Genomic DNA, 52,125 nt, shown 5'->3' on the forward strand with positions numbered 1-52,125 from the left:
GGCCATCGCAACGCGACGCGACGCAGGAGCGCCCTTGAGGGACCGGCACGACCCGGAAAACCATCGGACAGACGGAAAAACCCCCAGAACGGCTCAGATACCGCCCGAGTGGGTCCTGCCCACCCGAAGTCACCGCCCCGCCTTCCGCCCCGGTCCCGCCGGCTGCCGCCCCACACCATCCCGCGCCTCCCGACCCCCGGCCCCCGACCCGCCGAAGCCCCGCCCCGCCCCGCGCAGCGGTCGGTTCAGGACTTTTCCGGGGACGTCAGGTCGATCAGGCGGCAGACCGTTTCGATGTCGATCTTGACCTGGGCGATCGAGGCGCGGCCCGAGAGCCAGGTGATCAGTGCGGAGTGCCAGGTGTGCTCGATGACGCGGACCGCCGAGAGCTGTTCCGCCGTGGGCGGGTGCTCCAGGCCCATCGCGTCCAGGATGATCGCCGTGGTCAGGCGGGACACGGTGTCGACCTCGGGGCTCACGCTGCGGTCCGCGAAGGTCAGTGCCCGCACCATCGCGTCGGCCAGCTGCGGTTCCCGCTGGAGGGCGCGGAAGGCGCGCATCAGGGTCTCCGCGACCCGGGCCGCCGGCTCGTCGCCGCCGGGCGGGCGCTTGCGCAGCGTGGTGTGCATGTGCTGGAGCTGGTCCTGCATGGTGGCGACCAGCAGGTGCACCTTGGACGGGAAGTAGCGGTAGAGCGTCCCCAGGGCCACGCCGGCGGCCTCGGCGACCTCGCGCATCTGGACGGCGTCGAAGCCGCCCCGGCTGGCCAGCTGGGCACTCGCGTGCAGGATCCGGCGGCGGCGTGCCTCCTGGCGTTCCGTCAGGGGAGGCGACGCCGGTGTGGTGACGGCCTTCACTTCCGCACTCATGTGTCCCGTTCCGTGTCGTTGCGCGGGCTGTCTCCGGTGCTGATCCGCAGCCAGCATCGCAGGCGCCGCGTCGTGGCGCGAATCACCTGCTCCACCTCTTACGGTGTGGTTTCCGGCCGGTAGATTCAATGCTCTTAGACGGATCAAGTCTGAAACTTGTTCTACATTATCCGAGCGGTTACGCTCCGGCGAAAGTGCAGTGAGAAGGGGGCCGAGAGTGACCGCTGAGGCCGTGGCGACGAGCCCTTTCGCGGGTCCCGCCGACGACGGCGAGCGTCCGCTGCGCATCGCCCTCCTCACCTATAAAGGGAACCCGTTCTGCGGCGGCCAGGGCGTCTACGTCCGGCACCTCTCGCGGGAGCTGGTCCGTCTCGGGCACTCCGTCGAAGTCATCGGCGCGCAGCCCTACCCGGTGCTCGACACGGGTGCCACGCTCACCGAACTCCCGAGCCTGGACCTGTACCGCAGCCCCGACCCCTTCCGTACGCCGAAGCGCGACGAGTACCGGGACTGGATCGACGCCGTCGAGGTCGCGACGATGTGGACCGGCGGCTTTCCCGAGCCGCTGACGTTCTCGCTGCGCGCCCGCCGCCATCTGCGGGAGCGGGCGGGCGAGTTCGACGTCATCCACGACAACCAGACCCTCGGCTACGGTCTGCTCGGCGACCTCGGCGCGCCGCTGGTGACGACGATCCACCACCCCATCACCGTCGACCGCAAGCTCGACCTCGACGCCGCGCAGGGCCGCGTGAAGCGGGCCTCCGTGCGCCGCTGGTACGCCTTCACCCGCATGCAGGGCCGCGTGGCCCGCAAGCTGCCGTCGGTGCTGACCGTCTCCGGGTCCTCCCGGCAGGAGATCGCCGACCACCTCGGCGTGCGGGACGACCGCATCCACGTCGTGCACATCGGCGCCGACACCGACCTGTGGTCGCCCGACGCGTCGGTGGCCGAGGTGCCCGGCCGCATCGTGACCACCTCCAGCGCCGACGTGCCGCTCAAGGGCCTGGTCTTCCTCGTGGAGGCGCTCGCGAAGCTGCGCACCGAGCAGCCCGACGCCCACCTCGTCGTGGTCGGCAAGCGCGCCGAGCAGGGCCCCGTGGCCCGCGCCATCGAGACGTACGGGCTGCAGGACGCCGTCCGCTTCGTCAAGGGCATCACCGACGCCGAGCTCGTCGACCTGGTGCGCAGCGCGCAGGTGGCGTGCGTGCCGTCGCTGTACGAGGGCTTCTCGCTCCCGGCGGCCGAGGCCATGGCCACCGGTACCCCGCTCGTCGCCACCACCGGCGGTGCGATCCCCGAGGTCGCCGGCCCCGACGGCGAGACCTGCCTGGCGGTGCCGCCCGGCGACGCCGGCGCGCTGGCCGCCGCGCTGGGCCGGGTGCTGGGTGATCCGCAGCTGCGGGCCCGCCTCGGCGCGGCCGGACGCGAACGGGTCCTGACCCGTTTCACCTGGGCCGCGGCCGCGCGGGGAACCGCCGCGCACTACCGTGCCGCCATCGAGGAGTCCCGGGCCGCCCGCAGCCGCGGCGCGCGGTGACCTTCCGCCCCCTCCACACCGTCCCCACCCCCGTACACCCCCGCGACCGCGAAGGCAGGACCCCGTGCTGACCGTCGATTTCTCCCGGTTCCCGCTCGCCGCAGGCGATCGCGTACTCGACCTCGGCTGTGGCGCGGGCCGTCACGCCTTCGAGTGCTACCGGAGAGGCGCCCAGGTGGTCGCCGTCGACCGCAACGGTGAGGAGATCCGCGAGGTCGCCAAGTGGTTCGCCGCGATGAAGGAGGCCGGTGAGGCCCCGGCCGGTGCCACCGCCACCGCGATGGAGGGCGACGCCCTGGCGCTGCCCTTCCCCGACGACTCCTTCGACGTCGTCATCATCTCCGAGGTGATGGAGCACATCCACGACGACAAGGGCGTACTCGCGGAGATGGTCCGCGTGCTCAAGCCGGGCGGGCGCATCGCCATAACCGTCCCGCGCTACGGCCCGGAGAAGATCTGCTGGGCGCTGTCCGACGCCTACCACGAGGTCGAGGGCGGCCACATCCGCATCTACAAGGCGGACGAGCTGCTCGGCAAGATGCGGGCCGCGGGCCTGAAGCCGTACGGCACGCACCACGCGCACGGCCTGCACTCGCCGTACTGGTGGCTCAAGTGCGCCTTCGGCGTGGACAACGACAAGGCGCTGCCGGTCAAGGCGTACCACAAGCTCCTGGTCTGGGACATCATGAAGAAGCCGCTCGCGACACGGCTCGCGGAGCAGGCCCTCAACCCGCTCATCGGCAAGAGCTTCGTCGCGTACGCGACCAAGCCGCACCTCCCCGTCGGCGCGGCCCAGTGAGCTCGCCGGGGCGTACCGAACACCTCGTCCTGGACGGCGTACTGACCGCGGAGCAGGCCGCCGAGACGGTGGCGGGCATCCTCGCGGTGCAGCGCGCCGACGGCGCCATCCCGTGGTTCCGGGGCCACCACCTCGACCCGTGGGACCACACCGAGGCGGCGATGGCGCTGGACGCGGCCGGGGAGCACGAGGCCGCCGAGCGGGCGTACGCGTGGCTGGCCCGGCACCAGAACCAGGACGGTTCCTGGTACGCGGCCTACGCCGACCGGCCGGACGGTGTCGACACCGCCGAGCCGCAGGACGCGAGCCGCGAGAGCAACTTCACCGCCTACATAGCCGTCGGCGTGTGGCACCACTACCTGTCGACCGGCGACGACGCCTTCCTCGACCGCATGTGGCCGTCGGTGTACTCGGCGGTGGAGTGCGTGCTGTCGCTCCAGCAGCCGGGCGGCGAGATCGGCTGGAAGCGGGAGGCGGACGGTACGCCGGTCACGGACGCGCTGCTGACCGGGTCGTCCTCCATCCACCAGGCGCTGCGCTGCGCGCTGGCGATCGCCGAGCACCGCGAGGAGCCGCAGCCGGACTGGGAGCTCGCGGCGGGCGCGCTGCGGCACGCGATCCGCCGTCACCCCGAGCGGTTCCTGGACAAGGACCACTACTCGATGGACTGGTACTACCCGGTCCTCGGGGGCGCCCTCGCGGGCGAGGAGGCGCGGGCGCGGATCGCCGCGCGCTGGGACGAGTTCGTGGTCCCGGACCTGGGGGTGCGGTGCGTCCTGCCGAACCCGTGGGTGACGGGCGGCGAGTCCTGCGAGCTGGCGATCGCGCTGTGGGCGACGGGGGAGTCGGACCGGGCGCTGGAGGTCCTGCGGTCGATCGGTCACCTGCGCGCGGACAACGGCATGTACTGGACGGGGTACGTCTTCCAGGACGACGCGGTGTGGCCGGTGGAGCAGACGACGTGGACGGCCGGGTCGCTGCTGCTGGCCGTCGCGGCGCTGGGCGGGGACGAGGCCACCACCGAGGTGTTCGGCGGGGGTTCGCTGCCGGCCGGGCTGGAGCCGGACTGCTGCGGCTGAGCCGGAGCCGACGTACGGAAGGGGGCCCTTCCCGCCCGATGGCGGGGAGGGCCCCTTCCGCGTGGCGCGGGGCGCGCGGCGTCAGCGGCGGTAGAGCCAGCCGGCGACGGCGTGGCCGACCAGGACGTAGACGACGGCGGCCAGGCCGTAGCCGACGACGACCTGGACCCATTCGCGGCTGAAGGTGAACAGGTCGTAGGACCAGCCGGCCAGCCAACTTGCGGCGTCGTGGATGAAGTTGACCAGTTCGTTGCCCTGGTTGGCGTCCAGGAACCAGAGCAGGATCCACAGGACGATCACGAAGGCAAGCACGTCCGCCACCAGAGCGACGGCCCGGCCTGCCTGACTGCTTCCTCGGGTGCGTACTCGCGTGTGTGAGGTCATGCTGCGCGTGTTGCCGCCCGGGCGCGTCGCAAACCCGAACGGGTCCGCCGGGTGGCGGGCCCGCAGGGCCGGGGTGAGGCTGCGGGTGACGCCTGAGTCCCCGGAGGAAACCGTGTCCGTACCCACGACCGTCCGATTCCGTCGCGCCCTCACGGCGGTGGTCCTGTCGACCGCGCTGCTCGCCGGTGCCACCGCCTGTGGCAGCGGTGGCGGCGGCACCCAGCGGGAGGAGCTGTCCGCGGCCTCGATGGGTGAGCTGGCCGCGCTCGCCGCCGCGGAGCCGGTGGCGGTGGAGGCCGACGAGCGGGCGGCGGTGACGCCTTCGCCGAGCACGTCCGCGGAGAAGCAGAAGTTCGCGAAGACGCGGTTCGTCGCCAACGCGTCGCTCGCGGCGGGCGCCACGTACCAGTGGATCGTCAAGCCGTACCGCGAGGGCAAGTTCAAGAAGGGGGCGAAGGGCCGGACCTTCGCGCTCATCAAGGCGGGTCTGGCGGGCGCGTTCGCCTACAACCGGCTCAAGGCGGCGGCCGACAACGCCAAGGGCGACCCGCTGCTGGCGAAGGCGGTGGCCCCGCTGACGGCGGGCATCGAGTCGCTGAAGGGTCTCGGCAGCAAGCTGCGCAAGGGCCAGGCGGGTGACGCCGACATCTCCTCCTTCGACGACGTCATCAACAGCGTGAAGGAGGCCGGCAAGAGCGCGGGCGCGGAGGTGACCAACAAGGTCCCGAGCGCCTCCCAGCTCGGCGGCTAGCCCCACCCTCGGGCGGCCCCGTGGCCGGGGCGGGCGTCACCGCCCCCTCGGCCGCGGGGCCGTTCGAGCTGTTTGAATGGGCGGGTGATCGAGTACGTGTTGCTGGCCGGCGGGGTCGTCGGGGTCGGGTGGCTGGTGCGGCGCAAGCACCGGGAGCGGGCGGGCGCCGCGCCCGTGCCGGGGATTCCCGGGATGGCACGGCAGCCGGCCGGGACGGGCCGCTGGCGGCCGGGGCGGGTGTACGCCGACGGGGGCGCGGCCCGCTGGGTTCCCGAGCGCGGGGCGGCCGTGGAGCTGCCCGGGGGACGAGCGACCGGCCTGCGGGTGCCGTCGATCAAGGAGGGGATCTCCATCAATCCCGGCTCGCGGATCGTGACCTGCGCCTACGACGGCGGCGGGAGCATCGAGATCGCCGTGATGCCGCTGGACGTGCGCGAGCTGCTGGAGGCCCTGCCGCAGGCGGATTAGCCGGATTGGGGCGTCCCGTCCACCGGACGCCGGAATTCCGCGCCTGTGGGGGTGGATGTCCGGCCTTTCCTTGAGGGGGCGGGGTGCGCGGCACACGATGGTCGCCCGAGCAACGCATCCCGAGCCTGGAGGAGCACGCCCGTGCGCATCCGTACCACGGCGCTCGCCGCCGCCGCAGTCACCGCCGCCGCCGTCGGACTGGCCCCGTCGGCCGCCGCCGACACGGTGACCACCACCGAGCCCCTGCCCTGGTCGCTGAACCTGCAGACGGCGAGCGGCAGCGGGGCCAGTGCCTGGACCACCGTCACCCGGGAGGACGGCCACACCCTCTCGCAGACCCTCACCGTCGACGGCACCCTGACCAACACCGGCTCCGGCTGCTACAGCGCGGTGGTCGCGGAGTTCGTCTTCGGCTTCCCGAGCGGGATGCGCGACGCGGGGAGGATATGCGGCCCCGGAACCGTCCCCGTGCACTACCGGGGCCCGGCGATCAACGCCTCGCTCTACCTGTGCGCCGTCGCTCCGGGCGGCGGGTGCACCACGATGGCGGGGCCGGCCTCCGTGTACCGCCGCTGAGCCGTCCGGGGCGCGGGCCTCAGCCGCGCAGTTCCGCGAGGACGCGCAGGGTGTGCGGGTCGGGGGCGGTCACCAGGAGGTCCGTCACCGGGCCCTTGCGCCACAGCTCCAGTCGTTCCGCGATCCGCTCGCGCGGTCCGACCAGCGAGATCTCGTCGGCGAACGCGTCCGGGACGGCGAGGACGGCCTCTTCCTTGCGGCCCGCGAGGAAGAGCTCCTGGATGCGGCGGGCCTCCTCCTCGTAGCCCATGCGCGCCATCAGGTCGGCGTGGAAGTTGCGGGCCGCGTGTCCCATGCCGCCGATGTAGAAGCCGAGCATGGCCTTGACCGGGAGCAGTCCTTCGGTGACGTCGTCGCAGACGTGCGCCCGCGCCATCGGCGCGATCATGAAGCCTTCGGGGAGGTCGGCCAGCGAGGCCCGGTAGACGTCGGTGCGGGTCGGCGACCAGTACAGGGGCAGCCAGCCGTCCGCGATGCGGGTGGTCTGGGCGATGTTCTTCGGCCCTTCGGCGCCCAGGAGGAGCGGGAGGCCGGCGCGCAGCGGGTGGGTGATGGGCTTGAGGGGTTTGCCGATGCCGGTTGCGTCCTCGCCGCGGTAGGGGTGGCTGTGGAAGCGGCCGTCCAGGGTGACGGGGCCCTCGCGGCGCAGCACCTGGCGGATGACGTCGACGTACTCCCGGGTCGCGGTCAGCGGGCTCGCGGGGAAGGGGCGTCCGTACCAGCCCTCGACGACCTGCGGGCCGGACAGGCCCAGGCCCAGCATCATCCGGCCGCCGGAGAGGTGGTCCAGGGTGAGGGCGTGCATGGCGGTGGCGGTCGGGGTGCGGGCGGCCATCTGCGCGATGGCGGTGCCCAGGCGGATCCGTGAGGTGTGCGCGGCGATCCAGGTCAGCGGGGTGAAGGCGTCGGAGCCCCAGGCTTCGGCGGTCCACACGGAGTCGTAGCCGAGCCGCTCGGCCTCGGTGGCGAGGTCGAGGTGGGCGGGGTTGGGGCCGCGGCCCCAGTAGCCGAGTGCGAGTCCGAGGCGCATGGGGCGGGTCCCTCCAGCCGGAACTGACGATGCGTCAGGTGACTGTAGGGCAACGGCCCCCCGCCCGGAAGGGCGGGGGGCCGTCGCGCCGGACGCGGTCGGCTACGTGCCGGAGTGACCCGGGACCTCAGGGACCTCAGGGGCCTCAGGGACCTCCGGGACCTGCGGGACCTCCGGAACCTCCGGGGCCTCCGGGGCCTCCGCCTCGACGGTGACCGGGAGGCTCGTGGACACCTTGCCGTTCTGGGCGGTGGCCCGGATCTGGACCCGGTGGGTGCCCTGGCCGAGCACGGTGGCGACGCGCGTGGCGTCACCGGCGACCGTCGCGACCGGCGCGGCGTCCACCAGCAGCTCGAACGAGCTCACCAGCGATGCGGCCGTGCTGGTGGAGAAGTCGACCACCAGCGGCCCCGGGGTCGTCGCCGTGCCGCCCGGCGCGACCGCCTGTCCGTTCACGGCGCCGATCTTCAGCCGGGCCGCGGGGCCCGAGGTCCGGATCGTGTCCAGCTGCGGGTACAGCTGGTGGCCCGGGCACTCGGTGTTGAAGCCGTCGCGGTGCCCGGAGACGGTCCTGAACTGATACGGCTGCCCGGCGGTGAAGCTGGTGCCGGCGTAGTTCTTCTGCGTGGCGCCCGCGGTCAGCGTCGTCGTGCCGTTCATGTCGACGTCGTACTGGCCCAGCTTGTACGCCGCCATCTTCGCGATGCCTTCGAGCGCGGCGGGCGAGGCCCCGGCGCTGGTGTGGTCGCCGAGGACCGCGACGCTCGTCGACTCCGAGTTGAAGCCGTAGGTGTGGGCGCCCATCACCGGCCGGTCCACGCCGCCCTGGCGGCCCTCGAAGAGGGTGCCGCACTTGTCGACGAGGAAGTTGTAGCCGACGTCGCGCCAGCCGTTGGTCTTCACGTGGTAGACGTGCAGACCGCGGACGATGGCCGCGGAGTCGGTGCACTCGTACGGGGCGGAGGCCGCCGTGTGGTGCACGAACAGCGCCTTGATCTTCCCGCCGGCGAGGTAGAGCGGGCCCTCGTTGTTGAGGGACTCGTCGGCGCCCCACTGGGCGCGCGTGACGACGTCCGGTCGCGGCGCCGTCGACTCCGGACCGGGGGCCGCCGCGGCGGCGGCCGCCGCCCGGGCGCCCGGGGCGGGCGCGGACTTCGCCGCAATGGCTCGCGCGGCCCTGCCCGGTGCGGACTTCGCGGCACCGGTGCGCCCGGCCGTGCCCGGGTCCACCAGGTCCAGCTCCAGGCCTGCGGGCAGCGCGGCCGAGCCGCCGCCTACCCGCACCTCGGCGCCGTCGGCCGAGCCGACCCACACGGGCTCCGTGGCGCCGCGAGCGCCCGGGCGGACGCCGTCGAGGCCGGCCTTCAGCGGTTCCAGCTCGACCCACGGCGTCCACGCCCCGGTCTCGGCGTTGCGGCTGCGGGCCTCGATCTTCCCCTGCACCTCGGCGGAGGCGTCCTTCCAGGACACGCCCATGAGCCCGAAGCGCTCGGTGTCCTGCGCGGAGACGGCCGCCTCGGTGGCGCTCCTCGGCTCCAGCGCGAGCCTGCGGACGGTGCCCTCCACCGGGCCGCTCGTCCCGGCGGAAGCACTGCTGCCCGCCCGGTCCGGACCGGGTCCGGCGGCCACGGCCGTCCCCGGCAGGCACAGCGTCGTCACGACGCCGAGCGCGGCGGCGAGAGCCGTACCGCGCATGCGACTTGCTATCACGTTATTTCCCACCCGTTTGCAACTCATCGGATATGAGTACTGGTCACGGGCGATGCTACTGATCTCTACCGATCGGGGCGCACACGCACGTCGCCCCACCGGCCGGGCCGGTGGGGCGACATGGGGACGGAAAGCGTTGCCCGGAAGGGCGGACGCGGATCGGATCAGCCGCGCTGGATGTCCGAGGTGTGGTTCAGGATGCCGCGACGGCCGTCCTGCGTCTGGGCGATCAGGGCGTTGCCGCCGCGCTGCTCGACCGCCAGGTACCAGGTGCCCGGAGCGAGTTCGGCGATCTGCGCGGACGAGCCGTCCTCCGCGAGGAGCGGACGGGCCACCGGCACCGCGAACCAGAAGGGGCTGAAGTCCGACGCCGGAGCCGGAGTCGGGGCCGCCTGGTGGCCGGCGCCCGAGTCGTGCGGGCCGGGCGCCGGGTTCGGCGTGCCGCCGTACGGGGGGACGGGCTGCGGCGTGGAACCGTAGGGCTGCTGCCCGCCCGGGTAGCCGTACCCGGCACCCGGCTGCGGCTGGCCGCCGTACGGCTGGGGCGCGGCGGGACGGGCCTCCGGCAGCAGCGCGCCGGCGAGCGCCGGGACCTTCGCACCGAAGAGGGCCACGCCGGCCAGGGCCAGCGTGCCGAGGAAGGCGAGGACGGCGCCCGCGCCCAGGTCGAGCGTGCTCGGGCAGGTGATCAGCGCCCACAGCGCGGACCAGGCGGCCGAGACGGCGAGGACCGTGCCCCACGCCGCCAGCGGGATGCCGAGGACCTTGCGGCTCTCCGGCTGGAAGCGGCCCGCGATCAGCAGACCGGTGGCGATGAAGCCGAGCAGGAAGACGCTGGGCAGCACGAGGCGGTAGGCGTCGGTGTCCCACGCGCTCGGCAGGTCGCCACCCGTGGTGGAGTAGAAATCGAAGAACGAGGCGATGAACAGCAGCACCGCTGCTCCGATCACCACGCCGTCGCCTCGAGTGAGGGAGCGGATGTTCACGTCTTAGGTGTCCTTCTCGGTCTCGGTCGTCTCGTGGTGCCGCGGTCGCAGCGCAGATCGTGCCCGCAGCAGGGCGGGCGGCACCATGGTACGGATGTATCCCGCAACCGAGAGGATCGGGGCGGCGGGCCTCCCGGCGGGAGGCCCGAGAGGGACTACCCGCCCAGGAAGCCGACGATGCCGTCCGCGATGCCCTGGGCCGCCTTCTGCCGCCACTCCGGACTCGTCAACTGCGCCGCGTCCTTGGCGTCACGCATGTTGCCGCATTCGATGAACACCTTGGGCCGAGTTGACAGGTTCAGTCCGCCCAGATCGTCGCGGACCACCAAGCCGGTTCCGCCGCCCAGGTAGTTGGCGGGCGCCGAGCCCGTGGTGCGGGCGAAGTTCCCGGCGATGCGTTCGCCCAGCTCGCGGGAGGGGCCCACGATCTTCGCGGTGTCCGCGGCCCCGCTCTTGACCTTGGCCGGGAGGATGACGTGGAAGCCGCGGCTGCCGGCCGAGACGCCGTCGGCGTGGACGGACACCACCGCGTCGGCGTTCGCCTCGTTGCCGATCCGGGCGCGCTCGGTGATGCACGGGCCCCAGGGGCGGGCGCCCGTCTCGTGGGTGAGGACCACCTTCGCGCCCTGGGCCTCCAGCGCGGTCCGCAGGCGCTTCGACACGTCCATCGTGAACTCCGCCTCCATGTAGCCGGAGTTGGTGGTCGTGCCGGTGGTGTCGCACTCCTTGCGGTTGGTGCCGATGTCGACCTGCTGGTCGATCTCGTCGGTGTGCTTGAAGTTGCCGGTGTTGTGCCCGGGGTCGACGACCACGGTCTTGCCGGCCAGCGGGCCCTTGGCGGGGGCCGGTACGGGGGCCGCCGCGGTCGTGCTCGGGCTGCCGGTCGGGCTCGTGGTCGGGCTCGTGCTCGGGGTGGAGCCGGGCTTCGCGTCCCGCTGGCCCGGCGCCAGGGACGAGTGCGAGGCGGGCTGCGCGGCCGGGCCGGACCGGCCGGAGTCCGGCCCGGTCCCGGACAGTGCCTGGGTCAGGACCCAGCCCGCGAGGCAGGCCGGGGCGAGTGCGGCGATCCCGACCACGAGCGTGGAGCGTCGGGTGAACCAGTGCCGGTCCGGATTCGCCGAGGAGCCGGACTCGGGGGGCGGGGGGCTGTCGTCGTAGCGCACGTCCGCGATGCTAGACCGCTGCCCGCCGGCCCGGCCGGGACTGAGCCATCCGGGGGCGTGGTGCGCTTATATGAACGGCGGCCGGGTGTCAGATGCCCGGGCCGGTGCGGCGCAGGACGCGCAGGGAGTCGGTCACCGCGACCTCCTCGAAGGCGCCGGAGGCGAGCGCGCGCAGGTAGATCCGGTACGGGGCCTGGCCGCCGTCGGCCGGGTCCGGGAACACGTCGTGGATGACGAGCGTGCCGCCCTCCGCGACGTGCGGGGCCCAGCCCTCGTAGTCGCCGGTCGCGTGCTCGTCCGTGTGGCCACCGTCGATGAAGACGAAGCCCAGCTTGCCGCCCCACGCCGCCGCGACCTGCGGGGACCGGCCGACGATCGCGATCACGTGCTCCTCCAGCCCGGCCTTGTGCAGGGTGCGGCGGAAGGTCGGCAGGGTGTCCATCAGGCCGACCTCCGGGTCCACGACCGTCGGGTCGTGGTACTCCCAGCCGGGCTGCTGCTCCTCGCTGCCCCGGTGGTGGTCGACGGTGATCGCGGCCACGCCGGCCTCGCGGGCGGCGTCGGCCAGCAGGATGGTGGAGCGCCCGCAGTACGTACCGACCTCCAGCAGCGGCAGCCCGAGCGCCCCGGCCGCGGCGGCCGCCTCGTACAGGGCGAGGCCCTCCCGTACGGGCATGAACCCCTTGGCGGCCTCGAAGGCGGCGAGGGTCTCCGGCTTGGGCGTGGCCATGCTGTTCCTCCTGCTGAGCTGCGTGTGGCGGCCCATGCTGCCCTACCCGCCGGTAGTGGTCCATGGGCGGGGTCGGCTCCGACCGGCCCGCCGGCTACGGCAGGGGCCGCTGGCATCGACGTCGTGCGGGGGGTTCCGGACGAATCGGGCCACCGGGCGGTGTGCGGATGGCTACGCTCGGCCACGGAACCGGCAACTGCCTTGGGGGTGACCGTCCATGGTCGGCGTGCGCGATCTCGATCCCAGCGCCTCACCGCTGGACTACTACGGCTCCGAACTGCGCCGCCTGAGAGAGGACGCGGGCCTCAACCAGGCGCAGCTCGGCAGCATCGTCTTCTGCACGGGCTCGCTGATCGGCCAGGTGGAGACCACGCGGAGGGTCCCGACGCGGGACTTCTCGGAACGGGTGGACGCGGCGCTGGGCACGGGCGGGGTGTTCTCACGGCTGGTGGGGCTGGTGCTGCGGCACCAACTGCCGACGTGGTTCCAGCCGTATGCGGAGATGGAGGCGCGGGCGGCCTATATCTCGACCTTCCAGGCGCAGTTGGTCTACGGGCTGCTCCAGACGGAGGAGTACGCGCGGGCGGTGCTGGGCGTGCGGAGCGAGGGGGACCTCGACGCGAAGGTGGCCGCCCGGATGGAGCGGCAGCGGATCCTCGACCGTGAGAACCCGCCACTGATGTGGGTCGTGCTGAGCGAGGCCGTACTGCACCAGGAGATCGGCGGCCGGGACGTCATGCGGAACCAGCTCGGCCACTTGCTGGAGCTGCGGGGGCGGGAGTGGGTGCGGGTGCAGATCCTGCCGTTCGAGGCGGGCGCCCACGCCGGACAGATGGGTTCTTTCAACCTGTTGCGGTTCGACAGCGACCCGGACATCGCCTACACCGAGGACTTCGTGCAGGGCCATATGACGGCCAATCCGCAAGCTCTCAGGGAGGGTTCGCTCCGATACGATCATTTGCAGGCCGCCGCACTCTCCCTGGAGGACTCGGCGGCGCTGATCGCCCGCGTATTGGAGGAGCGCTATGGAGACCAGCCAGCACCTGACGGGCGCGAAGTGGCGTAAGTCCTCGTACAGCGGTGACACCGGCGGTGACTGTGTCGAGGTCGCGGTCCAGCCGTGCCTCGTCGCCGTGCGCGACTCCAAGGTCCCCGAGGGGCCCGTGTTCACCGTCCGGCCCGCCGCTTTCGAGGCGTTCGTGAGGGCCGTCTCGGTATGATCCGCTCCCGACTCGGGGAGCAGGGGGCGGGGGACATGGAGCAGGTGGGGCCGGGGGGTCCGGCGTACGTCGGGCCGTTCGAGGTCGTCGGTGTGCTCGGGCAGGGCGGGATGGGGCGGGTGCTGCTGGCGGCCGGTCCGGACGGGCGGCTCGTCGCCGTCAAGCAGGTCCTCGCGCACTTCGCGGACGACGAGGGCTTCCGGGCCCGTTTCCGCCGTGAGGTCACCGCCTCGCGCAAGGTGTCCGGTGCGTACACGGCCGCCGTGATCGACGCCGATCCGGACGCGCCGACGCCCTGGCTGGCCTCCGTCTTCGTCGCGGGGCCGTCCCTCGGGGCCGTGGTCAAGGCGGGCGGGGTGCTGCCCGAGGACGTCGTGCGCCGTCTCGCCGCGGGCCTGACGTCCGCCCTGGCGGAGATCCACCGGGCCGGGCTCGTCCACCGGGACCTCAAGCCCGACAACGTGCTCCTCGCGGAGGACGGCGTCCGCGTCATCGACCTCGGCATCGCCCGGGCCACGGAGGGCGAGGCGGAGGGCGACACCGGGCTGACGCGCACGGGGTTCGTCATCGGATCGCCCGCGTACATGTCGCCCGAGCAGGCGGAGGGGCATCCGCTCACGCCCGCCAGTGACGTCTTCTCCCTCGGGTCCGTGCTGGTCATGGCGCTGACCGGCCGCAGCCCCTTCGCCGGGACCTCCACGCTCAAGACGCTGTACGAGGTGGCGCACGGCGAACCGGACCTCGGCGGGGTCCCGGACGGGCTGCGGGGCCTCGTCGCGCGCTGCCTGGCCAAGGACCCGGAGGCCAGGCCGACCCCGGCGGAACTGCACGAGCTGATCGGTCCGGTGCCCCCGGCGGGCCGCCAGTGGCCGTCCGCCGTGTACGGGATGCTCGCCGCGCAACGGGCCCGGATCGACGGCCTGTTGGACGGCCGCCAGGCGGCCGGCGGGCACGCGCCGGAGCATGGGCCGGGGCAGGGCCCGGAGCAGGGGTCGACTCCCGCGCCCACGCACGTTCGGGAGGCCGCGCCCGCTCCGGCCGAGGCGCCCGCGCAGGGCACACCGGCGCCCGCCCCACAGGTACCCCCGCAGGAAACCCGTCCCGGAGGTCCGCGCCGGACCCGGCGCCGCCGGGTCGCGGCGCTGGTGGCGGCGGGGGTCCTCCTCGTGGCCGGTACCGGAACCGCGCTGTACGTACGGGACCGCATGAACGCCCCCATCGGCTACACGGCCGTCCCCAGTTGCAAGGTGGCGGGCAGGGAACTGCCCCTGGAGCTGGTGCCGTCGACCTCGGACAGCTGGTCCACGACCGTCGACGGCGTGCAGTCGAGCTGCAACGGGGGCGCCGATACCGCCGTCTCGCCGAAGGCGCTGGTGCGGTGGGACCTGAGCCTCGGCGGGAGCGCGGAGGTCAACGCGGTGGCGCAGAAGAGGCGTTTCCAGGCGGGGGCCGCCGGTCAGCGCGAGGCGCCCCGCCTCGGGTTCGGCACGGAGGCCTACTGGGGGTCGGCCACGGCCGACTGGACCTGCGTCCTCGCCGTGCGGGAGGGCAACCTCTCCGTCTGGGTGGGCCTCCGGGCGAAGCCGTACAGCAAGGGTGCCTGCGAGACGAAGGCGAAGGACGTCGCCCGCGCCGCCCTGAGGGCCGCGACGCGCTGACACTCGGCCCCGGGACACCCTTAGCGGGAGGGCGGGCCCAGGCGTCGGCCGTTGCTCGTGCCGCACGCCAGGCAGACCATCCAGTCGCCGAGCAGGCCGTCCTCCCGCAGGTGTGGCTCCGAGGCGACGTTCGACTGTTCCTCGCCGCAGAACATGCAGTCCCCGTCCTCGCCCTCCAGCCGCCGCATGGGGGCGGGTGGTGCGCCCGCGGGGCGCTCGCAGCCGAGCCAGCCGCACCCGGGGCACTCCCACCACGCCTCGGGGCGTGGCGCCGGTCCCGCTCCGCCCCAGCGGTTGCGGCGGAGCATGACGGCGAAGGGCGTCAGCGCGCGCCCGCAGCGCGGGCAGTCGGGGGTGGTCATGCGGACGTTCCTTTCTGGGGTGGAGGACCGCGGGAAGGAAGCGTTGGTCCAGCCGGCCCGAAGCTGTGCGGGCCGGCTTTGCATTTTCGGCCTGCGGCCAGGGTGGCGTCGAGTCAGTGAGAGGGATCGATCACGCGGTCGCGGAACTCTTGGAAGGCGTACCAGCCTGAGAGCTCCTGGGGAGCGATCAGGTCTCCTGAGGAGCAGTCCAGCACCTTGCAACCGAGGGCGTCCGCCAGGCGGAAGACGGGGGTGAGCGCGTCGTCGCCGGAGCCGCGGATGTGGAGCATGATCGAGTCCACGGGGTCCTCCTCGCCGACGTTGAGTTCCATGGACCAGGTGGGTCCGAGGAGGCTGCCCCAGGTGGGGTCCGAGAGGTCGGCTTCGGGGACGGCCCGGCTCACGGCCGCGAGGACGTCCTTCTGTGGGCCGAGTGGGGGCGGGGTGCAGCCGCCGGCCATGTCCTGCACCGAGGTGGTGCCGTCGGGCAGGCGGAGGAGGAGAACGTCCCAGCTCATGGGTACCTTCCGGAAGGGGAGCGGGCGGTTGCGCTGACGCGGGGAGTCAGCTCGGGCGGAGTTGTTCTCCCGGCGGCCGGGGCGTGAGCGTGCTGCGGAGCCGGTTGACCGTTGCCTGCCAGGGGCCATCGTCCGGTTCGGCCCAGAGCTGCAGGAGTTCGGACGGCTCGGTGAGGACGCGGTCGAGGGCCTGGCGAGCCAGGGCGCGTAGGCCGGTGAGGTCGGGGAGGGGCTCGTCCGGTCCGTAGCGGGGGTGGGCGGGCTCGCCGCCAGGGCATTGCGCGGCGACCAGGGCGGCTGCGGCGATGGCTTCATCGGCGACGTCCGCGTCGAGGTGGTCGGTGGTGCCGGCCGCTCGGGCGAGGGTGTCTCGAACCAAGCCCTGACGTGCCTCCGGGGAGGCGTCGTCGAGGTCGCCGCACCAGTCCGCCGCGGTGTCGTTGTCGAAGGGGCCGACGTCCCACGTGCCCATGTGTCTCTCCTGATCGTGACGATGTCCGGGCATCGTGGCAGCTGCCACTGACATCAGCCGGCGACTCCCCTCTTCGAGCCGAGCACCCTGGTGCAACCGCACAGGACACCGCGGACCGCCGGGCGGGGGCCGCGAAGAACACCCCCATCTGACCTTCCGTCAGATTGGAACGTGTTCTAGTCTGCCGCGCATGGGCATCGGAATCACGCAGGAGCAGCGGGAGTTGGCCGAGGCGGTGCGCGGCTGGGTGGCGCGGACCGTGCCTCCCGAAGAGGTGCGCAAGCTGCTCGACTCCCCGCCGCGGACCGGGGTGCGGCCCGGCTACTGGGACGCTCTGGCGGAGTCGGGGCTCCTGGAGCCGCACCTGGAGGGCGGGACCCTGCTCGACCTGGCCGTCGTCGTCGAGGAGGCGGCCCGGGCCGCGCTGCCGGGCGCGTACCTGCCGAGCGCGCTGGCCTCCGTACTGCTGGACCGGGCCGGGGCCGAGCCCCTCGCCGGCCGGGTCGGGGCGGTCGCGCTGGGGCCGGGGACCCTGACCGCCGTGGCCACCGAGGGCGGCGGGCACCTGCTCGACGGGCTCGCGCCGCCCGTGCTCGGCGCGGGCGAGGCCGACCTCGTGCTGCTCGCCGCGGAGGCCGCGCACGGGACCCGCTGGTTCGCGGTGGACGCCGCAGCGCTGGACATCCGTACGCACGACAGCGCCGACCCGACCCGTCCCACCGCCGAGGTGCGGGCGCGCGGCGCGGCCGTGCCCGCCGGTCGGCTGCTGGAGCTCGACGCGGCCCTGGTCCGCGACCTCGCCTGCACGCTGTTCGCCGCCGACGCCTGCGGCACCGCCGCCCGGGCCCTGCACACGGCCGCCGAGTACGCCAAGGTGCGCGAGCAGTTCGGTCGGCCCATCGGGCGGTTCCAGGGCGTCAAGCACCTGTGCGCCGACATGCTCGTCCGGCTGGAACAGGCCCGGGCCCTGGCCTGGGACGCGGCTCAAGCCATGGACGAGCCCGCCGACGTGCGCTCGCTCGTCGCGGCCCTCGCCGCCGGGACGGCCCTGGACGCCGCGTACTCCTGCGCCAAGGACTGCATCCAGATCCTCGGCGGGATCGGCTTCACCTGGGAGCACGACGCCCACATCCACCTGCGGCGGGCGATCGTCGCCCGCCAGCTCCTCGGCCCCGGCGACGGGCACCGCGTACGGGCCGTGCGCTGCGCGGCCGGCGGGGCCCGGCGCGAGCTGCGCCTGGAGCTGCCGGCGCGGGCCGAGGCGCACCGCGCGAAGGCGCGCGCCGCCATCGAGGACGCGCGCGGACTCGACCCGGCCGCCGCACGGCGCATCCTGGCCCCCACCGGCTACGCGGCGCCCCACCTGCCGCCGCCCTACGGGCTGGGCGCCGGGCCGGTCGAGCAGCTCGTCGTCCAGCAGGAACTCGCCGCCGCCGGGGTGAAGGTCTCCGACCTCGGCATCGCCACCTGGATCGTGCCCTCCCTGCTGGCCTACGGGACGCAGGCGCAGCGCGACGCCTACGTACTCCCCACCCTGCGCGGGGAGATCACCTGGTGCCAGCTCTTCTCCGAGCCGGGCGCCGGATCCGACCTGGCCTCGCTGCGGACCCGGGCCGAGCGGCGGGAGGACGGCTCCTGGCTGGTCAACGGGCAGAAGGTGTGGACGAGTTCCGCGCACAGCGCCGACTTCGGGATCCTGCTGGCCCGCACGGACCCGGCGGCGCCCAAGCACAAGGGTCTCGGCTACTTCGTCGTCGACATGAAGCACACCCCCGGCATCGACATCCGGCCCCTGAAGGAGATCACCGGCGAGGCCCTCTTCAACGAGGTGTACCTCGACGACGTCGAACTCCCGGCGGACGCGCTGGTCGGCGCGGCCGACGAAGGCTGGAAGGTGGCCCGCAACACCCTCGGCAACGAACGGGTGCACATGGCCGACCAGATGACCTTCGACACCGGCCTGGAGGCCCTCCTCGCCCGGGCCGCCGACCTCGACGGCGCCCACCGGGCCCGGATCGGCGCGCTGGCCGCCGAGGCGCACGCCCTGGCCTGCATCGGGCTGCGCACCACGCTCCAGCAGGTGTCGGGGCTGGAGCCGGGCGCGGGCGCATCCGTGCGCAAGCTCGTCCAGACCCCGCACCAGCAGCGGATCGCCGAGCTCGCGCTCGAACTGCTCGGGCCGGCGGGCGCGGTGCGGGAGGGGGCGGGGGAGCGGGCGGTGCACGGGATGCTCATGTCCCGCTGCCTGACCATCGCCGGGGGCACCACGCAGGTCCAGCTCAACGTCGTCGCCGAGCGGATTCTCGGCCTCCCGAGGGACTGAAGGGACACCAGGGGCATGAAGTCGTACATCGTGGGCGTGGGCATGACCAAGTTCGAGAAGCCCGAGTCGCGGGACTGGCAGTACTGGGACATGGCGAAGGAGGCCGGGTCCGCGGCGCTCGCGGACGCGGGCGTGGACTACGGGCTGGTGCAGCAGGTGCCGGTGGGCTACTGCTTCCAGGCCTCCACGGCCGGCCAGCGCGCGGCGTACGAGCTGGGGCTCTCCGGGGTGCCGGTCTACAACGTCAACAACAACTGCGCGACGGGATCGACGGCGCTGATGATGGCGCGGCAGTTCGTGGAGGGCGGGCTGAGCGACTGCGTGCTGGCGCTGGGCTTCGAGAAGATGAAGCGCGGCGCGCTGGGGGGCGGGGCCGACGGCGGGGACTTCAAGACGTCCCCGGTGGCCCGGCACTACGGGATCATGGCGGCCGGGCACGGCTTCGAGATGTCCCCGCCCACGGCGCAGATCTTCGGCAACGCGGCGCGGGAGCACATGGAGCGCCACGGGACCACCCCCGCGCAGCTGGCGGCGGTCGGCGCGAAGAACCACCAGCACTCGGCGAACAACCCGAACGCGCAGTTCCAGGACGTCTACTCGGTGGAGGAGATCCTCGCGGCGAAGGAGATCCACGCACCGCTGACCAAACTCCAGTGCTCGCCGACCTCGGACGGCGCGGCGGCGGCCCTGGTGGTGTCGGAGCGGTTCCTCGTCGCGCACGGCCTGCACGGCAAGGCGGTGGAGATCGTCGGGCAGGCGATGGCGACGGACACGCAGGAGTCGTTCGCGTCGGGCTCCTGCATCGACGTCGTCGGCAAGCCGATGAGCGCGGCGGCGGCCCGGCAGGCGTACGAGGCGTCCGGGCTCGGCATCGAGGACGTGGACGTGGTGGAGCTGCACGATTGCTTCTCGATCAACGAGCTGCTGACGTACGAGGCGCTGGGCATGTGCGAGGACGGGGCCGCGGGCAAGCTGGTGGAGAGCGGGGCCACGACGTACGGGGGCCGGTGGGTGGTCAACCCCTCGGGCGGGCTCATCTCCAAGGGCCACCCGCTGGGTGCGACGGGGCTGGCGCAGGCGGCGGAACTGGTCTGGCAGCTGCGGGGCGAGGCGGGCGCCCGGCAGGTCGAGGGCGCCCGCGTCGGCCTCGCGCACAACATCGGCCTGGGCGGCGCGGCGGTCGTCACGCTACTGCGCCGGGGCTGAGCCGTGCGAGGGCCGTGCGTCCTGCTCCGGTGAGCGGGACGCACGGGGCCCGGAACCGGGCCGGGTGTTTCAGGTCAGGGCGTGGTGAGGGTCGGGTTCTTGACCACCTTCGCGCAGATCGCGTAGGCCTTCAGGGTTCCCGGGTTGCTCGGGTCGGAGTTCGTCGCGAACGCCCACCAGCGTTCCCCGCTGATCGGCGCACTGGACGTCAAGTGGTAGCGGTCTGCGTAGGAGTTGCCCGCGGTCACGATGGCGCCGCCACCCGTCCGGGTCTCGCCAGCGGGACACTCGGCCACCGCCGCCGCCCGACCCGGGTAGCCGCCGGCGGCCGGCGGAATGGTGACCTCCGCGCCCTCCACGACACGCACCACATCATCAGCCTGCGCCAGACCCGCACCCCCGAACACCATCACGACGGCTGCGGCGGCTACGAACGTCTTCTTCAGCACGGAGATCTGCTTTCACTCGAACCGGAAAGGGAGAGCGGGTCACGCACGCCCGTGCGGACCCGCCTCATCCACCCAATCCCAGCCCGTGCGCCCGTCCGAACTCCCACTCCATGACCGTCCGCATGTTCACCGCAGAAACGATTGTCGTTACCGCAAACAGTCCACGGGCGCGCGCCGGCGGACAGCCCGCCCGGGCGCATCGAGGACTGCCGGGTCAGAGCTTCTGGATGTCCTTGTGCACGACGTCCGAGCCGGGGTGGTCGGCTACCAGGCGCACCTTGAGGGGGTGTCCGACCGGGGCCTCGATGATGATGCCGGGGTACTCGCCCAGGCCGGTGCCGTTGCAGGAGGGCTCGGTGGTCAGGTTGGACCAGCCGTCCGGGTTGTGCGGGTTGTTCCACTGCACCCAGGCACAGTCGAGCTCGCCGCTGTGGATCGTCACCGCCTTGATCCTGGCCGCGTTCACCGCGCCGTCGACGCGCTCGTACAGCACCGTCCCGGTGTTGTGGTGGCGGCCCTTGCCGGCCTCCAGGTCGACTTGGAGGACCGGGTCGGCCGGGGTGTCGGCGGCGGCAGGAGCCGCGCCCGAGGCAAGAGTCGCGAGGACGAGCGCGGCGGCGGCGGGCAGGGCGGACAAGCGCATGACGGACCTCTCCACGAACCGGATGAAGGAGCCTCATCCTGGTCCAGTACGGGCGCGGGCGCTGCGGCGGAATCCGTCAATCTCCGGCCCGGAACGAACGGTCGGGTCCGTACCGGGCCGTACCGGGCCGGGGTCAGCGGGACGCCGGTTTCAGTTCGCACCGCCCGTCCGTGCACTCGCGGCGGAGTCGGCCCCGGGAGACGGTCTCGGCCAGGCCGATCGCCCAGCACATCGGGCAGCCGCGCAGCGCGACCACACCGACCGGTGCCAGGAGCAGGGTGGCCGGGCCGAAGACCGGGATGAGGGCGAAGGCCGCGATCAGGGAGCCGAAGCCCACCGCACCCCGCGCCAGGTGCCGCGGCACGGACGCGCTCGCGAAGCCGGAAGGGGAGGGGGCCGCGGTGTCAGTGGTGGGCACGGGTGTCTCCCAGGGTGTGCTGGAGCGCCGCGCGGGCGCGGTGGAGCCGCGACTTCATCGCGGCGGTGCTCAGGCCCAGGGCCTCGGCGGCGGTTCGCCCGCTGTGCCCCTGGACGTCCCGCATGATCAGCACATGCCGCTGGTCCGCCGGCAGCGCGGCGATGGCCTCCGCGACCCGCCCCGCCTCCAGCCGGCGCAGCACCTCGTCCTCGGCGGACATGACGGCCGTGTCCGGCAGCGGGGCCCGCTCCCTCGGCATCAGCCGGGCGCGGCGCAGGCACTCGTTGCGGACGATGCGGAACATCCACGACGCCAGCGCCCCGGACGCCCTGAGCATGCCGATCCTGCGGTACAGGATGATCAGCGCCTCCTGGGCCGCGTCCTCGGCGTCCTCGCGCGACGCGCACAGGGAGTGCGCGAAGCGGCGTACGTTCGGATGCGACCCGGCGACCAGCGCGGTGAGCGAATCGAGGTCACCGGCCTGCGCGGCGACGACCAGCGCCTCGCCCGGCCAGTCCGTACGGTCAGCCACGGGCCCGGCCCCGCTTGCGCAGGACGGCGACGGTGCACGCGCAGAGCAGGACGGCCGCGCCGGCGACGACGAGAACAGTGATCACGACAACCTCCAGGTCAGGTGCCGACCTCCGCGTCGGCAACATACACAAGAGGCACGGGCGCCCCGAAAGGATTCACCCCAGGGCCGGATCGACCACCGTCTCGCCCGTCGAGGCCCGGCGGATCGCGTCCGCGAGGTCCTCCACCCGGCCGTCCCGGACGATCAGGCCCGCCGCGCCGGCGGCGAGCGCGGCCTCCCGCAGACCGGGGCGCGCCGAGCCCGTCAGGAGCAGGATCCGGCACTCCGGATCGTCCTCCAGCAGGGCGGTCACCGCCGCGAGGTCGTCCACCAGGGCCACCTCGGGGCGGGCCGCCGCGTCCCGTACGACGTCGATGTCCGGCTGGAGTCCGAGCTGGAGGGCCAGGGCCGGATTCTGCGGCTCCAGGAGGACCCGCAGGGTGCGGGTCCGGCGGTGTTCCACGGGCATTTCTTCCACCGGGAAAGCCTATCTGACGGGGAGTCAAGAGTCTTCCCAAGTGCGGGGGCGTGCGTTATACATTCCCTCACCGGCCGAGCCTAGAACGCGTTCTAGAACCGGCCGCCCCGCAGACGACCTCGGTGCGGCCGACGGTGCGGACGGCCGCGCCGAGGTCTTCCAGGGCAGCGATTTTCCCGCCACACCGACGACAGGGAGCCGCATCCTCATGCCGATCGATGCCGCCAGGGCCCTCGCCGCAGACCCCCGCCAGGGGGACATCGGCTGGGACCACAAGGACATCCAGCTCTACCACCTCGGCCTCGGCGCGGGCCTGCCGGCCACCGACCCCGACGAGCTGCGCTACACCCTCGAATCCAAGCTGCACGTCCTGCCCAGCTTCGCGACCGTCGCCGGAGCCGGCATGGCCATGCTCGGCGGCCTCGGCCAGCCCGGCATCGAGGTCAACCTCGCCCACGTCCTGCACGGCGGCCACTCCATCGAGCTGCACCGGCCCATCCCCGTCAAGGGGCGGGCCACCTCCAGCTCCAAGGTCGCCGCCGTCTACGACAAGGGCAAGGCCGCCGTGATCGTGCTGCGCTCCGAGGTCGCCGACGCCGACGGGCCGCTGTGGACCAGCGACGCGCAGATCTTCGTACGGGGCGAGGGCGGCTTCGGCGGCGAGCGCGGCCCCTCCGCCAAGGAGGAGCTCCCCGGGCGCGAACCCGACCGGGTCGAGGAGCGGCACATCCGCGAGGACCAGGCCCTCCTCTACCGCCTCTCCGGCGACTGGAACCCCCTGCACGCCGACCCGGAGTTCGCCAAGATGGCCGGCTTCGACCAGCCGATCCTGCACGGCCTGTGCTCGTACGGGATGACCCTCAAGGCCGTCGTCGACACGGCCCTCGGCGGGGACGTCTCCCGCGTCCGTGCCTACCGCACGCGCTTCGCCGGGATCGTCTTCCCGGGCGAGACGCTGCGCATCCGGATGTGGCAGGAGCCCGGCCGCGTCCTGGCGTCGGTGACCGCCGTCGAACGGGACGACGCGCCGGTCCTCGCCGACACCGTCGTCGAACACTCGTAGCACCCACTAAGGAGCCGCACCGTGCGCGCAGCACTGCAGAGCGAGATCGGCCAGGACAAGCTGGAAGTCGTCGACGACATGGAGGCCGTGGGCTTCGGCCCCGGCAAGGTCCGGATCCGTGTCAAGGCCACCGGACTGTGCCACTCGGACCTCTCCGCGATGAGCGGCGTCCTGCCGCAGCCCGCCCCCTTCATCCCGGGCCACGAGGGATCCGGCGTGATCACCGACGTCGGCGACGGGGTCACCGGCCACAGGATCGGCGACCGCGTCCTGGTCTGCTGGCTGCCGCCGTGCGGCCACTGTCCCTCCTGCCGGCGCGGCCAGGGACACCTGTGCCTGGAGGCCTTCGGGAACGTCGCCACCCCCAACTTCAGGCGAGCGTCCAGCGACATCTTCGGCTTCGCGGGCACCGGCACCTTCTCCGAGGAGATGGTCGTCCCCGCCGCCTGCGCGATCCCGATCCCCGACGACCTCCCCTTCGACATCGCCGCACTGATCGGCTGCGGCGTCACCACGGGCCTCGGCGCGGCCATCAACACCGCGAAGGTGGAGGCGGGTTCCTCGGTGGCCGTCATCGGCTGCGGAGGCGTCGGCATCTCCGTCATCCAGGGCGCCAAGGTGCAGGGCGCGGCCCAGATCATCGCCGTCGACCCGGTCGCGTCCCGCCGCGAGGCGGCCCTGCGCTTCGGCGCCACCGAGGCGGTCTCCCCCGAGGAGTTCGCCGACGCCAAGAACCGGATCACCGGCGGCGAGGGCTTCGACTACGTCTTCGAGGTCGTCGGCAAGTCCGCGACCGCCCAGAAGGCCTACGAGATGACGCGGCGCGGCGGCTCCGTCGTCGTGGTCGGCGCCGGCGCCCTCGACGACAACTTCCAGATCAACATGTTCTCGCTGTTCTTCGACGAGAAGAAGATCCTGCCGTCGATGTACGGCGGCGGCGACGTGCTCCGCTCCTACGAGCGCACCATCGCCCTGTGGCGGGCCGGCCGCATCGACCTGTCGAACCTGATCACGCACCGGGTGAGCCTGGCCGAGGTCAACGACGCCCTCGACCAGATGCGCACCGGCGTCGCCCTGCGCACCTGCATCGAGCTCTGACCCGATCACCGACCCGTTCCGCAGATCCGATCTCCGAGGGGAACCGTACGGATGTCACTGCCACTTGAGGGACTCGCCGCCATCGTTACGGGGGCGGGCCGCGGGCTCGGCCGGGCCGAGGCGATCGAACTCGCACGGCTGGGTGCGAGCGTGGTCGTCAACGACTTCGGCCAGCCCGGCCGGGACGGCTCGGGGGAGGCCTCGGCCGCCCCCGCGCAGGAGGTGGCGCAGGAGATCCGCGCCGCGGGCGGGCAGGCCGTCGCCCACCTCGGCGACGTGGCCGACTTCGAGCAGGCGCGCGAGCTGGTCGCGCTGGCGGTGGACACGTACGGCAAGCTCGACGTCCTGGTCAACAACGCGGGCATCCTGCGCGACCGGATGATCTTCTCGATGTCGGAGGAGGAGTGGGACTCGGTGATCCGGGTCCACCTCAAGGGCCACTTCAACACCACCCACTTCGCGTCCGGCCACTGGCGCGAACGGTCCAAGGCGGCCGGCGGCCCGGTCTACGGCCGGATCGTCAACACCTCCTCCGAGGCCTTCCTCGGCGGCTCCGCCGGCCAGCCGAACTACGCCGCGGCCAAGGGCGGCATCGTGGGCCTGACGACCTCGACCGCCCTGGCCCTGGCCAAGTACGGGGTGACGGCCAACGCCATCTGCCCGCGCGCCCGCACCCGGATGACGGAGGACGTCTTCGCCGGCTTCGAGGTCCCCGAGGACGGCAGGCTGGACGCCCTCGCACCCGAGCACGTCGCCCCGCTCGTCGGCTACCTGGCCTCACCCGCCTCCGCCAAGGCCAACGGGCAGCTCTTCGTCGTGCACGGCGGCATCGTCGTCGTCATGGAACGCCCCAGGGTGGCCGCCAAGTTCGACACGGCCAAGGAGTCCTTCTCCTACGAGGAGCTCGACGGGGTCCTCACCCCGCACTACGACTCCCGCCCGGCGAACGAGACCTTCGCCGCGCCGGAGGTCCTCGGCCTCAAGCACGGCTGAGCCGCGGCCGGGCAGCCGCCGAACCGCTGCTCGGCCGCTGCCTCGAACCGCTGCCCGGCCGCTGCCCGACCGACCGCTACTGCCGCCCCGCCAGGGGGGCCTGCTGGAGGGGGACCGGGCGCGGCGACGGCGCGGGCGGCGGGTCCAGGTGGACCGGCGGGGGAGGGGGAGCAGGAAGGTTCATCCCGACGATCCCGCAGGGCACCTCCGCCGTCGTGCACGGCAGGTGCAGCCGGCCCTGCGGGCTCCACATCCCCGCACCGCCGAGCCACCCCGCCGGAGCGGCCAGCCGGAAGAGGTGCCGGTCGGCAGGGCGCCACAGGCCGATGTCCCCCTCCGGCAGCCACAACGCCACCCCGCAGGTCTCCGGCATCAGGGCCTGGCCCGGCTGCACCGCGAAGGGCAGCGCCTCCCCGAGCCGCAGGCACTCCGGGAAGCGGACCGGACGCGAGCTGCCCAGCACCCCCCAGCCCAGGCGCGGTTCGCCCGGGGCGTCGGAGCGGATCAGCAGCAGCCCGCTGTCCGGCTCGGCCAGCAGCAGCCGGTCATTGCTGTCCTCGGTGATCTGGAGCAGCGGGGAGACCTCCCCGCCGCGACCCAGGTCCACGGCGACGGCCTTGACGGTGCCGTCCAGCTCGCGGTCCAGCGCCAGCAGCCGGCCCGACCGGTCCAGCCACACACCGCCCGAGCAGCGCCCCGGGATCCGGGCCACCCGCTGCGGCCCGGACGCGCACCCGGCCACCTGCCACAGCGTGGTTTCGCCGTCCGACGCGGCCACCGCGAAGGCGGCCGAGCCGTCCGGGGCCGGCGGGAGCAGGTGGACCCGTACGCCCTCCTCCGCCTCCACTCCGCCCAGCTGGAGCTCCCCGGTGCGCGGCCCGGCCGCGGCGCCCGTCGGGTAGAGCAGGGCGAAGGCGTGGCGGTCCGCGACCCGCCGGTGGATCAGCACGCGCCCGTCGGCCAGCGGGAGGAGCTCGCTGTCGGCCTCCTCGGGCTGAGCGAGGGGCAGCGGCACCGCGTACGGCTCGGGGCCGGCGAGGGTCCAGCGTTCCGCGTAGCGCGCCTCGCCTTCCCCGGCGAGCCGGGCGGCGTACGACCCGTCCGCGGAGATCGTGAACGGGGCCGTGGTCGTCATCTCGATGGCACAGACAGTCATCCGGGCCGTCACCTCCGGTGAGGAAGCTAGTTTTCGGGATTCCCGCCGAACAACACGACCAAGGCGGCTTCACACGTAAGGGTGTCCGGGCGGCGATTCGTCTGTGATGGGCGGTGTAATTGTGCTGTGAGGCATCGAAAGGCAGGCCCGGCCGACCTCCGGCGGACGTTCCGAGGACGGCGGACGGGCAGCGGCCGGGCAGCGGCCGGGCGGCGGGCGGGCGGGTTCGCCGGTACCGGCGCTGACCGGGCCGGGCGCCACGGACGGTAGCCTTGGCCCGTGCCCCGTCTCTCTGAAGTCATCGCCGCGCTGGACGCTCTCTGGCCCCCCTCGCGGGCCGAGCAGTGGGACGCGGTCGGAACCGTATGCGGCGACCCCGACGCCGAGGTCGGCCGGGTCCTGTTCGCCGTGGACCCCGTCCAGGAGATCGCCGACGAAGCCGTGGACCTGGGTGCCGACCTGATCGTCACCCACCACCCCCTCTACCTGCGGGGTACCACCACGGTCGAGGCCGGCACCTTCAAGGGCCGCGTCGTCCACACGCTGATCAAGAACGACATCGCGCTGCACGTCGCGCACACCAACGCCGACACCGCCGACCCGGGCGTCTCCGACGCCCTCGCCGGCGCCCTGGACCTGCGGATCACCGGTCCGCTGGTGCCGGACCCGAGCGACCCGGACGGCCGCCGCGGCCTCGGCCGGATCTGCGAACTGGACCGCCCCGAGACCCTGCGCGAGTTCGCGGCCCGCTGCGCGGCCTGGCTGCCGCCGACCGCCCAGGGCATCCGCGTCGCCGGCGACCCGGACGCGATGATCCGGCGCGTCGCCGTCAGCGGCGGCTCCGGCGACAGCCTCTTCGCCGAGGTCCGCGCCTCCGGCGTGGACGCCTTCGTGACGGCCGACCTGCGCCACCACCCGGTGTCCGAGGCCCGCGAGCAGAGCCCGCTGGCCCTCGTCGACGCGGCCCACTGGGCCACCGAGTGGCCCTGGTGCGAGCAGGCCGCCGCACAGCTCGACGCGATCTCCGAGCGCCACGGCTGGGGTCTGCGCACCCACGTCTCGCGCACGGTCACCGACCCGTGGACGGTGCACGCGCCGTCCGTACCCTCCCCTTCTATCTCTGGAGCCCCCAACTGAACGCCGAGCCCGCCGACCAGATCCGACTTCTCGACGTCCAGGCACTGGACGTCCGGCTGTCTCAGCTCGCCCACAAGCGCAAGTCGCTGCCCGAGCACGCCGAGGTCGACACGCTCACCAAGGACCTGGCGCAGCAGCGCGACCTGCTGGTCGCCGCCCAGACGCAGGCGACCGACACGGCGCGCGAGCAGACCAAGGCGGAGCAGGACGTCGACCAGGTGCGCCAGCGCGCGGTCCGCGACCAGCAGCGGCTGGACTCCGGCGCGGGCATCTCGGCCCGGGACCTGGCGAACCTGCAGAGCGAGGTCGTCTCCCTCGCCAAGCGCCAGGGCGACCTGGAGGACGTGGTCCTGGAGGTCATGGAGCGCCTGGAGGCCGCGCAGGAGCGCGTCACCGAGCTGACCGGGCGCGTCTCCGCCCTGGAGGCCAAGGCCGCCGACGCCACCACCCGCCGTGACGCGGCCACCGCCGAGATCGACGCCGAGGTCGCCAAGGTCACCAAGGACCGCGAGGTGATCGTCACCTCCATGCCGGCCGACCTGATGGCCCTGTACGAGAAGATCCGCGTCAAGCAGGGCGGGGTCGGCGCCGCGCGCCTCTACCAGCGCCGCTGCGAGGGCTGCCGGCTGGAGCTCGACATGGCCGAGGTCAACGAGATCAAGGCCGCGGCCCGCGACCAGGTCGTCCGTCACGAGAACTGCGGCCGCATCCTGGTCCGTACGGCCGACTCGGGCATCTGATGCCGCGTTTTGTCGTCGAGGCGGACGGCGGGTCCCGGGGCAACCCGGGGCCGGCCGGCTACGGCGCCGTCGTCCTCGACCCGGCCTCGGGCGAGACGCTGGCCGAGCGCGCCGAGTTCATCGGCGTCGCGACGAACAACGTGGCGGAGTACAAGGGGCTGATCGCCGGCCTGGCGGCGGCCCGTGACCTCGCGCCGGACGCCGAGGTCCTGGTCCGGATGGACTCCAAGCTCGTCGTCGAGCAGATGTCGGGCCGCTGGAAGATCAAGCACCCGGACATGAAGCCGCTCGCGGCCGAGGCCGCGCGGATCCTGCCGCGCGCGCAGGTGACGTACGAGTGGATCCCGCGCGAGCGCAACAAGCACGCGGACCGGCTCGCCAACGAGGCGATGGACGCGGGCAAGCGCGGCGAGCAGTGGGAGCCGTCGGCCTCCTCGGCCGCCCTCGACGCGTCCGCGGCCCGGGCGCTGTCCACCTCGCCGCCGTCGGGCCCGCCCGGGGACGCCGCCGCGGGTGCCGCGGCCGCGCGCGCCGCCCTGGCCGCGTCCCGCGGCGCGGCCGCCACCGGCGCACCGGTCGCGTCGGAGGTACCGGTGCCGGCACCGGCGCCCGACCCGGCCACCCCCGCGGCGGTACAGGGCCAGGGCTGGGGCCCCGACATGGGCGCGCCGGCCACCTTCGTGCTGCTGCGCCACGGCGAGACCGCGCTCACCCCGCAGAAGCGGTTCTCCGGAAGCGGGGGGAGCGACCCCGAACTGTCCCCGGCCGGTCGGCGCCAGGCGGCGGCCGTCGCCGAGGCGCTCGCCGCCCGCGGCACCGTCCAGACGGTCATCAGCTCCCCGCTGCTGCGCTGCCGCGAGACCGCGCGGGCCGTCGCCGACCGTCTCGGCCTCGACGTGACCGTCGAACAGGGCCTGCGCGAGGTGGACTTCGGTGCCTGGGAGGGCCTGACCTTCGCCGAGGTGCGGGAGCGGTTCCCGGAGGACCTGCAGGCCTGGCTGGACTCCCCGAAGGCCGCCCCCACCGGCGGCGGGGAGAGCTTCGCGGCCGCCACCCGGCGGATCTCGGCGACCCGCGACCGGCTGCTGGCCGAGCACGCGGGCCGCACCGTCCTGCTGGTCACCCACGTGACGCCGGTCAAGATCCTGGTCCGCCTCGCCCTGGGGGCCCCGCCGGAGTCCCTGTTCCGGATGGAGCTCTCGGCCGCCTCCCTCTCGGCGGTGGCCTACTACGCGGACGGCAACGCGTCGGTCCGCCTCCTGAACGACACCGGGCACCTGCGGTAGGCCCGGCCGAAAGACCCCGCCCCGCCGATCCCTTGGCAGGGGGCCGAGCCGTTCCCCTCGCCGGGGCCGAGCCGTTCCCCTGGCCGGGGCCGAGCCGTTCCCCTGGCCGGGGCCGAGCCGTTCCCCTCGCCGGGGCCGAGCAGTGTCCGGGCCGGTCCGTGGCATCGCAGTGCGGGCGAAAACCCACCCCCGTGCGGGTGGGTCGCGGGGCCGCCGAGGGGTATCTCCTCGGCTCGGCGCGTGCGGCCACTTCTCGGCTGTACCCGGTGGTCGCGCCTCGTCCTGCGGGGACACCCCTCACCGTCCCCGCTCCAGCCGTACGGGCCCGGTTCCGGGAGCGCCGGAGCAGTGGTGTGGGGTGGGGACACGGCGGAGTGTCCCCGCAGGACGAGCGCGCGACCACGGCCGCCTGGCCGCGAGGTACCCGCACGCGCCGAGCCGAGGAGACACTCCGCCGGGGCACCGCCCCACCCGACCCATCCCGCCCCGCGGAAACCCCGGCCGCCCCCGGCGGGAGCCGGCCCGCTAGTCGTCGCTGCTGTCGCTGTTCCAGCTGCTGCTGCCGCCGGCGGAACGGCGGCCGCTCTTCTGCGCGCCGCGTACGAGCGAGGCGATGCCCACCGTCACGCTCGCCACGATGCGGACCCAGCGGGGTCCGCCGCGTTCCGCCCACACCACGCACGCGGCACCGCCGACGGCGGCGGCCACGAGCAGCAGGAGTATGACGCTCATGTCCGCCCACCTCATGTCTCTGCCGGGGCACCGATGCTACGCAAAAGCCCCCGGACCGGGGAGAGGGGACCGCTACCCCCGAACGGGAGTGGAAGCGGCAGACGAGTCGGCCTGTACGCCGGGTTCTGTCACCCGGTGACCTCGCGGTCGCCGGGGAGACGGCCATCCATCTAGGACCGGCGTTGCCGCCGGCCTCGTGCGGTCTACCCGCGAACTCGGGCGGGCAGCCCTCAAGCGTTCGCGCAGACCCGTCCGGGGACGGATCCTCTTGACCTTGCTCCGGGTGGGGTTTACCTAGCCGCCTGGGTCACCCCAGGCGCTGGTGGTCTCTTACACCACCGTTTCACCCTTACCGGGGGCCGAAGCCCCCGGCGGTCTGTTTTCTGTGGCACTGTCCCGCGGGTCACCCCGGGTGGGCGTTACCCACCACCCTGCCCTGTGGAGCCCGGACGTTCCTCGGCGGGATCCGGAGATCCCGACGCGGCCGCCCGGCCGACTCGTCTGCCGTGGCGACCATGCTACCGGCTGTGCCGCCGCCCCTTGACCTTGCCGCAACGGCAGGGTTTCTACTGGGGGCATGCGGATCGGAGAGATCGCCGCGGTCGTCGGGGTCACCACCCGGGCGATCCGGCACTACCACCATGTCGGGCTGCTCCCGGAGCCGGAGCGGCGCCCCAACGGATACCGGGCCTACACCGTCCGGGACGCCGTCCTGCTGGCCCGCGTACGGCGGCTCACCGAGCTGGGGCTCAGCCTCGACGAGGTGCGCGACGTCCTCGCGGACGACGCCGGGCGCGACCTGGCCGACGTACTGGAGGAGCTCGACGCCGACCTCGCCCGGCAGGAGGCCGAGATCAAGGAACGGCGGCGACGGCTCGCGGTGCTGCTGGCGGCGGAACCGGGGGAGGGCGAGCCGATCTCGCCCGCGCTCGCCGAACTCCTGGCGAAGGCGCCGCGCACCACCTCGCCGACCGCGGCGAAGGACCGCGAGCACCTGACGCTCCTCGACGCCACGGGCGCCGGCGGCGAGGAGGTCTACGCCGCACTCGGGCCGCTGGCCGCCGACCCGGCGGTGCTGGCCCTGTACGAGCGGCTGGACGAACTCGCCGACGCCCCCGCCGACGATCCGCGGATCCCGGGCCTGGCGGCCGAGCTGGTGGCGGCGGTCCCCGACGAGGTGTTCGCCGCGATCCCCCGGGACGGTGCGGTCGTGACCGGGTTCAAGGAGGCGCTGCTCGCCGAGTACGCGCCCGCACAGGCGGAGGTCGTCCGCCTGGTCATGGAGGCCTTCATCGAGAGGGGGCGGGGATGACCCGCGGTGTACGGGCGGCACGGATCGCGGTGGCCGCGGTCCTGCCGGCGGAGCTGGCGCTCGTGGTGTGCGCGGCGGCCGGGGTACGGCTGCCCGCGCCGGCCCTGGCCGCCGCCGAGGCCGCAGTGTTGGCGGTGTTCCTGCTGGAGGCGTGGGTGCTGCACCGGCTGTACGCCGCCGCCCGCGCGGCCGGCGAGGAACCCCGGGCCGCCCTGCGGACGGCGGTCCGCGCCGTGGTCCCGGTCCGGGTCCGGCGGCTGCTGCGGCACGAACTGCTCGCCGGCGCCTCCCTCGGCCGGTGGGTGCTGCGCCGCAAGCACGGGGTGCGCCCCGGGGACCTGGCCGCCGCGTACACCGGACCGCAGACGGCGATGATGTACGGACTGGTCTTCGTGTCGGTGGTCGAGACCGTCGTTCTGGCCCTCCTCATCCCCTGGCCGGCCGTCCACCGCGTGCTGCTCGTGCTCGACGTGTACGGGGTCCTGCTGGTGATCGCCCTGCACGCGGCCTGCGTCACCCGGCCGCACGTGGTCGGCGCCGACGGCACCCTGCGGATCCGCTACGGCGCCCTCTTCGACCTCGCCGTCCCGCCGGACGCGGTGGCCTCGGTACGGGTGGAGCGCCGCTATCCCGAAGGCCGGCTGGTCACGCTCTCCGAGGACGGGGTGCTCGACCTCATCGTCGGCAGCCAGACCACGGTGACGCTGGAGCTGAACCGCCCGCTCACCTTCATCCGCCCGCTCGGCGCCCGCGCGTCGGCCCGCACCGTCCGCTTCCACGCCGACGACCCCCGCGCCCTGGTCTCGGCCCTGCGCCGGCCGGCGCAGGCGTAGCCGGCGGGGCCAGGGCGGGGCGCGCGGGCGTCTACCCTGGCCGGGGGGCCGCATCCCCTGCGCCGTGTCGTACTGAAGGAGAACCACCGTGCTCGTGCTGCTGCCGCCCTCCGAGGGAAAGGCCGCCGGGGGCTCCGGCGCACCGCTGGAGCCGCAGGAGCTGTCGCTGCCCGGCCTGGCGCAGGCCCGGGCGGCGGTGCTGGAGGAACTGCTCGACCTTTGCACGGGCGACGAGCTGAAGGCCCGTGAGGTGCTGGGCCTGAGCGAGGGGCTGCGGGGCGAGGTCGCGAAGAACGCGGAGCTGCGCTCGGCGCCGGCCCGCCCGGCGGGGGAGATCTACACCGGCGTGCTCTACGACGCGCTGGGCCTGGCCGGCCTGCCCGCGCCGGCGCGGGCGACCGCCGAGGAGGCGCTGCTCGTCTTCTCGGGGCTGTGGGGCGCGGTGCGCGTCACCGACCGCATCCCCTCGTACCGCTGCTCGATGGGCGTGAAGCTGCCGGGGCTGGGGGCGCTCGGCGCGTACTGGCGCGCCCCGATGGCCGAGGTGATGCCGGCGGCCGCCGGGGACGGGCTGGTACTGGACCTTCGTTCGGCGGCGTACGCGACGGCGTGGAAGCCCAAGGGCGAGGTCGCGGGCCGGACCGCGACCGTGCGGGTGCTGCACGCGCAGATGGTCGACGGCGTGGAGAAGCGCTCCGTGGTGAGCCACTTCAACAAGGCGACGAAGGGCCGGCTGGTCCGGGACCTGCTGGTGGCCGGCGCCGTGCCCGGCTCGCCCGCGGAACTGGTGACGGCGCTGCGGGACCTGGGCTACGTCGTCGAGGCCGAGGCCCCCGCGAAGGCGGGCCGGGCCTGGTCCCTCGACGTGGTCGTGACGCAGATCCACCACTGAGGCGCCGTGTCGTCGCCGGGGGCGCCGCCCCCGGCCCCCCCGCGTCCCCGTCTCAGCGGCCGAGCGGCCAGGCCACCGTCGCCGGGGTGCGGTCGGAGGTGTCGGCGTACGCGGCGCAGGCGTCCGTCAGGGTTTCCAGGAGGGTGAGCGGGTCCGGGAGGGGGTGCTCCATGCCGCGGATCCAGGTGACCGCCAGCTCACCCGGGAGGGCCGCCGGCGGGACCAGGACGTAGCTGCCGCGGCAGTGCCAGCGCAGGCCCGGGTGTTCGTCCATGGTCTCGGGGTGGCAGTCCAGCGCGCACGGCCACCACTCGTCCTCGTCCTCGGGGGTGCCGCGGGTGGCGGTGAAGAAGAGCATCCGGGCCTGGTCGCCGGTGCCGCCCGATTCGGCGACGGGGCCGACCTTGATGCCGGCTTCGAGGAGCCGCGCGAGGGCGGCGGCGCCGGCTTCCAACGGGACGTCGAGTACGTCGTGGACCATGCCGGTCGCGGTGATGAAGTTGGCCTGGGGCTGGTTGCGCGCCCACCGTTCGATCTGTGCGCGGTCGGTGGTCGACTGGGTCTGCCAGGCGAAGGAGACGGGATGTCGGGCCGGAGTCGGACAGCCGATGCGGTCGCACGAACATCGGTAGCCGGCGGGATGGGCGGCGGGGGCGAGGGGGAGACCGGCGGCCGCGACGGCCAGGAGGAGCGCCTCGCGCTCGCCCGCGGGGTCCTCGGCGGTGGGTTTCTGCCGCCGGCGCAGCCACTGGGAAATCCTGCTCTGCTCGCCGCGTTTGACGCGGCCGGACTCAGACCCCATCTATCCCCTCACCTCACCGTTGCCCCGGCAGACCTTCACATGGTCCCACCATCCTGCGCCCCGGGTGACCGCTCTGTGAGACCGGGGGGCCGGGGATGGGTGACCGTCAACCCCTACATACCCACCGAATCAGGGCAAACATTCCCGGGTGAACGCAGGTTGTCGGGCGGCTAGCGGGCGGTGACGTTTGCCACCCCGCCGAGCACCCTGTCCACGAGTGCGTCGGTGTACGCGTGCGTGAGCGGCGCGGTGCGCAGCAGCCAGCGGTACGTCAGCGGCCCGAGCAGCATCTCGACCGTCAGCCGCAGGTCCGTGTCGGGTGCGAGCTGGCCGGCCTCGCGGGCCGTGCGCAACCGGGCCTCGTACAGGGCGAGCTGCGGCTCCAGCAGCTGCTCGGTGAACCGGGCGCCGAGCTCGGGGTCGGTGGCGCCGGCCGCGGTCAGGGCGCGGGCGGGGGCCTCGTACTTCTCGTCGTTGAACTCGTCGACCGTCGCCCGCAGGACGTACTTCAGGTCGGCGGCGAGGTCCCCGGTGTCGGGGAAGCCGGCCCATTCGGCGCCGGCCTCCGCGTCCCCGGCCAGGGCGAGGGAGGCTTCCAGGAGGACGGCGGCCTTCGAGGGCCACCAGCGGTAGATGGTCTGCTTGCCGACTCCGGCGCGGGCGGCGATGGCCTCGATGGTCAGCTTGTTGTAGCCGACCTCCCCGACCAGGGTGAGCGCGGCGTCGAGGATGGCGCGCCGGGAGCGGTCGCTGCGGCGGGTGGCGTCAGGGGTCTTGGTCATGCCCAGAAGCTATCAAAGCGAGACGTCTCGTCTCCTCGTCTCTTCGTCCCTCAACGGTTCGGTAAACCACCCCATCGGTCCACTGCGTCGTCCCGGTCCAGGAGAGACGATTCTTTCCAGCACTCGTCCCGAGTCGTGAAAGTCGTGAGGAGCCTTCTTTGCGCAGAGACGCCACACCCCGGCGCTATCTGATGTGCCCACCCGCACACTTCAAGGTCACGTACTCCATCAATCCGTGGATGGATCCCACGAAACCGGTGGACCTGCCCCTCGCCCAGACCCAGTGGGAGGACCTCAGGGACCGGTACGTGTCCCTGGGCCACACCGTCGAGACCCTGGTACCGGACCCCGAGCTGCCCGACATGGTGTTCGCGGCGAACGGGGCCCTGGTGGTCGACGGCCGGGTCCTCGGGGCCCGCTTCGCCCATCCGGAACGCGCCGCCGAGGCCGAACGGCACCTCGACTGGTTCCGTGAGCACGGCTACCAGGACGTCCACGAGCCCGCCCACGTCAACGAGGGCGAGGGCGACTTCGCCGTGACGGCGAGCTTCATCCTCGCCGGGCGCGGCTTCCGCTCCAGCCCGCTCTCGCACGACGAGGCCCAGGAGTTCTTCGGCCGGCCCGTGATCGGGCTCGACCTGGTGGACCCGCGCTACTACCACCTGGACACCGCGCTCAGCGTCCTCGACGGCGACGAGGTCATGTACTACCCGGAGGCCTTCTCGCCCGGCAGCCGCGGGGTGCTCCGGCGGCTCTTCCCCGACGCGCTGATCGCCGACGGGCGGGACGCGGCGGCCCTCGGCCTCAACGCGGTGTCCGACGGCCGGCACGTGCTGCTCCCGCAGGCGGCGACCGGGCTGTTCGGCCCGCTGCGCGACCGGGGGTTCGAACCGGTCCCGATGGACCTCGGGGAACTGCTCAAGGGCGGCGGCAGCGTGAAGTGCTGCACCCAGGAGCTGCGCCCGTAGGGCCCGGCACGACCCGGTCGCTCCGGTCGCTCCGGTCGCTCCGGTCCGACCGGTCCGCCCGGTGCGTCTAGTCCTCGGAGGGCGGCGGCCAGGCCTGGCCCCAGTCGGCGTCCCGCGCGGCCTTGTAGAGGTCGCCGTGGCGCTTGGTCACGTTGACCTTGGTCAGGCCCGCGCCGTCGCCCTCCCGGGGGCCGCACAGCTCCAGCAGGACGAGCCCCTTGCGGATCTGCGGCCTGCGCGTGATCCGCGAGGCGGCCGGCTCGACGGGGAAGCGGGTCGCGGCGACGTAGCTGAACTTCTCGTCCTCGTACGGGAGCGAGCCGCCCTTGACCTGCCGGTGCAGGGAGGAGCGGCTGACCCGCGCCGAGAAGTGGCACCAGTCCTTGCCGACCTCGATGGGGCAGGTGCCGTCGTGCGGGCACGGGGCGGCGACCTGCAGCCCGGCCGCGATCAGCTGGTCGCGGGCCTCGCGGATGCGCAGGTACCCCTCCGGCGTGCCCGGCTCGATCAGCACCACCGCCCGGCCGGCCCGGGCCGCCTCGGCGACGACGGCCGTGCGGGCCTGCTCGGTCAGTTCGCCGAGCACGTAGGAGACGGTCACCAGGTCGGCGTCGGGGATCGCCAGCCCGGCGCCGATGACGGCCCGCCGCCACTCGGCGGCGCGCAGCACCGGCGAGCCGGAGGCCGCCGCCAGTTCCCGGCCGAGGGCCAGTGCGGGCTCGGCCCAGTCCAGCACGGTGGTCGGCCGCGGGCCGTCCCAGGTGGCGTCCACGGCCCAGGTCGCGGCCCCGGTGCCGCCGCCCACGTCCACGTGCGAGGCGGGCGCCCAGTCGGGCGCCGCGTCGGCCAGGGCGTCCAGGGCGGACCGGACGGCCTCGAAGGTCGCGGGCATGCGGTAGGCCGCGTACGCGGCGACGTCCGAGCGGTCGCGCAGTACGGGCGCGTCGGTGGGGGTCCGCCCCCGGTAGTTGGCGATGAGCCGTTCGACGGCGGCCGTGGCCTGCTTGGGCGGGAGGCCGTCGAGCAGCCCGCCGAGCGTGCTGCGGAGGGTCTCGGCGGTGGTGGGGGCGGAGAGGTTCACCTGCCGAGTTTACGGCGGGCGCGGGCCGGGGCCGTCGTCGAGGCCCCGGCCCGCTCGGCTCAGTCCCCGGCCGGGGCGGGCGCGGTCTGCGCGTCCCGCTGCTGCCAGGGCCGGCACAGGAACAGGAAGCAGCTCACCGAGAGCACCGCGCAGACCAGCTGCACCAGGGCCATCGGGACGGCCGTGTCCTCGCCCGCGATGCCCACCAGCGGGGACGCGATCGCGCCGACCAGGAAGGAGGAGGTGCCGAGCAGCGCCGAGGCCGATCCGGCGGCGTGCGGGGTCCGCATCAGTGCCTGTGCGTTGGTGTTCGGCAGCACGATGCCCATCGCGGACATGAGGACGAACAGCGCGGTGGCGATGGGGGTCAGTCCGACCTCGCCGAAGACGCCCGTCGCCATCAGCAGCAGGGACACCGCGGAGACCAGGACGACCGCGAGGCCGATCGCCAGCACCTTGTCCAGGCGCACCCGGCCGACCAGCAGCTTGCCGTTGATCTGGCCGACGAGGATCAGGCCGACGGAGTTCAGGCCGAAGAGCAGGGAGAAGGTCTGGGGCGAGGCCCCGTAGATCTCCTGGACCACGAAGGGGGAGGCGGAGATGTAGGAGAAGAGGACGGCGAAGGCGAAGCCGCCGGTCAGGGTGTAGCCGGCGAAGACCCGGTCGCCGAGCAGTCCGCGCATGGTCCGCAGGGCGGAGCCGACGCCGCCGGTGTGCCGCCGTTCGGGCGGCAGGGTCTCGCCGAGGCCGCGCCAGACCATCAGGGTGAGGATCGCGCCGACGCCGGTGAGGACGACGAAGACGCCCCGCCAGTCGGCGAAGCGCAGCACCTGGCCGCCGATGAGCGGTGCGACGATCGGGGCGGCCCCGGATATGAGCATCAGGGTGGAGAAGAAGCGGGCCATCTCGTCGCCGTCGTACAGGTCGCGCACGACGGCGCGCGCGATGACGACGCCGGCGGCGCCGGCCAGGCCCTGGAGCAGCCGGAAGGCGATCAGCAGCTCGGCGGTGGGGGCGAGCGCGCAGATCGCGGTGGCCAGGACGTAGACGACCATGCCGACGAGCAGCGGCCGGCGGCGGCCCCACTTGTCGCTCATCGGGCCGATGACGAGCTGGCCGAGGGCCATGCCGGCGAGGCAGGCGGTCAGGGTCAGCTGGATCGTCGCGGCGGGGCTGTTCAGGACGTCGGTGACCTGCGGCAGGGCCGGCAGGTACATGTCCATGGACAGCGGGGGGAGGGCGGTGAGCCCGCCGAGGATGAAGGTGACGAGCAGGCTCGTGCGGCGGGCGCGCGCCAGGGACGCGGTGGCGCTGGGGGCGGAGGGCGATTCGGGCGACGATTCGTGCGAGGGTGCCGTCGCGGGGCCTCTCTCCGACATGCGGAACTCCAGTCTTCTCATCTGCTTTTATGCACCCCTGACCGACCCATGTTCTCAGCAATCGGAACGTCCGGGGACCGGAGCGTGCTGTGACGTACCCTGCGGCCCCATGGACGAACCTACGAAGAAGATCGCCGTGGTGACCGGCGCCGGCTCCGGGATCGGCCGCTCGGTGGCCCTGACCCTGGCCGCGGCGGGATGGGCCGTGGCCCTGGCCGGCCGCCGGGCCGAACCGCTGGAGGAGACCGCCGCCGCGGCCGGGCCCGGCGCCGACGTGCTGTGCGTGCCGGCCGACGTCAGCGACCCGGCCGACGTGGATCGGCTGTTCGAGTCGGTACGGGCCCGCCACGGGCGCCTCGACCTGCTCTTCAACAACGCCGGCACCTTCGGGCCCGGCGGCGTCCCGCTGGAGGACATCACCTACGAGGCCTGGCGCTCGGTCGTCGACGTCAACCTCACCGGCGCCTTCCTCTGCGCGCAGGCCGCCTTCCGGCAGATGAAGGCCCAGGACCCGCAGGGCGGCCGCATCGTCAACAACGGCTCCATCTCCGCCCACGTGCCCCGGCCGAACTCCATCGCCTACACCGCGACCAAGCACGCCATGACCGGCCTGACGAAGTCCCTGTCACTGGACGGGCGGCCGTACCGGATCGCCTGCGGCCAGATCGACATCGGCAACGCGGCGACCGAGATGACCGAGCGGATGCAGACCGGAATCCTCCAGGCCAACGGGCAGCTGGCCGTCGAACCGGTCATGGACGCCGCCGACGTGGCCCGCACGGTCCTGCACATGGCCGAACTCCCGCTGGGGGCGAACGTGCAGTTCGCGACGGTGATGGCCACCGCCATGCCGTACATCGGCCGCGGCTGAGCCGTCCGGCCGCCCCACCCCATTGCCACGGCGCGGAGCCGCCGACGATCATGACCGCATGACCGATACCGAGGTACTGCGCTACACCGCCTTCTCCGGAGACCCGGACGGCGGCAACCCCGCCGGCGTCGTGCTCGACGCCGCCGGGCTGGACGACGACGCGATGCTGAAGATCGCCGCCGGGCTGGGCTACAGCGAGTCGGCCTTCCTCACCGCCCCGCCCGAGGGGCTCGGCGGCCAGGAGGGCCGCTCCTTCACCGTGCGCTACTTCAGCCCCAAGGCCGAGGTCCCCTTCTGCGGCCACGCCACGGTCGCCACGGCCGTCGCCCTCGCGGAGCGGATCGGGCCCGGCGAGCTCCTCCTCGCCACCCGCGCGGGAACCGTCCCGGTGTCCGTCGCGGCCGAGGACGGCCGCCTGCGGGCCACGCTGACCAGCGTCGAGCCGCACACCGAGGAGATCGCCGCCGCCGACCTCGCCGAGGCGCTCGCCGCGCTGGACTGGCCGCAGGCCGACCTCGACCCGGCCTTCCCGCCGAGGATCGCCTACGCCGGAGCCCGCCACCTGGTGATCGGCGCCGCCACCCGCGCCCGGCTCGCGGACCTCGCCTACGACTTCGCCCGGCTGGAGGCGCTGATGCGGCGCCTGGACCTCACCACCGTCCAGCTGGTGCACCGGGCGGGCCCTCGGGAGTTCCACGTACGCGACCCGTTCCCGCCCGGCGGTGTCGTCGAGGACCCGGCGACCGGTGCCGCGGCGGCCGCCTTCGGCGCGTACGCCCGCGAGCTCGGCCTGGTCCCGCAGGACGCCGTACTGACCCTCCACCAGGGCGCGGACATGGGCCGCCCCGGGGTGCTCACGGTCGAACTGCGCGAGGGCGACCCGCGCGTCCGCGTCAGCGGCACGGCGGTCCGCATCCCGTGACCACGGATCCCCGGGTGCTGGGCTTCGCCGAGGCCGACGTGCCCGCGGCGCTGGCCGCCCAGGTGGCCGAGCTGGAAGCGGAGGCCTGGCCCGGCTCCACCCCGGGGCACGACCCGGCGCTGGCGCCGCGCACCCTCCTCCTCGTCGACGACGAGGGCACGGTGGCCGCCGCGCTGACCCTGCTCCACAAGCCGGTCCCGCTCGCGGGGCGCACGTACCGGGCGGCCGGGCTCAGCTCCGTCGTGACCCGCGGCGCGCTGCGCGGGCGGGGGCTCGGCGGGCGGCTGGTGGCGGCCGCCCGCGCGGAACTCGCCGCGGACCCGGCCGTGGACCTGGCGCTGTTCAGCTGCGACCGGCCCCTCGCACCGTTCTACGAGGCGGCCGGCTTCGCACCGCTGCCCGGCACGGTCCTCGTGGGCGGCACCCCCGAGGACCCGCTGGCCACCGACGCCCCGGGCTTCGACAAGGTGGTGGTCGCGGCCTTCTTCACCGAAGCCCCGGCGGCGGACCGCGCGGCCTTCACCGCCGTACGCGTCCCGCTCCACCCCGGGAGCGTCGACCGGCTCTGGTGAACCGTCAGCCGGCGGGAGTGGCGTTCGGGCTGTCGGAGGGCGTGGCGGTGCTCGCCGGGCGGCGGCCGCCGCGCTCGGCGAAGAACAGCACCAGCACGGGCACCAGGTACAGCACCCACACCGTCAGCTGGAGGACGGTCGGGTCCGGCTGGAAGTTGAAGACGCCCTTGAGCAGGGTCCCGTACCAGCTGTCCGGCGGGACGGCCGTGCTGACGTCGAAGGCCCTGTCGTTCAGACCGCCCAGGAAGCGGGCCTCCTGCAGGTCGTGGACGCCGTACGCGAGCACGCCCGCGGCCACGACCACCAGCATCGCGCCGGTCCACCGGAAGAACTTCGCCAGGTTGATCCGCACGGCACCCCGGTAGAAGAGGTAGCCGAGCACGATCGCCGTCGCGATGCCCAGCAGCACGCCGACCAGCGGCGCCGAGGAGCCCTCGCCGCTGGCCCGTACCGACGCCCACACGAACAGCGCGGTCTCCAGGCCCTCCCGGCCGACCGCCAGGAACGCGGTGGCGACCAGCGCGCCGGTGCCCATGGCGAGGGCCGTGTCGAGCTTGCCGTGCAGCTCGGCCTTCAGGTGCCGCGCGGTGCGCTTCATCCAGAAGACCATCCACGTCACCAGCCCCACCGAGATGATCGACAGGCTGCCGCCCAGCAGCTCCTGCGCCTCGAAGGTCAGCTCCTGGGAGCCGAATTCGAGCATCGCGCCGAAGGCGAGCGAGAGCGCGCAGGCGATCCCGATGCCGAGCCACACCGGACGCAACGCGTCCCTGCGGTCCGTCTTCACCAGGTACGCGACGAGGATGCAGACGACCAGACTGGCCTCCAGCCCCTCGCGCAGGCCGATCAGATAGTTGCCGAACACGGTGGTTCTTCCTCTCCGGCGGGGACTTACGCGAACAGCACCCGGCCCCACCAGTCGTCCTTGTCGCGGACGCCCGGCGGGACGGCGAAGACGGCCGAACCCACGTGCTGGATGTATTCGTTGAGGACGTCGGACTTCGCCAGGTTGCGCTGGATCGGGACGAAGCCCGTGCGGACGTCACGCTGGTAGGCGAGGAAGAACAGGCCCGCGTCGAGGCGGCCCAGGCCGTCCGTGCCGTCGGTGAAGGAGTAGCCGCGCCGCAGGATCGTCGCACCGTTGTTGGTGTCCGGGTGCGCGAGACGGACGTGCGCCTCCGGCTTCATCGCCTTCAGGAAGGGCTCGTCGCGCTCCTTGGACTTGCCCACCGGGGCACCCTCGCCCTTGTCGCGGCCGAAGATGTCCTCCTGCTCCTGCAGCGGGGTCCGGTCCCAGGTCTCGATGTTCATCCGGATCCGGCGCGCCACCAGGTACGAGCCGCCCGTCAGCCAGTCGCTGCCGTCGCCCGCGCCGACCCACACGTGCTTGTCCAGGGCCGCCCGGTCGGTGCCCGAGATGTTCCGGGTGCCGTCCTTGAAGCCCATCATGTTGCGCGGGGTCTGCTCGTCGGGCGTCGTCGAGGACGTCTTGCCGAAGCCGAGCTGCGACCAGCGCACCGCGACCCGGCCGAAGCCGATCCGGGCCAGCTGGCGGATGGCGTGCACGGCGACCTGCGGGTCGTCGGCGCACGCCTGCACGCACAGGTCGCCGCCGGAGCGCGCCGGGTCCAGGTTGTCCCCGGGGAACAGCTCCAGGTCCACCAGGGCCTCGGGGCGCCGGCCCTCCAGCCCGAACCGGTCCTTCGCGAACAGGCCCGGACCGAAGCCGATCGTGAGGGTCAGCCGGGAGGCCTTCAGGCCGAGGGCCTCACCGGTGTCGGTCGGCGGTGCCTCCGGCAGGCCCTCGTACACGTCGCCGACCGGCAGGCCCGCCGTCATCAGACGGGCCGCCGCGGTCCACTCCTTCAGCAGCTCGACCAGCTGCGCGCGGTCCTTCGTCTTCACGTCGAAGGCCGCGAAGTGCAGCCGGTCCTGCACGGCGCTGGCGATACCGGCCTGGTGCTCGCCGTGGAAGGGCACGGCCCCGCCCGCGGCGGCGGCCGAGACCATGTCCGAGCCGCCGCCGAAGGCCACGGCCGCACCGCCGGCCGCGGCGGCGCCGAGCGCGAGCCCGGCCCCGCCCCAGCCGAGCACCGCACGACGGGAGGGTGCCGCGGCGGGGGCCTCCGCGGAGGCGCCGGCGGCCTGGTGCGGCTGCTCCGCCGCCGGTTGCGACTCGGTCATCGTCTGCTCCCGTCTGCTTCCGTTTGCCCCGGCTCCGTTACTTCGCGACCGCGGCGGCGAGCTTGGACAGGGGCTCGGCGAGCGCGTTCACGCCGTCCGAGAGCTCCTTGCGCTCCGCCTCGCCGACCTTGTCGTACGAGGTGAACTCGTAGGAGGTCTTGTCGGCGCGGTACTTGTCCAGAAGGGTGTTCAGGGCCGCGAACTGCGCGTCGAGCTGCTTGGACAGTGCCGGGTCGTTCTTCTCGGCGATCGGCTTGAGCAGCTCGTACGCCTTCTGCGCGCCCTCGACGTTGGCCTTGAAGTCGACGAGGTCGGTGTGGGAGTAGCGCTCCTCCTCACCCGTGACCTTGCCGGTGGCGACCTCGTCGAGGAGCTCCTTGGCGCCGTTGGCGATCGAGGTGGGGGTGATCTCCGCTTGGCCGACCTTCTTCTGCCAGTCGGTCAGGTCCGCGATCAGGGTGTCGGCGAGCTTCTTGTCGTTGTCGTCGATCTTGTTGTCGGCCCACAGGGACTTCTCCAGGCGGTGCCAGCCCGTCCAGTCCTTCGCCGGGTCCTGGCCGGCCTCCAGGCCGTCCTCGCGGACGTCGACCTTCGGGTCGATGTCCCCGAAGGACTCGGCGACCGGCTCGGTGCGCTCCCAGCCGATGCGGGAGGGCGCGTACGCCTTCTTCGCGGCCTCGACGTCGCCGGCCTTGACCGCGTCCGCGAAGGCCTGCGCCTTGGGGAGGGTCTCCTCGGCCTGCGCGACCACGTACGCGCGGTACGCGGCGACGGCGGCGTCCGCCTCCGGGCTGCGCTTCTCCTCGGCGGCGCCCTTGGCCCCGGTCGCCTTGACCTTCTGGGCGATGCCGTCGCCCTTCATGCCGGGCTTGCAGACGATCTCGTAGTCGCCCGCCTTGATCTCGGCGGTGATGGACGCCTTGGTGCCCGGGCCGATGTTCTCGCGCTCGGTGACGATGCGGGCGTCCGGGAAGAGGACGTAGACCTCGGTGACCTTGGAGCCCTTGTTCTCGACGTCGATCTGCACCTTGCCGGCCGGGAACTCCGTCTTCGACACGTCGCAGGCGCTGTCGGAGGCCGCCACACGGATCGCGTCGTCGCCCGCGTCGCTCTTCTGGGAGCAGCCGGTGGCGACGGTCAGGGCGACCACCGCGGTGGCGGCGGCGACGGTGAGGCGGGCGGGGCGCATAGGGGGCTCCTGGGCGTCGGACGAGGGCCGTCCCAAGGGGGAGAGGCCGGTGAGGCGGACCTAACTTAACCGAGCCTTACTTCACCCATACCCCTTCGTGCAGTGATTCAGCTCTCACGTTTCGGCCTGGGACACGGGGCCGTCACGGACCCTCCACGACAAGCCCATGGCCCGGTCAAGCAGGGGTCAAGAGGGCATACCGAGCGGTATGGCGGCGGGCTCGGCGGCATGGTCCGCGACGCGTTCCGCACCTCATTCCGCGACGCGTACGGGGACCACGAGCGGGGCGCCCGTGCGGGGGTGCGGGAGCACCTCGACGGGCTGCCGGTACACGCGGCTGAGGAGGGCGTCCTCGAACACCTCGGAGGGCGGTCCGTCGGCGGCGATCCGTCCGTCGTGCAGGACGGCGGCCCGGTCCGCGTAGGCGGCGGCCAGTCCCAGGTCGTGCAGGACGACGACGACCGCGTCACCGGCCGCGGCCCGCTCCCGGCAGATGCGCAGCACGAGCTCCTGGTGGCGCAGGTCGAGGGCGGCGGTGGGCTCGTCGAGCAGCAGCAGCGGAGCCCGCTGGGCCAGTACGCGGGCCAGCGCGACCCGGGCGCGCTCGCCGCCGGAGAGCGCGGAGAAGGGGCGCGCGGCGAATTCGGTGACCTCGGCCGCGGCCATCGCCGTGGCGACGGCCTCCTCGTCCGACTCGGCGAACGGGGTGCCGGCCCAGGGCGCGCGGCCCATCCGTACGACGTCCTCCACCGGGAAGGGGAAGGACAGCGCGGCCGACTGGGGCAGGACCGAGCGGCGCAGCGCGAGGTCCGGGGCGCTCCAGTCGCCCACCGGGCGGCCGTCGACGCGGACTTCGCCGGAGGCGGCGGGCAGGTCCGCGGCGAGGGCGCCGAGGAGGGTGGACTTGCCCGCGCCGTTGGGGCCGACCAGGGCCAGCACCTCCCCGGCCCGGGCGGACAGGTCGATGCCGGCGAGTACCTCGCGCTGCCCGAGCCGGACGTGCAGGTCCACGGCCTCGGCGAGGGCCGTGCCGGGGGCCGGCCGGGCGGGGACGGTGCGGCGGCCGCGGGCGAACAGGCGGGACAGCGGGCCGGAGGCGGTGGCGGTGGCGGTGGCCTTGGCGGTGGCCTTGGCTTCCGTCGTGCGGGTGGTGGTGCGGGTCACGCCCAGCCTCCTTGCTTGCGGCGGGTGCGACGCAGCAGCCAGAAGAAGAACGGGCTGCCGATCAGGGCGGTCAGGACGCCGAGGGGCAGCTCGGCGGGCTGGGCGAGGGTCCGGGCGGCGAGGTCGCCCGCGACCAGGACCACGGCGCCGGCCAGGGCGCTGCCCGGGACCAGGAAGCGGTGGCCGGGGCCGTTGGCCATGCGCAGCAGGTGCGGGACGAGCAGGCCGATGAAGGTGATGACGCCGGCGACGGCCACGGCGGCCGCGGTGAGCAGGGCGACGACCAGGATGAGGGCGAGGCGCAGCCGTTCGACGTCGATGCCGAGGTGGCGGGCGGGCCGCTCGCCGAGCGAGAGCAGGTCGAGCCGGCGGGCGTAGAAGGGGGCGACGAGCAGGCCGGCGACGGCGCAGGGCAGGACCGCGAGCACCTTGGGCCAGGTGGCCTGGGCCAGGGAGCCCAGCTGCCAGAAGGTGATCTGGTTGACCTGGCCGCTGTCCGCGAAGAACACGAACAGGCCGATGAGCGCGCCGGCGAAGGCGTTGACCGCGATGCCGGTGAGGATCAGCGTGACGACCTCCGTCTTCCCGCCGTTGCGGGAGAGGAGGTAGACCGAGCTGACGGTGATCAGGCCCGCGACGAACGCGCAGACGGTGATGGTCCAGTTGCCGAAGAAGCTGAGGCCGAGGCCGATGGCGGCGACCGCGCCGACGGCGGCGCCGGCCGAGATGCCGATGACGCCGGGTTCGGCGAGGGGGTTGCCGAAGACGCCCTGCATGAGCGCGCCCGCGCAGCCGAGGCTGGCTCCGACGAGCAGCGCGAGCACGACGCGGGGGAGGCGTACGTTCCACAGCACGCTCTCGCCGACCCGGTCCAGCGGTGCCCCGCCGAGGCCCAGGCGGTGCTGGGCGGAGGCGAGGACGTCGGCGGTGGGGATGCGGTAGGCGCCGGTGCCGGCGGAGACCACGGCGAGCAGGACCAGGGTCGCGACCAGGGCGAGGGTGAGGAACAGGGCCTTCCGGCCGCGCCGGCCGCCTGCGGCGGGCTTCGCGGGGTCGGGTGCGGCTCCCGTGGCGGGGGCTGCGCCGTCCGTGCCGGGGGCTGCGCCTGCTGTGCCCTGGCCGGAGCCTGCCGTGGCGGGGGCGGTGGTCTCGGGGGCTTCGCCGGGGGGCGTGGCTTCGGTGGGGCCGGGCGCGCGCCGGGGCGTCTCCTCGGGCGCCGAACGGTTCTCGGTGTCGGACGGTGCGGCGGCGGTGCGTTCGGCGCCCTGCGGGGAGCGCCCCGGCGCACACCCGGCCCCGGCAGGGTCGTTCGGTGCGGCGGTCGCTTCGGCGTCGTAGGGGAGTGTCATCTCAGCCCTTGCCGTAGAGCTGGGTGATCAGGGAGGACAGGACCTGGTCCGTGCGGGGGCCGTAGTTGAGGAGGACGCCGTCGTCGACCGTGACCACGCGGCGGTCCATGCCGGCCGGGGTCTGGGCGACGCCCGGGATCTTCACCAGGCCGTCGATGCCGCCGACCGATTCGAGGCCCTTGGACATGACCAGGATCGCGTCGGGGGCGGCGGCCGCCAGGGCCTCGCTGGTGATCGGGGTGAAGTCCTTGCCGAGGCCGGACTCCTTGCCGGTGTCGACCGCTCCGGCCGCCTCCAGCAGCGAGGCGGCGCCGGAGTCCGAACCGCCCAGCAGGTAGACGGAGGCGGTGCCCCGCAGGTAGAGGAAGGCCACCCGGGGCTGCTTGCCCGCGGCCGCAGGAACGTTCTTTCGGGCGGCTGCGATCCGGTCGGCGGTGCGCTGGTTCAGCTGTGCTCCGGCGTCCTTGACGCCGAGCGCGGTGGCGACGGCGTCGATCCGCTTCGGCACGTCGTCCAGCCCCTTGGCGGGAGCGACGACGAGGACGGGGATGCCGGCGTCGCGGATCTGCTGGACCGCCTCGGCGGGGCCGGTGGTGGTCTCCGCCAGCACCAGCGTGGGGCGCAGCGACAGCACGCTCTCGGCGGAGACGTCGTGGCCACGCGTCACCACCGGCAGCTGCGCCGCCTGTTCGAAGGTGGCCGTGATGTCCCGGGCGACGACCTGCCCGCCGAGGCCCAGCGTGTGGACGATCTCGTTGAGGCTGCCGGTCAGCGGGATCACCCGGTCGGCCGCGGTGACGGTCACCTGGGTGCCGTCCGCCGAGGGCACGGTCACCGGCAGCGCGGGCTGCGGCGTCCCGGCGAGTGGCTCCACCCGGTCCGGAGCGGCAGCGGCGGCGGGGGCGGATGAGCCCGGAGGGGTGGCCGTACCTCCGCAGCCCGTCAGCGCGAGTGCCAGTGCTGCCACGGCAACTGCGAGACGGGGAAAGCGGTGTGACGCGGCGGGCGTAGGCACGAAGGCACCGTCCTGATCGTCCGACTGAGGTTCTGGGGACCGGGGGGTTTCCATCCGGCCTGGGTTTACCTTAGGTTAGCCTAACCTTGCTTGCTAGATCCTGGAGGGGGCATTCATGCCCGCGAGACCCGTCCGTACGCTCACCATCGCCCTGCTGGCGGGCCTGTTGGGGGCTCTGCTCCCGGCGACCGCCGCACACGCGGGCACCGTACAGGGGGGTCGGCTCGACTGGGGCATCAAATCGTCTTTCCAGAGTTATGTCACCGGTCCGGTGGCAAAAGGCGGTTTCAAGCTGAAGAGCGGAGCCGCCACGGTGGGCGGAAGCCTGTTCCGCTTCCACTCGGCCACCGGCTCCTACGACCCCGGGACGGGCGCGTTCGAAGCCTCGTACTCCGGCGGGGTGACCTTCCAGGGCCATCAGAAGCCGGACGGCGTCTACGAGCTCGACATGACCGTCAGCCGCCCCACCGTCAAGATCAGCGGCGGTAGCGGGACGCTGTACGTGGACGTCTCCAGCAAGGCCAAGGACACCGGTACGGTCAGCAACCAGAGCCAGGTGCCCTTCGCGACGCTCGGCGTCGGCGGGATCAACATGAAGGGCGGCGGCACCCCGCTGACCCTCACGAACATCCCGGTCACCCTCACCTCCCAGGGCGCCCAGGCGTTCGCCGGCTACTACCCGGCCGGCGCGCGGCTGGACCCGCTCTCGCTCTCGGCCGATGTGAAGACGGCCCCGGCGGCGGAGGCCCCGCAGTCGCCGTCCGCGCAGCCGAGCACCACGGCCGAGGCTTCGCAGGCGCCCGGCGCCTTCGCCGACGCCGCCGTCGACTGGGGGGTGCGCCGCACCTTCCGCGAGTACGTCACCGGTTCGATCGGCCAGGGCAAGTGGACCCTGGAAGAGGGCGCCCAGGACGGCGGCGCGCTGTTCCGCTTCCCGCAGGGCAAGGGCGCGTACGACGGCCAGAAAGGCACGCTCGACGCGGCCTTCGCCGGCACCATCCGGTTCACCGGAGCCCATCTGGACCTGACGCTCGGCAAAATGGGCGTGAAGGTCGAGAACGGCAAGGGCGTGCTGTCCGCGGACGTCACCACGGCGGGCGCGACGAAGAACGCCGTCCCGCTGGTCGAGTTCGACGCCAAGGGCCTGAAGACCGAGGGCGCGCTCGTCACCCTGACCGAGGCCCCGGCCACCCTCACCGAGGGCGGCTCCCAGGCCTTCAACTCCATGTACAAGGCCGGCACCGAGATGGACCCCGTCTCGCTGGCCGTCGCCCTCGACGCCACCGCGCAGCTGCCGGCCCTGCCCGACCTGGGCTCCACGGCCTCGCCGTCGGCGGCTCCCGCCCCCGCGCCGTCTGCGGCTCCCGCTCCCGCCGCGGAGTCCGGGAAGTCCTCGAACACCGGGCTCTACGCGGCCCTGGCCGCGGCCGTCCTCCTCCTGGCCGCCGCCGCAGCCGTCCTGCTGCGCAAGCGCCGTAAGCCCCCGGTTGTCGCCGCCGAGGCCTCGGCTCCGGCCGCTGCCGCGGCGTCGGTGCCGGCCCAGGCCGCCGACCCGGCCGAAGCCCCGGCCCAGCGCCAGGAGGCGGCCTCGGCTCCCGCCGGGGCGCCCGCCGGGGCTCCGGCCTCCGGCTCGGCCACCGCAGGGGCGTCCGCCCCGGAGGCCCCGGCCGCCTCGGCGGAGCCGGAACCGTCTTCTGCCGAGGCTTCCGGCTCCGGTGCTGCTTCCGCCACCCCGGCCCAGGACTCGGCTCCGGCCAAGGACTCGGAGGCGGGTGCGAAGCCCGCACCCGGCTCGGGCACGGGCACGGGCTCGGCGGACGCCGACGGGTCGAAGTAGTGCCCCACCCTCACCCCCTTTCCCCTTCCGTCTCCCAGGAGTTCCCCGCCATGTCGTCCCTCCGCCGCCCGATCTCCCTCGCGGCCGCCGTCCTGACCGCCGCCGCTCTCGGCGCCACCGCCCTCGCCCTGCCGGCCACCGCCGCGGGCGGCCCCCCGACCGGGCCCGTGAAGATCGTCGGCGGCACCCTCGACTGGGGCGTCCTCGCCAGCTACCGCGCCTACGTGACCGGCATGGCCAAGGGCACCATCACCGTCGCCGAGGGCGCCCAGCAGAACGCCGACGGCACCCTCCGCTTCGTCGAGCCGACCGGCCAGTACGACCCGGCCGGCGGCCACGTGGTGAAGGCGGCCTTCAAGGGCAGCGTCACCTTCTCCTCGCCCGCCCCGCCGACCGGCCACGGCTTCGAGGTCAAGCTCTCGGACATACGCATCGACACCGGCACCAAGAAGCTGACCGCGGACGTCACCAAGTCCGGCGCCACCGCCCAGGACGTCCCGCTCGCGACCGTCGCCTTCGCCGGCCAGTCGATGACCGGTCTCGCGACGACCCTCACCAAGGAGGCCGCGGACGCGCTCGGTTCCGCTGGCTACGAGAACAAGGCCGGCGACCCGCTCACCGCGGACCTGAAGTTCGAGCAGCCCGCCCCCGAGCCGACCCCGACGAAGCCGACCCCCACCAAGGACCCCACGCCCACCAAGGACCCCAGCCCCACCAAGGACCCGAGCCCCACCGCTCCGGCCGACGGGGTGCAGAAGGTCCTGAACGGCAGGCTGACGTGGGGTGTGAAGGAGTCCTTCCGCCGGTACGTGCTGGGCGCGGGCTCGATCACCCCGGCCGGCGGCGCCGCCAAGAACGGCGAACTCTTCGACTTCGCCTTCGGCAAGGGCGAGCTCGACGCGAAGAAGCAGAAGCTGAACGCTTCCTTCGAGGGCAACCTCCGCTTCCAGTACGCGGCCCACGGCATCGACATGACCTTCGCCAACCCCCGCATCGACGCCACCGGCAAGACCGGAACCCTGTACGTCGACGTCAAGAACGCGGCCGGCAGCAAGACGGGCGTCGCCTTCGCCACGCTCGACCTGTCGAAGACCGACTACAAGACCAAGAACGGCGTGCTCGCGCTCAACGGCGTGCCCGCGGCCTTCACCGCCGACGGCGCGGCCGTCTTCGCCAACGACACCACCGGCTCCATGTACAAGGCGGGCGACGCGATCGACCCGCTCACCCTCTCGGTGTCGGTGGACAAGGACGCCACCCTGCCGCCGTCCACGGGCGGCACCAGCGGCGGTTCGACGGGTGGTACCACCGGCGGTTCGACGGGCGGCGCCGCGGGCGGCGGTTCGGTCGGCGGCGGCTCCGTCGGCGGCAACCTCGCCAACACCGGCGCCGAGATCCCGGCCGGGGCCCTGCTCGCCACCTCCGGCATCGTCATCGCGGCCGGCGCCGGCGCCGTCTACATGGCGCGCAGGCGCCGTACGGCCCAGGTCTGAACCGTGTTTGAATTCCCGCGTGAACGATCTCGATGTCCTGAGGGTCTTCTGCGCGGGTGACGGCCGGTACGGCAACCTGCTCGGCGTCGTGCGCGACGGCCGGACCTGCCCCGACGACGCGTCGCGGCAGGCGCTGGCCGCCGAACTCGGCTACAGCGAGACGGTGTTCGTCGACGACCCCGAACGCGGGGTCGTCGACATCCGCACCCCCGGCACGCGGATGTCCTTCGCGGGACACCCGCTGGTCGGGGTCGCGTGGCTGCTGGACATCGAGGAGCTCCAGCCGCCGGCCGGATCCGTATGGGCCCGTGACGACGGGGAGTTCACCTGGATCACGGCCCGGCCCGAGTGGGTCGAGGGCAAGCGCACCCAGCAGTACGGGAGCGTCGCCGAGGTCGAGGCGCTGCCGTCGCCGCCGCCCGGCGAGGGCTGGCTGTACGCCTGGGCGTGGGAGGACGAGGCGGCCGGCCGCGTCCGGGCCCGGGGCTTCCCGCGCCGCCCCGACGGCGTCATCGCCGAGGACGAGGCCACCGGCTCGGCGGCGATCCTGCTGACGGCCGAGCTGGACCGCGCCCTGAACATCACCCAGGGCGCCGGCTCCCAGATCCTCACCGCCCCCGGCGCCGACGGCACGATCGAGGTGGGCGGCCGCGTCCGCTTCGCCCCGCCCGCACACCCCGCGGACTCCGTGCACCCCGTGCACCCCGCCTAGGTACCCCGCCCCCGGGAAGTGAGTCCTGTGGGCGCTCACGGCCGGCTGAAACGGCTGCGGGGCCGGTCCGGGTGGGGGGTTGTTGTTCCGGCTTGGAACACGGCCTTGTAGTCGAAGACCGCCGCATGCACTTTGCTTGCCACCGCACCCGCCCATCCTG

General features: G+C 73.5%; 52 protein-coding genes, 1 other RNA gene and 2 pseudogenes. 27 read left to right on the top strand and 28 right to left on the bottom strand.

Annotation, left to right across the window (positions count from 1 at the left end; translation table 11 throughout):
• Positions 1-245: 245 nt before the first annotated feature.
• Complete coding sequence (locus AB0O53_RS35780) at positions 246-869, bottom strand: TetR family transcriptional regulator (protein WP_136234630.1); 624 nt, start codon at positions 867-869, stop codon at positions 246-248.
• Positions 870-1,086: 217 nt separating this feature from the next.
• Between AB0O53_RS35780 and AB0O53_RS35785 the strand changes: the two genes are divergently transcribed.
• From AB0O53_RS35785 to AB0O53_RS35795, 3 genes are all read left to right on the top strand, one after another.
• Complete coding sequence (locus AB0O53_RS35785) at positions 1,087-2,406, top strand: glycosyltransferase family 4 protein (RefSeq protein WP_351000379.1); 1,320 nt, start codon at positions 1,087-1,089, stop codon at positions 2,404-2,406.
• A gap of 64 nt (positions 2,407-2,470) precedes the next feature.
• The gene (locus tag AB0O53_RS35790) at positions 2,471-3,205 is read left to right on the top strand and encodes a class I SAM-dependent methyltransferase (protein ID WP_030852354.1); all 735 of its coding nucleotides are present in this window, start codon (positions 2,471-2,473) and stop codon (positions 3,203-3,205) included.
• The gene (locus AB0O53_RS35795; protein ID WP_351000382.1) at positions 3,202-4,284 is read left to right on the top strand and encodes a prenyltransferase/squalene oxidase repeat-containing protein; all 1,083 of its coding nucleotides are present in this window, start codon (positions 3,202-3,204) and stop codon (positions 4,282-4,284) included. Before AB0O53_RS35790 ends, AB0O53_RS35795 begins: the two co-directional genes overlap by 4 nt.
• An 81-nt stretch (positions 4,285-4,365) precedes the next feature.
• On the opposite strand, the gene AB0O53_RS35800 is transcribed toward AB0O53_RS35795, so the two are convergent.
• Entirely contained in the window at positions 4,366-4,668 is a 303-nt protein-coding gene (locus tag AB0O53_RS35800) for a hypothetical protein (protein ID WP_351000385.1), read from the bottom strand.
• 112 nt (positions 4,669-4,780) lie between these two features.
• Here AB0O53_RS35800 and AB0O53_RS35805 point away from each other — a divergent pair, with 112 nt between their 5' ends.
• From AB0O53_RS35805 to AB0O53_RS35815, 3 genes are all read left to right on the top strand, one after another.
• Positions 4,781-5,419, top strand: a complete 639-nt coding sequence (locus AB0O53_RS35805; RefSeq protein ID WP_351000388.1) for a hypothetical protein — start codon at positions 4,781-4,783, stop codon at positions 5,417-5,419.
• Between the two features lie 84 nt (positions 5,420-5,503).
• Positions 5,504-5,887, top strand: coding sequence for a hypothetical protein (locus AB0O53_RS35810; RefSeq protein ID WP_351000390.1), 384 nt, complete (start codon positions 5,504-5,506; stop codon positions 5,885-5,887).
• A gap of 141 nt (positions 5,888-6,028) precedes the next feature.
• On the top strand, positions 6,029-6,463 hold the full coding sequence (locus AB0O53_RS35815) for a hypothetical protein (RefSeq protein ID WP_365201233.1): 435 nt from the start codon (positions 6,029-6,031) through the stop codon (positions 6,461-6,463).
• Positions 6,464-6,482: 19 nt separating this feature from the next.
• Here the strand turns inward: AB0O53_RS35815 and AB0O53_RS35820 are convergent, their stop codons facing one another.
• The 5 genes from AB0O53_RS35820 to AB0O53_RS35840 form a co-directional block, all read right to left on the bottom strand.
• Entirely contained in the window at positions 6,483-7,493 is a 1,011-nt protein-coding gene (locus AB0O53_RS35820) for an LLM class F420-dependent oxidoreductase (protein WP_351000396.1), read from the bottom strand.
• Between the two features lie 102 nt (positions 7,494-7,595).
• Positions 7,596-9,188, bottom strand: a complete 1,593-nt coding sequence (locus tag AB0O53_RS35825) for a peptidoglycan recognition protein family protein (RefSeq protein ID WP_365201236.1) — start codon at positions 9,186-9,188, stop codon at positions 7,596-7,598.
• A 179-nt stretch (positions 9,189-9,367) separates the two neighbouring features.
• The gene (locus tag AB0O53_RS35830) at positions 9,368-10,189 is read right to left on the bottom strand and encodes a hypothetical protein (protein WP_351000402.1); all 822 of its coding nucleotides are present in this window, start codon (positions 10,187-10,189) and stop codon (positions 9,368-9,370) included.
• Between the two features lie 155 nt (positions 10,190-10,344).
• Positions 10,345-11,352: an N-acetylmuramoyl-L-alanine amidase gene (locus AB0O53_RS35835; protein ID WP_365201240.1), complete on the bottom strand. Its 1,008-nt coding sequence runs from the start codon at positions 11,350-11,352 to the stop codon at positions 10,345-10,347.
• Between the two features lie 88 nt (positions 11,353-11,440).
• Positions 11,441-12,082, bottom strand: a complete 642-nt coding sequence (locus tag AB0O53_RS35840; RefSeq protein WP_365201243.1) for a class I SAM-dependent methyltransferase — start codon at positions 12,080-12,082, stop codon at positions 11,441-11,443.
• 217 nt (positions 12,083-12,299) lie between these two features.
• Between AB0O53_RS35840 and AB0O53_RS35845 the strand changes: the two genes are divergently transcribed.
• From AB0O53_RS35845 to AB0O53_RS35855, 3 genes are read left to right on the top strand one after another with little or no spacing between them, the layout of a single operon-like run.
• Positions 12,300-13,148, top strand: a complete 849-nt coding sequence (locus tag AB0O53_RS35845; RefSeq protein WP_365201244.1) for a helix-turn-helix domain-containing protein — start codon at positions 12,300-12,302, stop codon at positions 13,146-13,148.
• Complete coding sequence (locus AB0O53_RS35850; protein ID WP_365201246.1) at positions 13,108-13,302, top strand: DUF397 domain-containing protein; 195 nt, start codon at positions 13,108-13,110, stop codon at positions 13,300-13,302. Before AB0O53_RS35845 ends, AB0O53_RS35850 begins: the two co-directional genes overlap by 41 nt.
• Positions 13,299-14,960: a serine/threonine-protein kinase gene (locus AB0O53_RS35855; protein WP_365201249.1), complete on the top strand. Its 1,662-nt coding sequence runs from the start codon at positions 13,299-13,301 to the stop codon at positions 14,958-14,960. Before AB0O53_RS35850 ends, AB0O53_RS35855 begins: the two co-directional genes overlap by 4 nt.
• Positions 14,961-14,980: 20 nt before the next feature.
• Here AB0O53_RS35855 and AB0O53_RS35860 read toward each other — a convergent pair whose 3' ends face one another.
• From AB0O53_RS35860 to AB0O53_RS35870, 3 genes are all read right to left on the bottom strand, one after another.
• A complete protein-coding gene (locus AB0O53_RS35860; protein WP_365201252.1) occupies positions 14,981-15,322 on the bottom strand; it encodes a hypothetical protein in 342 nt (113 codons plus the stop codon).
• Between the two features lie 113 nt (positions 15,323-15,435).
• Complete coding sequence (locus AB0O53_RS35865; protein ID WP_365201255.1) at positions 15,436-15,840, bottom strand: hypothetical protein; 405 nt, start codon at positions 15,838-15,840, stop codon at positions 15,436-15,438.
• A gap of 46 nt (positions 15,841-15,886) precedes the next feature.
• Positions 15,887-16,312, bottom strand: a complete 426-nt coding sequence (locus AB0O53_RS35870; protein ID WP_365201258.1) for a DUF4259 domain-containing protein — start codon at positions 16,310-16,312, stop codon at positions 15,887-15,889.
• A 190-nt stretch (positions 16,313-16,502) separates the two neighbouring features.
• Between AB0O53_RS35870 and AB0O53_RS35875 the strand changes: the two genes are divergently transcribed.
• Together AB0O53_RS35875 and AB0O53_RS35880 are read left to right on the top strand one after the other, a co-directional pair.
• On the top strand, positions 16,503-18,635 hold the full coding sequence (locus AB0O53_RS35875) for an acyl-CoA dehydrogenase family protein (protein ID WP_365201261.1): 2,133 nt from the start codon (positions 16,503-16,505) through the stop codon (positions 18,633-18,635).
• A gap of 15 nt (positions 18,636-18,650) precedes the next feature.
• Positions 18,651-19,841: a lipid-transfer protein gene (locus tag AB0O53_RS35880; RefSeq protein WP_351000423.1), complete on the top strand. Its 1,191-nt coding sequence runs from the start codon at positions 18,651-18,653 to the stop codon at positions 19,839-19,841.
• Between the two features lie 74 nt (positions 19,842-19,915).
• On the opposite strand, the gene AB0O53_RS35885 is transcribed toward AB0O53_RS35880, so the two are convergent.
• From AB0O53_RS35885 to AB0O53_RS35905, 5 genes are all read right to left on the bottom strand, one after another.
• Entirely contained in the window at positions 19,916-20,290 is a 375-nt protein-coding gene (locus AB0O53_RS35885; RefSeq protein WP_351000425.1) for a hypothetical protein, read from the bottom strand.
• A 214-nt stretch (positions 20,291-20,504) separates the two neighbouring features.
• Positions 20,505-20,933, bottom strand: coding sequence for a hypothetical protein (locus AB0O53_RS35890; protein ID WP_351000428.1), 429 nt, complete (start codon positions 20,931-20,933; stop codon positions 20,505-20,507).
• A 133-nt stretch (positions 20,934-21,066) separates the two neighbouring features.
• The gene (locus AB0O53_RS35895; protein WP_351000431.1) at positions 21,067-21,351 is read right to left on the bottom strand and encodes a hypothetical protein; all 285 of its coding nucleotides are present in this window, start codon (positions 21,349-21,351) and stop codon (positions 21,067-21,069) included.
• Complete coding sequence (locus AB0O53_RS35900; RefSeq protein WP_351000433.1) at positions 21,338-21,883, bottom strand: RNA polymerase sigma factor; 546 nt, start codon at positions 21,881-21,883, stop codon at positions 21,338-21,340. Before AB0O53_RS35900 ends, AB0O53_RS35895 begins: the two co-directional genes overlap by 14 nt.
• 157 nt (positions 21,884-22,040) lie before the next feature.
• Positions 22,041-22,394 (bottom strand): response regulator, encoded by a 354-nt coding sequence (locus tag AB0O53_RS35905; RefSeq protein ID WP_351000479.1) that lies wholly within the window; start codon positions 22,392-22,394, stop codon positions 22,041-22,043.
• 217 nt (positions 22,395-22,611) lie between these two features.
• On the opposite strand from AB0O53_RS35905, the gene AB0O53_RS35910 reads away from it, so the two are divergent.
• From AB0O53_RS35910 to AB0O53_RS35920, 3 genes are read left to right on the top strand one after another with little or no spacing between them, the layout of a single operon-like run.
• A complete protein-coding gene (locus tag AB0O53_RS35910) occupies positions 22,612-23,466 on the top strand; it encodes a MaoC/PaaZ C-terminal domain-containing protein (RefSeq protein WP_351000436.1) in 855 nt (284 codons plus the stop codon).
• A gap of 21 nt (positions 23,467-23,487) precedes the next feature.
• The gene (locus AB0O53_RS35915) at positions 23,488-24,564 is read left to right on the top strand and encodes a Zn-dependent alcohol dehydrogenase (RefSeq protein ID WP_351000438.1); all 1,077 of its coding nucleotides are present in this window, start codon (positions 23,488-23,490) and stop codon (positions 24,562-24,564) included.
• Positions 24,565-24,615: 51 nt separating this feature from the next.
• Positions 24,616-25,557: a 3-oxoacyl-ACP reductase gene (locus AB0O53_RS35920; RefSeq protein WP_365201268.1), complete on the top strand. Its 942-nt coding sequence runs from the start codon at positions 24,616-24,618 to the stop codon at positions 25,555-25,557.
• A 76-nt stretch (positions 25,558-25,633) separates the two neighbouring features.
• Here the strand turns inward: AB0O53_RS35920 and AB0O53_RS35925 are convergent, their stop codons facing one another.
• The gene (locus AB0O53_RS35925) at positions 25,634-26,713 is read right to left on the bottom strand and encodes a hypothetical protein (RefSeq protein ID WP_351000443.1); all 1,080 of its coding nucleotides are present in this window, start codon (positions 26,711-26,713) and stop codon (positions 25,634-25,636) included.
• 279 nt (positions 26,714-26,992) lie between these two features.
• Between AB0O53_RS35925 and AB0O53_RS35930 the strand changes: the two genes are divergently transcribed.
• The 3 genes from AB0O53_RS35930 to AB0O53_RS35940 are packed head-to-tail and all read left to right on the top strand — an operon-like array spanning position 26,993 to position 29,876.
• A complete protein-coding gene (locus AB0O53_RS35930; protein ID WP_351000446.1) occupies positions 26,993-27,850 on the top strand; it encodes a Nif3-like dinuclear metal center hexameric protein in 858 nt (285 codons plus the stop codon).
• Positions 27,847-28,590, top strand: coding sequence for a zinc ribbon domain-containing protein (locus tag AB0O53_RS35935; RefSeq protein ID WP_351000482.1), 744 nt, complete (start codon positions 27,847-27,849; stop codon positions 28,588-28,590). Before AB0O53_RS35930 ends, AB0O53_RS35935 begins: the two co-directional genes overlap by 4 nt.
• Complete coding sequence (locus tag AB0O53_RS35940; RefSeq protein WP_351000448.1) at positions 28,590-29,876, top strand: bifunctional RNase H/acid phosphatase; 1,287 nt, start codon at positions 28,590-28,592, stop codon at positions 29,874-29,876. The genes AB0O53_RS35935 and AB0O53_RS35940 overlap by 1 nt, the downstream gene beginning before the upstream one ends.
• A gap of 525 nt (positions 29,877-30,401) precedes the next feature.
• Here the strand turns inward: AB0O53_RS35940 and AB0O53_RS35945 are convergent.
• Both AB0O53_RS35945 and rnpB read right to left on the bottom strand, forming a co-directional pair.
• Positions 30,402-30,608, bottom strand: a complete 207-nt coding sequence (locus AB0O53_RS35945) for a hypothetical protein (protein WP_365201272.1) — start codon at positions 30,606-30,608, stop codon at positions 30,402-30,404.
• A 98-nt stretch (positions 30,609-30,706) separates the two neighbouring features.
• An RNA gene (gene rnpB, locus AB0O53_RS35950) (RNase P RNA component class A) lies at positions 30,707-31,108 on the bottom strand.
• 77 nt (positions 31,109-31,185) lie between these two features.
• Here rnpB and AB0O53_RS35955 point away from each other — a divergent pair.
• The 3 genes from AB0O53_RS35955 (at position 31,186) to yaaA (ending at position 33,645) form a co-directional block, all read left to right on the top strand.
• On the top strand, positions 31,186-31,920 hold the full coding sequence (locus tag AB0O53_RS35955; protein ID WP_365201274.1) for a MerR family transcriptional regulator: 735 nt from the start codon (positions 31,186-31,188) through the stop codon (positions 31,918-31,920).
• Positions 31,917-32,753, top strand: a complete 837-nt coding sequence (locus AB0O53_RS35960) for a hypothetical protein (RefSeq protein ID WP_351001771.1) — start codon at positions 31,917-31,919, stop codon at positions 32,751-32,753. The genes AB0O53_RS35955 and AB0O53_RS35960 overlap by 4 nt, the downstream gene beginning before the upstream one ends.
• Positions 32,754-32,841: 88 nt before the next feature.
• A complete protein-coding gene (gene yaaA / locus AB0O53_RS35965; RefSeq protein ID WP_351001773.1) occupies positions 32,842-33,645 on the top strand; it encodes a peroxide stress protein YaaA in 804 nt (267 codons plus the stop codon).
• Positions 33,646-33,697: 52 nt separating this feature from the next.
• Here the strand turns inward: yaaA and AB0O53_RS35970 are convergent, their stop codons facing one another.
• On the bottom strand, positions 33,698-34,447 hold the full coding sequence (locus tag AB0O53_RS35970) for a bifunctional DNA primase/polymerase (RefSeq protein WP_351001775.1): 750 nt from the start codon (positions 34,445-34,447) through the stop codon (positions 33,698-33,700).
• A 170-nt stretch (positions 34,448-34,617) separates the two neighbouring features.
• Complete coding sequence (locus tag AB0O53_RS35975) at positions 34,618-35,235, bottom strand: TetR/AcrR family transcriptional regulator (RefSeq protein ID WP_351001801.1); 618 nt, start codon at positions 35,233-35,235, stop codon at positions 34,618-34,620.
• A gap of 134 nt (positions 35,236-35,369) precedes the next feature.
• On the opposite strand from AB0O53_RS35975, the pseudogene ddaH reads away from it, so the two are divergent.
• Positions 35,370-36,197, top strand: a pseudogene (gene ddaH / locus AB0O53_RS35980) (dimethylargininase); the annotation flags it as partial.
• Between the two features lie 67 nt (positions 36,198-36,264).
• On the opposite strand, the gene AB0O53_RS35985 reads toward ddaH, so the two are convergent.
• Both AB0O53_RS35985 and AB0O53_RS35990 read right to left on the bottom strand, forming a co-directional pair.
• The gene (locus AB0O53_RS35985; protein ID WP_351001777.1) at positions 36,265-37,278 is read right to left on the bottom strand and encodes a small ribosomal subunit Rsm22 family protein; all 1,014 of its coding nucleotides are present in this window, start codon (positions 37,276-37,278) and stop codon (positions 36,265-36,267) included.
• 59 nt (positions 37,279-37,337) lie between these two features.
• On the bottom strand, positions 37,338-38,657 hold the full coding sequence (locus AB0O53_RS35990) for a Bcr/CflA family multidrug efflux MFS transporter (RefSeq protein WP_365201278.1): 1,320 nt from the start codon (positions 38,655-38,657) through the stop codon (positions 37,338-37,340).
• A gap of 109 nt (positions 38,658-38,766) precedes the next feature.
• Here AB0O53_RS35990 and AB0O53_RS35995 point away from each other — a divergent pair, with 109 nt between their 5' ends.
• From AB0O53_RS35995 to AB0O53_RS36005, 3 genes are read left to right on the top strand one after another with little or no spacing between them, the layout of a single operon-like run.
• Positions 38,767-39,528 (top strand): SDR family oxidoreductase, encoded by a 762-nt coding sequence (locus tag AB0O53_RS35995; RefSeq protein WP_365201281.1) that lies wholly within the window; start codon positions 38,767-38,769, stop codon positions 39,526-39,528.
• Positions 39,529-39,586: 58 nt separating this feature from the next.
• Positions 39,587-40,450 carry a PhzF family phenazine biosynthesis protein gene (locus AB0O53_RS36000; protein WP_365201283.1) on the top strand — a complete coding sequence of 288 codons (864 nt, stop codon included), beginning with the start codon at positions 39,587-39,589 and terminating at the stop codon, positions 40,448-40,450.
• A complete protein-coding gene (locus tag AB0O53_RS36005; RefSeq protein ID WP_351001785.1) occupies positions 40,447-41,022 on the top strand; it encodes a GNAT family N-acetyltransferase in 576 nt (191 codons plus the stop codon). The genes AB0O53_RS36000 and AB0O53_RS36005 overlap by 4 nt, the downstream gene beginning before the upstream one ends.
• A 4-nt stretch (positions 41,023-41,026) precedes the next feature.
• Here AB0O53_RS36005 and efeU read toward each other — a convergent pair whose 3' ends face one another.
• The 6 genes from efeU to AB0O53_RS36035 all read right to left on the bottom strand — a co-directional run bounded on the left by efeU (position 41,027) and on the right by AB0O53_RS36035 (position 47,977).
• Positions 41,027-41,887 carry an iron uptake transporter permease EfeU gene (gene efeU / locus AB0O53_RS36010; protein ID WP_351001787.1) on the bottom strand — a complete coding sequence of 287 codons (861 nt, stop codon included), beginning with the start codon at positions 41,885-41,887 and terminating at the stop codon, positions 41,027-41,029.
• Between the two features lie 26 nt (positions 41,888-41,913).
• Entirely contained in the window at positions 41,914-43,206 is a 1,293-nt protein-coding gene (efeB, locus tag AB0O53_RS36015; RefSeq protein ID WP_365201288.1) for an iron uptake transporter deferrochelatase/peroxidase subunit, read from the bottom strand.
• A gap of 37 nt (positions 43,207-43,243) precedes the next feature.
• Complete coding sequence (efeO, locus tag AB0O53_RS36020) at positions 43,244-44,395, bottom strand: iron uptake system protein EfeO (RefSeq protein WP_351001791.1); 1,152 nt, start codon at positions 44,393-44,395, stop codon at positions 43,244-43,246.
• Between the two features lie 252 nt (positions 44,396-44,647).
• The gene (locus AB0O53_RS36025) at positions 44,648-45,481 is read right to left on the bottom strand and encodes a heme ABC transporter ATP-binding protein (protein WP_365201298.1); all 834 of its coding nucleotides are present in this window, start codon (positions 45,479-45,481) and stop codon (positions 44,648-44,650) included.
• 74 nt (positions 45,482-45,555) lie between these two features.
• Positions 45,556-46,908: an iron chelate uptake ABC transporter family permease subunit gene (locus AB0O53_RS36030; protein WP_365201292.1), complete on the bottom strand. Its 1,353-nt coding sequence runs from the start codon at positions 46,906-46,908 to the stop codon at positions 45,556-45,558.
• A 1-nt stretch (position 46,909) separates the two neighbouring features.
• The gene (locus AB0O53_RS36035; RefSeq protein ID WP_434094485.1) at positions 46,910-47,977 is read right to left on the bottom strand and encodes a heme/hemin ABC transporter substrate-binding protein; all 1,068 of its coding nucleotides are present in this window, start codon (positions 47,975-47,977) and stop codon (positions 46,910-46,912) included.
• A 61-nt stretch (positions 47,978-48,038) separates the two neighbouring features.
• On the opposite strand from AB0O53_RS36035, the pseudogene AB0O53_RS36040 reads away from it, so the two are divergent.
• The 3 genes and pseudogenes from AB0O53_RS36040 to AB0O53_RS36050 all read left to right on the top strand — a co-directional run.
• Positions 48,039-49,403 (top strand): annotated as a pseudogene (locus AB0O53_RS36040) (HtaA domain-containing protein); the annotation flags it as partial.
• A 407-nt stretch (positions 49,404-49,810) separates the two neighbouring features.
• Positions 49,811-51,253, top strand: a complete 1,443-nt coding sequence (locus AB0O53_RS36045; protein WP_365201294.1) for an HtaA domain-containing protein — start codon at positions 49,811-49,813, stop codon at positions 51,251-51,253.
• A gap of 19 nt (positions 51,254-51,272) precedes the next feature.
• Positions 51,273-51,965 carry a PhzF family phenazine biosynthesis protein gene (locus AB0O53_RS36050; protein WP_351001797.1) on the top strand — a complete coding sequence of 231 codons (693 nt, stop codon included), beginning with the start codon at positions 51,273-51,275 and terminating at the stop codon, positions 51,963-51,965.
• Positions 51,966-52,125: the final 160 nt, after the last annotated feature.

This window comes from Streptomyces erythrochromogenes, assembly GCF_040684695.1.
Taxonomy (GTDB): domain Bacteria; phylum Actinomycetota; class Actinomycetes; order Streptomycetales; family Streptomycetaceae; genus Streptomyces; species Streptomyces erythrochromogenes_C.

Coding starts and splice junctions, on each gene's coding strand:
- AB0O53_RS35880 (WP_351000423.1), top strand. CDS start 18,651: ATGAAGTCGTACATCGTGGGCGTGGGCATGACCAAGTTCGAGAAGCCC.
- AB0O53_RS35840 (WP_365201243.1), bottom strand. CDS start 12,082: ATGGCCACGCCCAAGCCGGAGACCCTCGCCGCCTTCGAGGCCGCCAAG.
- efeO (WP_351001791.1), bottom strand. CDS start 44,395: ATGCGCCCCGCCCGCCTCACCGTCGCCGCCGCCACCGCGGTGGTCGCC.
- AB0O53_RS35860 (WP_365201252.1), bottom strand. CDS start 15,322: ATGACCACCCCCGACTGCCCGCGCTGCGGGCGCGCGCTGACGCCCTTC.
- AB0O53_RS35995 (WP_365201281.1), top strand. CDS start 38,767: ATGGACGAACCTACGAAGAAGATCGCCGTGGTGACCGGCGCCGGCTCC.
- AB0O53_RS35800 (WP_351000385.1), bottom strand. CDS start 4,668: ATGACCTCACACACGCGAGTACGCACCCGAGGAAGCAGTCAGGCAGGC.
- AB0O53_RS35870 (WP_365201258.1), bottom strand. CDS start 16,312: ATGGGCACGTGGGACGTCGGCCCCTTCGACAACGACACCGCGGCGGAC.
- AB0O53_RS36045 (WP_365201294.1), top strand. CDS start 49,811: ATGTCGTCCCTCCGCCGCCCGATCTCCCTCGCGGCCGCCGTCCTGACC.
- AB0O53_RS36035 (WP_434094485.1), bottom strand. CDS start 47,977: ATGGAAACCCCCCGGTCCCCAGAACCTCAGTCGGACGATCAGGACGGT.
- AB0O53_RS35920 (WP_365201268.1), top strand. CDS start 24,616: ATGTCACTGCCACTTGAGGGACTCGCCGCCATCGTTACGGGGGCGGGC.
- AB0O53_RS35825 (WP_365201236.1), bottom strand. CDS start 9,188: ATGCGCGGTACGGCTCTCGCCGCCGCGCTCGGCGTCGTGACGACGCTG.
- AB0O53_RS35890 (WP_351000428.1), bottom strand. CDS start 20,933: ATGCGCTTGTCCGCCCTGCCCGCCGCCGCCGCGCTCGTCCTCGCGACT.
- AB0O53_RS35970 (WP_351001775.1), bottom strand. CDS start 34,447: ATGGGGTCTGAGTCCGGCCGCGTCAAACGCGGCGAGCAGAGCAGGATT.
- AB0O53_RS36000 (WP_365201283.1), top strand. CDS start 39,587: ATGACCGATACCGAGGTACTGCGCTACACCGCCTTCTCCGGAGACCCG.
- AB0O53_RS35945 (WP_365201272.1), bottom strand. CDS start 30,608: ATGAGCGTCATACTCCTGCTGCTCGTGGCCGCCGCCGTCGGCGGTGCC.
- AB0O53_RS35960 (WP_351001771.1), top strand. CDS start 31,917: ATGACCCGCGGTGTACGGGCGGCACGGATCGCGGTGGCCGCGGTCCTG.
- AB0O53_RS35910 (WP_351000436.1), top strand. CDS start 22,612: ATGCCGATCGATGCCGCCAGGGCCCTCGCCGCAGACCCCCGCCAGGGG.
- AB0O53_RS35855 (WP_365201249.1), top strand. CDS start 13,299: ATGATCCGCTCCCGACTCGGGGAGCAGGGGGCGGGGGACATGGAGCAG.
- AB0O53_RS35955 (WP_365201274.1), top strand. CDS start 31,186: ATGCGGATCGGAGAGATCGCCGCGGTCGTCGGGGTCACCACCCGGGCG.
- AB0O53_RS35990 (WP_365201278.1), bottom strand. CDS start 38,657: ATGTCGGAGAGAGGCCCCGCGACGGCACCCTCGCACGAATCGTCGCCC.
- AB0O53_RS35940 (WP_351000448.1), top strand. CDS start 28,590: ATGCCGCGTTTTGTCGTCGAGGCGGACGGCGGGTCCCGGGGCAACCCG.
- AB0O53_RS35905 (WP_351000479.1), bottom strand. CDS start 22,394: ATGCCCGTGGAACACCGCCGGACCCGCACCCTGCGGGTCCTCCTGGAG.
- AB0O53_RS35820 (WP_351000396.1), bottom strand. CDS start 7,493: ATGCGCCTCGGACTCGCACTCGGCTACTGGGGCCGCGGCCCCAACCCC.
- efeB (WP_365201288.1), bottom strand. CDS start 43,206: ATGACCGAGTCGCAACCGGCGGCGGAGCAGCCGCACCAGGCCGCCGGC.
- AB0O53_RS35865 (WP_365201255.1), bottom strand. CDS start 15,840: ATGAGCTGGGACGTTCTCCTCCTCCGCCTGCCCGACGGCACCACCTCG.
- AB0O53_RS35780 (WP_136234630.1), bottom strand. CDS start 869: ATGAGTGCGGAAGTGAAGGCCGTCACCACACCGGCGTCGCCTCCCCTG.
- AB0O53_RS36030 (WP_365201292.1), bottom strand. CDS start 46,908: ATGACACTCCCCTACGACGCCGAAGCGACCGCCGCACCGAACGACCCT.
- AB0O53_RS35925 (WP_351000443.1), bottom strand. CDS start 26,713: ATGACTGTCTGTGCCATCGAGATGACGACCACGGCCCCGTTCACGATC.
- AB0O53_RS35845 (WP_365201244.1), top strand. CDS start 12,300: ATGGTCGGCGTGCGCGATCTCGATCCCAGCGCCTCACCGCTGGACTAC.
- AB0O53_RS35850 (WP_365201246.1), top strand. CDS start 13,108: ATGGAGACCAGCCAGCACCTGACGGGCGCGAAGTGGCGTAAGTCCTCG.
- AB0O53_RS35875 (WP_365201261.1), top strand. CDS start 16,503: ATGGGCATCGGAATCACGCAGGAGCAGCGGGAGTTGGCCGAGGCGGTG.